Below are 42,318 nucleotides of genomic sequence, written 5' to 3'. Positions count from 1 at the left end.
AGCGGCAGAAGCCGTTGTGCGTAGTTAAGGTGTCAACAGAAACGGGGTAACTCCAGGATATATGCGCCATGACACCGAGCAAGAGATGGCAGTCCTAAAAGAGATATACGGGTACTTGAGACTCTACACCAACTTCTTTCAGCCGAATATGCGCCTGGTCGAGAAGGTGCGAAACGGAAGTAAGGTCAAAAAGATATACGACGAGCCCAAAACACCCTACCGGCGTCTGCTGGAGTGTCCTGACGTCCATCAGACAATCAAAGACAATCTCACGACTACATATAATACATTGAATCCCGCCGAGCTTAAGAGACGGATTAGCAAGCTTCAAGATAAGTTATTTAAGACTTACGTAAACAAAACAAATGTGATAAGAAAGGAGGAAGCCAACCCCGATCTTTCAAGTACATTTCTGGTGAGGCAATGAATGCCTCTTGGAGTACATTTTTAGATGATGCAACACGTAAGATCCTGCAAGGGCGGCTATTGTGTCGATATGACATAAAGCGCTGAAAACCGAGCGCCGGGCAAGGTTAACGGAGGTTAATCTTTCCTGATGAGCGGGGCGCGGCGGCGGCCTTTAAACCTTCTCCACCTTGACGGCGGCCACTTTGAATTCGGGAATCTTGGCAACCGGGTCGAGAGCCGGGTTGGTCAGCCGGTTTATGGGAGACTCTTTGAAGTGGAAGGGGGCAAAGAGGGCGCCTTTTTGAATCTTCTCGGTTACGCAAGCCTTTATCTCAACGCTGCCCCGCCTGGAGGTTACCTTGACCATATCGCCGCTCTCAACCCCCAGCCTCTCGGCGTCCTTGGGGTTTATTTCAAGAAGGGCCGCCCCGCAGACCTCCTCGATGGCTTCCGATTTTCTGGTCATGGTGCCGGTATGATACTGATGAAGGAGGCGGCCCGTGGTGAGGATGAGGGGATACTCCTCATCGACGACCTCGTTTGGATCTTTATATTCAACGGGATGGAATTTGCCCAGGCCCCGAGCAAATTTCTCTGTGTGAAGGATAGGGGTTCCAGGGTGAGCCGGGCTTGGACAGGGCCACTGCAGGCCCTCCGTTTCAATCCGCTGATAACTTATGCCGCCGTAACTTGGGGTAAGCTTTGCTATCTCATCCATTATCTCGCTTGCGCTCGCATACTCCATCGGATAACCCATGGCCGCCGAGAGATCGGCGATTATCTTTAAGTCTTCTTTTGCCCCACCAAGCACTGGGATAGCTCTTCTGACCCTCTGGACGCGGCGCTCGGTATTGGTGAAGGTGCCATCCTTTTCGGCAAAGCTTGCCCCCGGCAGAACCACGTCGGCCAGAGCGGCGGTTTCGGTTAAGAAGATATCTTGAACCACCAGAAGGTCGAGATTCTTTAGGGCCTCTTCGACGTGGGAGGTATCGGCATCGGAGAGCATGGGGTTTTCGCCCATAATATAGAGGGCCTTGATGCCTCCGGAGGCGGCCGCCCAAATCATCTCGGTTACGGTCAAGCCCTCTTTGCGGGAGAGGCTCCCCCCCCAGGCGGATTCGAATTTTTGGGCGGCCGCCTCATCGCTAACCTTCTGGTAGCCTGCAAAGACGTTGGGAAGAGCCCCCATATCGCAGGCGCCCTGGACGTTGTTCTGACCGCGCAAAGGATTGACCCCGGTTCCAGGCCGGCCGATGTTTCCGGTCAGCATGGCCAGATTGGCCACCGAAAGGACGTTATCCGTCCCGGTCACATGCTGGGTTAAGCCCATGCAATAGAAGATGGCCCCGTTTTTGGCCGCTCCAAAGAGGCGGGCAACCCTTCTGATATCATCGGCCTTGACGCCGGAAATCTCCTCAGCAAGTTCGGGGGTATATTTGCGGACCGCCCTTTTGAAGGCTTCGAAGTCTTCACACCTGGCCAAGGTGAAGGCCTGATCCGCCAGACCCTCTTCGATTATGACATGCATGATTCCGTTAAGGAGGGCCACGTCGCTTCCGGGTTTTTGGGAGAGGTAGATGTCGGCGTAATCGGCCAGCCTTATCCGCCTTGGATCGATGACGATGAGTTTTGCCCCAAAATCACTGACTGCCCGCTTGATCTCCAAGGCAACGATGGGATGGCTCTCGGTGGTATTTGAGCCCATGACCAGGATGACATCGGACTGGGCTATATCGGAGAGCGAATTTGTCATCGCCCCGCTTCCAAACGCTGCGGCCAGACCGGCCACCGTTGGAGCGTGTCACAAGCGGGCGCAGTGATCGATGTTGTTGGTGCCAACCGCCGCCCGGATAAACTTCTGCAGAAGATAATTCTCCTCATTGGTGCACCTGGCCGAGGCAAAGACGCCGATCGAATCGGGCCCGCTCTCCTCTTTGATTTTGGCCAATTTGGAGGCGATAAGCCCTATCGCCTCATCGAAAGTGGCCTCGGTAAGCTTGCCGTCCTTTCTGATGAGCGGGTTCTTAAGCCTATCCTTGTGATTGACAAAGCCCATGGCAAAGCGCCCCTTGACGCAGGCGTTGCCCCGATTGACCCCGCTCTGGACATCGGCTGAGACGCGGACGATGCGCCCGTCTTTCACGTGAAGCTCGAGCTCGCAGCCGCAGCCGCAATAGGGGCAGGTCGTCTTGGTGGCGCTCGTCTCCCAAATCCGGCCCTGATTCTTGGCTGTCTTATCGATGAGGGCCGCCGTCGGACAGGCCGAGATGCATTGTCCGCAGAGCTCGCACTTGGTCTGAATTAGGGAGCGATCATAAGGGGTCGTCACCACCGTGCTGAAGCTGCGACCCGCAAAGGTATAGACGCTGTCTTGTTGAACCTCTTCGCAGATTCTAACGCAGCGGCCGCAGAGGATGCACTTGCTTGGGTCTCGCTCGATCAAGGGGTTAAAATCCTCGATTTTAAAAGTGTTCCTCTCCCCAATGAAGCGATTATCCTCTATCCCAAACTCGTAGGCCAAGTCCTGCAATTTGCAACGGCCCGAGCTCTCACAGGTGACGCAGTTTATTTTGTGGTCGGAAAGGAGCAGTTCAACCAGGGTCTTTCTGATGCGAAGCAGAGCAGGCGTCTCCGTCTCTACCTCCATCCCCTCAGTCACTTTGGTAGCGCAGGAGAGAAGCGGCTTCTTGGACCCCTTGACCTCTACCAGGCAGAGGCGGCAAGCCCCATAGGGCTTGAGGCGCGGATCGTGGCAGAGGGTGGGGATGCCGATATCCGCTCCCTTGGCCGCCTCCAGGATGGTCATGCCGCCCACGGCCGCTATATTTTTGCCGTTTATCGTGAGATTGATCTTCGTCATGATGGGCTTAGCCGATCCTCCTCTTGACGACACGGGCGCCGAGTTCTATCAGGATGCAGTCGATGAAGTCCTTGACGAAATTTGCCAGATCCGAGATGGAGAGGATGCCGACGGTTTTCTTGCCCTCCATGACGGGCAGATATCTTATCTCAAGCTCCTCCAATAGGCGGGCCGCCTTGGTCGCCTCCATGTCCGGGGTGACCGAGACCATGCTCTCGTACATGATCTCCTTGACTTGAGTCTTGTTGAAATCAAAGCCGTTGGCGATGGCGTCAACGACTAGGATGCGATCGGTTATGATACCGGCAAGATCGCCGTTGGAGTCCACGACCAAGAGGGAGCCGACCTTCTCCTCTTTCAGCATGACGGCCGCCTTTTTGAGACTCGCCTCCTCGGATATGGAAATGGGATTCTTGGTCATGATATCTTTGACGTTCACTTTTGGGCTCCCTTCAATTATTTGGAGATGTATATGGCTTCAAAGACGCAGTGCTGCTTGCAGATGCCGCACTTTACGCACTTATCCTGATCGATGGTGTGTGGCTTCTTCCGCTCGCCGCGAACGGCGTGGGCCGGACAGCGCTTGACGCAGACGCCGCAGCCTGTGCAGATCTTTTCATCTATGACATAAGATATGAGATCGCTGCAGGAGCCGGCGGCGCATTTTCTCTCTTTTACGTGCTGAACGAACTCTTCTTTGAAATATCTTAACATCGTTATGACCGGATTTGGGGCGGTTTGGCCCAGCCCGCAGAGGGCCGAGACCTTTATGTCTTGGGCCAATTCTTCGAGCAGAGTGAGCTCTTCTTCACAGCTCTTCCCCTTGACCATGCGCGTTAATATCTCAAGCATCCTCTTGGTGCCGATCCGGCAGGGGATGCACTTGCCGCACGACTCCTCTTGGGTAAAGGCCAGAAAATATCTGGCCAGATCGACCATGCATGATGTCTCATCCAGAGCGACCAGACCGCCGGAGCCGATCATGGCCCCGATGTCGGTTAAGGAATCGAAATCGACCGGCCGGTCCAAGTGCTCCTTTGGAATGCAGCCGCCGCTAGGTCCTCCGATCTGAACCGCTTTGAGCTCGCCGCCATTCGGTGCCCCCCCGCCGATGTCGTTGATGATTGTGGAGAGACTCGTGCCCATCGGGACCTCGATGAGACCGGTATTCTTGACCTTGCCGGTCAGCGCAAATATCTTGGTGCCGGGCGAGCCCTCTGTCCCGATAGATCTGAACCAAGCCGCCCCTTTTTCGATTATGGCCGGCACGTTGGCCAGCGTCTCGACGTTATTTAAGACGGTCGGCTGGCCAAAGAGGCCCTTTTCGACCGAGCGAGGCGGGGTGATCCTGGGCATTCCCCTTTTGCCCTCAATCGAAAAGGAGAGGGCGGTCGATTCGCCGCAGACGAAGGCGCCGGCCCCTTCCTTGATCTTGATATCAAAACTAAAATCGGTCCCCAGTATGTTTTCGCCGAGCAGACTGCGCTCCTTGGCCCCTTCGATGGCAACCTTTAGTCTCTTTATGGCCAGCGGATACTCGGCCCGCACGTAGACGTAGCCCTGGGCGGAACCGACGCCGTAGGCGGCAATCGCCATTCCCTCCAAGACGGCGTGGGGATCGCCTTCCAAAACGCTTCTATCCATGAAGGCGCCCGGGTCGCCCTCATCGGCATTGCAGATTATGTACTTGATCTCGCCCGGCGCTTTTCTGGCCAGCTCCCATTTGAGCCCGGTCTCAAAACCGGCTCCACCCCGGCCCCTAAGGCAGGCTGCCTTGACCTCTGATATGACGTCATCTGGGCTCATGCCGCTTATGGCCTTCTTCAAGGCCACGTAACCGCCGCTCTCCACGTAATCATCTATCGATTCGGGATCTATGTGGCCGCAGTTCTTGAGAACGATTCTGGTCTGCTTCTTATAGAAATTTATCTCATCATAGAGGGAAACCTTCCCTCCGCTCGTGGGATCGACGTAGAGAAGATCGTCCACCACCTGGCCCCCGGCCAGATGTTCCTCAGCTATCCGGACGGCCGAATCACTTGTAACCATGGGGTAGAATATCCCCTCCGGCTTGACGACAACTATCGGGCCTTGCTGACAGAAACCGTGGCAACCGGTCAGAGTGACCTCAACATCGCTTAGGCCGAGTCTGCCCACGGCATCCTCCAAGGCCACCTTGACCAGGGAGCTCCCGCTAAGGACGCAGCCGCTTCCGGCGCAGACTAAAACCCTTCTCTTCTTTTCGTCCCTTTCCAGCTCGTTCAAGCCTCTCTCCTAATCTAAGAAGGAGTGGCAGTAGAGGACCTCGTTGCGCAAGATCCTGATAGTCTTGACCGCTTCCATCAGTTCTTTATCGAGCGGATCGGCTATGGCCGCATCCAAGCCGACAGTGGCCAGCATAGCGAGGTAGGTCCGGTCTAAGATCGGCTTGGCCTCGGGAAGCGCCCCGTTGGAGATATTGCTCAGGCCCACCACCGTCTTTAGGGGTGGATCATTCAGCTGCTTGAAGAGCTTTATCGACTCTATCCCTTCGGTGGCCTGCTCTTGAGCGACCGATACCGGCAGGATCAAGGGGTCAAGGTAGAGGTTCTCGGTCGGAACGCCCTTTTCGGCCATCTTGGTCATAATATCGACGGCAATGGCCATCCTCTCGTTGGCGTCGCGGGGGATGCCGACTTCGGTCATTGTGAGGCCTATGACTGAGGCTCCGTATTTGGCGGCCAGGGTCATCATCGTTTCAAGACGCTCCGGCTCGCCGGAGGCCGAATTTATGATCGGCTGCTTCTTGCAGACTTTCAGGCCCGCTTCCATGGCCAAAGCGTTGGTCGTATCCAAACAGAGGGGCACATCGACCACCTCCTGGACGACGCCGACTATCCACTCCATTACATCGGGACCGTCCTTTCTGGCCGGACCGATATTGATATCCAAGATGTTGGCTCCCACCTCGACCTGGGCCAACGCCATCTCCTGGATGGGTCCCTTATCGCGTTCCCTCATAGCCGGGCCGAGCGCCTTCGACATGACGTTGATCTTCTCTCCAATTACAAGCATGTAAATCTCCCTTTCTCAAATGTTGTTTTTATCCTTCATTTTAATGCGCCTGATTATATCTCGAGCCCCTTTGACGGTCAGGCGGCCAAAGGCCTCCTCGTTAATCTTCATCACCGGAGCCAAGCTGCAGGCCCCAAGACATGAGACGCCGCGCAGCGTAAAGGATAAATCCTTGGTCGTCTCACCCTCAGCTATTCCGAGCTCATCGACCAAAGCTTCAGTTATCTTCCTCGCCCCGGCCACGTGGCAGGCCGTCCCTTGGCAGACGCTGATGACGTTCCTTCCCACCGGTACCAAAGAGAACTGAGCGTAGAAGGTGGCCACCCCATAGAGTTGGCTAAGCTCTATTTTGGCCCTTTGGGCCACAAAATCCAAGGCCTCCTCGGAAAGATATCCGCATCTCTTCTGGACCTCTTGAAGGATGGGGATAGCAGCCCCCTTCTCTCCCTTAAAGTTATCGATTATCTCGGCAAGCTCCGGACTCTCCCTCTCTTTGGAGGACGGGCCGGAGCAATCACAATTGCAAGCCATTGGCCTCCCTCATTTAATCCCCTTTCCTTCAACCCTCTTTTGGAGCTCTTCTTTGAGGGCCGAAACCTCTTGAACAAAGTCGGCGTCCATATCATAAGGTGATCTGCCTTGAATGTCTGCGGCGGCCACCTTTTCGCTTGCGCTGATGATGCCGATGAGTTGGCCGCCTAATATATCCTTTTCGAGCTCGCCGATCCAATCCAAGTTTTCTGATTTTTCCACCTTGTTCGCCAGAATGAAGAGCCTTTCGATGCCGATATCCTTAGCGAGTTCGGCTATCCGCTTTGCCGTCTTGTGACTGCGCTTTCCGGAATCGACCACGATCAGCATGGCATCGACGCCAGCAGCCGTTCCCCGGCCAAGGTGCTCGATGCCGGCCTCCATGTCCATGATGATGACCTCTTCCCTCTTGAGGACCAGGTTTCTGACCAGGCTTTTCAAAAGCGCGCTCTCCGGGCAGATGCAGCCCGAACCGGCCGCCTCAACCCCGCCAAGAACCAAAACCTTTACCCCCATCACGTCTTTTGCCAGGGTCTCTGGAAGATCATCCACCTTGGGGTTTAACTTGAATATTCCGCCGATCGTTCCCGGCTTGACGCCCGTTCGCTCCTCGGCCAAATTCTTCATCTTCGAGATGGGAGTGATCTTGTCGTCTTGGTCCGCCCCGCCGATGGCCGAGACCAAGTTGGCGTCCGGGTCGGCATCGACGGCCAGGACTTTGAACCCGAGATCCTTGTAGAGCCTGGCTAAAGCCCCCGCTATAGTCGACTTTCCAACTCCTCCCTTGCCAGTTACGGCTATCTTCATTTAAGCTTCATCCCCAAAATATTTGGCCCTGACCGCTTGAGAGAGGCGACCGGCAAACTCGATGCTCTTTTCGGCCAAGGGGACGCTCATCGAGCCGGTTCCGCAATTTGGAGTGATCAAGGCCGACTCCAAGAGCTTACCTTCGTCGATCCCCTTTTTAGCCAGGAGTGATACGGCCCCTTCAAAACGCTCCAAGAGGGTCAGGATGGTCAAATCCTCTATCGATTCTGGGGTCGGGTAGGTGGAGGGAACGATGCCAAAGGCCAGCACCCCGCCCCGGTCCAGAAAGGTGTCTATCTTTTTGGGGTAGAGAGCCAGGCTCTCGGTATGATCGAAGGCATCGAAGCTTATGATATCGACGCTTGTCTCCATGAGGAGGCCCCAGTCGGTCCGGCCGCAGCAGTGAACTCCGCACGGTCCTCCCGAACCCTCAAAGCATTCGTTCAAATACGAGATGACCTCATCAAAATTTAGTTTTACATAGGCCGAGCCGTAGGACTGGAGATAGGGCTCGTCGAAGAAGATGACGCTCTCCACATCGGGGGCCGCCCCCTCGAACCTCTTCCTCTGCCACTTGGCCTTCATGATTAGGGTCTTGATGACGGCGTCGCGCAAAGCGTCATCATACAGGACAGCCGCCTTACTCTGATCGGTTATGGTCAGCCCGAAGCTTATCGGCCCGATAAGTTGGCCTTTTAATAGACTGATATCGCTTGGCCCCTTCTCCTTGACCATCTGAAGAAACGGCTCAAAGCCTTGAGCATACTCGGGGCTGATGGCAAAGTGATCGATATCGTCCTCTATGAAGCGTTCATAGAATAGCTCAAGCTCCCTTGAGGCCAAATCGCCCGAATCCAGGTGGATCGTCCCCTTTGCCTCATCCAGTCTGACCCCGGGCATCCCCTCGCTAACCTGAATGGCCATGCTCTCTTTGAAGGAGAGGTGGGGAAGCTGCGGCCAAGTTGGAATATCGGGAGTATGAGTGAAAATGACCTCTGTGGCACGCTTTGGATCGACGTGGGGCATGCTACCGATAGTGGTGGCCAGACATTTCGGTTTAAAATCTAGCCCTGCCATCATAAGAGCCCCCTCTTTTTTAAAGGGAGAGCGGGATCGACGAAGTGGGCCTTGAAGCCCAGCGAGCCTTCGTCCAAACCGAATGAGAGGGCCATAAGCTGGGTGAAATAGAGGATGGGCAGATCGAGCTTCTTGCCGAATTTTTTTTTGATCTGGCTCTGCCTTGCGTCCAGATTGACGTGGCAGAGCGGGCAGGAAGTGATGACGGCATCGGCTCCAAGCGCCTTGGCTTCCGAGAGGATTCTCTCCGATAGCTTTAGGACCATATCCCTCTTGGTCATCGAAAGGGCCGCTCCGCAGCACTCGGTCTTATGCGACCAATCGATCGTTTCAGCTCCGAGCAACCTCATCATCTGATCCATATCGGTCGGATATTCGGGATGCTCCGAGCCCGTAACCTCGGCCGGCCGGCTCAAGAAACAGCCATAGTAGCAGGCGACCTTGAGGCCAGCCAACGGCTTCTTGACCTTGGAAATTATCTCCTCTTTTTCAACCCTCTTGCTCAAGGTGGTGAGGAGGTGATCGACCTCGACGCCCCCGCCATAAGAGTAGCCGATTTTCTGATCGACCCTTCCTTTAAGACCGGGGTCATCTTTCATATCGCGACCTGCCGCCTTCATGCGAAAGAAGCAGGCGGCACAGGGGACGGTCAGATAATCATAACCTTTTCGCTCGATGAGAGCGAGGTTCTTGGCCGGCAATACCGTCGCCAAAAGATGGGAGGTGGAGTGGGCCGGGGTTGTCCCACAGCAGACCCAGCCTTCCGGCTCGCTAGCTTCGATGCCCAATTCTTCTAAAACGGCTAGGCTCGTCGAGTTTAGTTCCTTGCCGATGGAATGCATCGAACAACCACTGAAATAGGCGATCTTCTCTTTAGCAAGTGGATCCTTCTCGACTTTTAAAAGGTCGCTCGGAAAATTGGCGGAGCTAGGAAATAGACTCATCCTGCCCTTCAAAAACATTTTAATTCCCATCCAGATATCGGAGAAGATATCGCCGCTTTTGAGCTTGTAGGCGACCATCGAGCCGAATTCATAGAGGCGGCCACGGCGCTCGATGCTCTTAACGGAAACCTCGTTGAAGAGAGCAACCTCTTTTAAGGCCGGTCTAACGCCGCTCCTTAGCGCCCGCTCCCTCAAGATATCCATGACTCTCGCCACATCAACCCCGGCCGGACAGCGAGAAGTGCAGGTCGAACAGGAGGCGCAGAGCCAGATCGTCCGGCTCAAGAGGGCAGGCTGAATGTCGCCGAGTTGAATAAGGCGGATTATCTGGGCCGGAGTGAAGTCCATCTCATCCACCACTGGACAGCCCGAGGTGCAGCGATTGCAACTTGCACAGACCGAGATGGAAAAGTTCGCCTCGGATTCGATATCTTCAATTATCTCTCTTTTAAGCTCAAATCTTTGCAAAAACTTGGCTCCTATATTTTTGGCCTGGGCAGAAGATGCGCCGCCTCAGCGATGACCGGAACCGCCTCTTCCCATTCGATGGCCATAATGTGGACGCCATGGACGCCCTCTATCTCTTTGACCTTGTTGATTATCTCGACGCAGATCTTGATGCCCTCCTCTTTGGCGCCCTCCTTGCCGGCCGCCTCCATCCGCTCGATGACCCAATCGGGCACGTCCATGCCGGGAACGTTCTTCTTCATATATTTGGCCATGCCGGCGGACTTGACCGGGGCAACCCCGGCCAGGATATGTATCTTCTTGTCGAGGCCAAGCTCACGGACCTGGCTCATCCATTCTGTAAACTTATCGATGTTGTAGATGATCTGAGTCTGGATGAAATCGGCTCCAGCCTCGATCTTCTTGGCCATCCTCATCGCCCGGTACTCGAAGGGATCGGCAAAGGGGTTGGCCACGGCCCCGATGTAAAATTCGGGGCCGCCATGCAGCTCCTCGCCGTTCAAAAAGACCTTCTCATCGCGCATCTTTTTCAGCATGACGGAGAGCTGGGCCGAATCGAGATCAAAAACCGGTTTGGCTTGGGGATGGTTGCCGAATTTGGGGTGATCGCCGGTCAAGCAGAGGACGTCCTTAACCCCGAGGGCGGCCGCTCCCAGTAGATCGCTCTGGAGACCGATCCGGTTGCGGTCTCTCGTCGTCATCTGGACTATCGGCTCAAGGCCCTCGTCCATAATTATTTTGCCGCTCGCAATCGAGCTCATGCGGACGATTGCCGTCTGGCAATCGGTGATATTTGCGGCGTCGCAGGAGCCCTTTAGAAGACGCGCCTTCTCTCTGACCTTCCCGGCGTCTGCTCCCTTGGGGGGGCCAAGTTCGGCCGTGACCGCAAACTTGCCTTCGCTTAAGATCCTCTCTAAATTGCTGGCTGCCTTCATTAGCCCTTCTCCTCTTTAGTGACTCTGCTTGGGTTGGTGCCGGCCGACCAATCCTTGGGCGGCCTTACCCCCCCAAGTTTCTCCATAAGATTCAGTCTCTTCATGCGATCGACGATGAGCTGCCAGACGCAGGGGATATCTTTCGACACCTCACAAAAACCGCCCTGGGACCCGCCGCAAGGACCATGAAGAAGGCTCTTTGCGCAGCGATTTATCGGACAGATCCCCGCCGTCTGATCGAGGATGCACTCGCCACAAGCGCTGCAGCGAGAAGCCCAGACCCCGGCCGATTCGGTCACTCCGATGAATTTGGTATCGACCCCCGGATAGACGACAATATCGGCAAAAATGTCGGCAAGAGCGTTGACTCCGGCGCCGCAGGCAAGCGAAAGGATGGCGTCAAAATCAGCCGCCTCATCCCTTAAGGCCTCGATGAACTCATTTTCACACTGGCGCTCAACCGTCTTTTCGCTCACTTCGATATCGACCCCTTCAAACTTGAAGGCCATGCGAAGCGAGGTGGCCAAAACGGCCGCCTCCTTCTCGCCGCCGGCAAAACATACCGCCATGCAGGTATTGCAGCCGGCCACGAGGACCTTCTTTTGCCCCTTTAGCATATCTTTTATTCTTTCCAAGCTCTTCGCTTCAGCAACTATCAAAACTTACGCCCCCTTAACATGAGTAGAAGCAATCCCCTTAAGCGGGTTTGGTCCCAAGGACTTAACCCTTTCGGTCATCTCCTCGGCTATCTCGATGAACCGGGCCGCCATGGTGGCCGAAAGGTTGTACATCTCGAGGCGCTCCGGCTCCAAGCCTATCTCCTTGAGCAGCCCCTTGGCCTTAGCCACCCTCTCTTTTGCCTTCAGATTACCATCCTTATAGTGGCACTCGCCCTCCAAGCAGCCGGCCACAATAACGCCATCCGCCCCCCCCTCGAAGGCCGAAAGGAGGTGGATTATATCTACCCGGCCCGTACAGGGGACGCGGAGCACCTTCACGTTGGTTGGATACTGACTTCTCATCGAACCTACCAGGTCCGCAGCGACGTATGCTCAGTGCGAGCAACAGAAGGCGATTATCTTAGGCTCAAAACCTTGGCCAGCGTTCAAACTACCTCCCTTTCAAAGAGGGCATTTAGGGCGGCCATTATCTGATCGTCCCCATAGTGGCCGAGCGTGATGGCTCGACCCGGACATTCGGCGACGCAGGTCCCGCAGCCCTGACATCTTGCCGCCGCTATTTCGACCTTGCCGTCGGCTCCGACGGCCGGGGCCAAGTAGGGGCAGCCCCTAACGCAAGTCAAACAGGCCATACATCTATCCTTATCTACCCTGGCCACCATGCCTCCGAGTTTCAGCTCGTCTTTCTTAAGTATCCCAAGCGATCTGGCCACCGCCGCCTGGGCCTGGGCCAGGCTCTCCTCGATAAACTTGGGGTAATGTGCCAGTCCGCAGAGGTAGAAGCCCTCCGAGGCAAAGTCGACCGGACGAAGCTTGATGTGGGCCTCCAGGAAGAAACCGTCCTCGCTTAAGGGGAGCTTAAATATCGATGATATGAGAGCCATATCCGCATGCGGAACCGTCGCCGTGCTGAGTGCGATGAGGTCGGCTGCGATGTTGATCTCCCTCTTTAAGATGGGATCGAAAGTCATAACGACTATTCCGTCCCCTTCGAGCTGGACCTTGGGCGGATTATCATCGCTATAGCGGATAAAGACGACCCCTTTTCTCCTCGCCTCGGTATAATAGGCCTCGCGCGTTCCAAAGGTTCGCATATCCTTATATAAGACAAAGACGTTGGCTCTCGGATTTATCTCTTTTATTTTCAAGGCATTCTTTACGGCCGTAGAACAACAGAGGCGGCTGCAGTAGCTCCTCTCTTTGGGGCCAACACACTGAATCATCACGACGCTTGGCTCGCCCTTTAGAAGCTCGGGCGAATCGGCGATGATCGCCTCCAGCTCGAACTGGTTTACCACTTTTTCGCTCGACCCTCTTAGATATTCATCTCCATCATAAGCTCTGGCTCCGATGGCCATGATGGCGGCGCCGTGCTCGATGCTCTCTTGCCCCGTGGGGGTCATTATTTCGGTTACAAAGTTTCCAACAAAGCCTGAGCTTTTGATCGGCTTGGAATTCAAATGGACCTTTATAAGATCATTCCCCTTCGTCCGCTCGATCAATTCACCCAGATAAGCCTTGGGGTCGGCCCCTTCTAAGGTATAGCGGATGAAGCGCAAGTTTCCACCGAGCTCGGCCTCTTTTTCGACGAGATCGACCGCTATCCCCTGCTCGGCCAGACCGAGCGCGGCCGTCATGCCGGCCGCTCCCCCCCCGACCACAAGGGCCCTTCTCTTTATGGGAGAGGAGACCTTGGCAAGTGGCTTAAGTTTTGCAGCTCTGGCCACGGCCATCCTGACCAATTCAAAGGCCTTTTCGGTCGCCTTTTCGGCCTCCTTGGAATGGACCCAGGAACATTGGTCCCTGATGTTGGCCATCTCAAAGAGGAAGGGGTTGAGCTTGGATTCGCGAAGCGTCTCCTGAAAGAGTCCTTCGTGCGTCCTTGGCGTGCAGGAGGCCACAACGACCCGGTTTAGGGAGAGCCCTTCTATCCTATCCTTTATGACCTTCAAGGAATCCTCGGAGCAGGCATAGAGGAGATTTTCAGAGTGAACGACGAAGGGCAGTTCTTTGGCCCGCGCGGCGACGCTCTTGACATCGACTACTCCGGCTATGTTGGAGCCGCAATGGCAGACGAAGACCCCGATTTTGGCAGGCTCGCTTGAGATGTCCCGCTCGACCGGATAATCTCCCGATTCAACCTTCTCCTCCAAGGTCATTCTGCTCATAGCCTCGGCCGCCGCCCCGCTCGCCTGAATAACGCTGTCTGGGATATCCATCGGCTCGATGAAGGAGCCGCAGACGTAGACCCCATCCCGGCTCGTCCTCAAGGGAGCAAACTTTTCCGTCTTGCAAAAACCGTGCTCATCTAGCTCAATGCCCCACCTTAGGCTAAGCTCGGTTATGCTCTTTGAGGGTTCGCCGCCGACCGAGAGGGTGACCATGTCGAACTCCTCCTCTATAACCTCGCCATCGCCTGTGACATATTTGATGATGAGACCCTTGGTGATGGGGTCCTCCTTTAAACCGGATACTCTGCACCTTACATACTCGACCCCATAATTATCCTTGGCCCTCTGATAGTAGGCCTCAAAACCCTTGCCGAAGGCACGCATATCGCTCAAGAATATCTTAGCCTTCGCCTCTGGTTGATGCTCCTTGACCAGGATCGCTTCCTTGGTCGCAAACATACAGCAGAAGGAGGAGCAGTAGTTATGTTCCTTATCTCTTGAGCCGACGCACTGCAAGAAGGCGACCTTTTCGGGATGGGCAGAATCGGAAGGGCGCACGATCTCGCCGCCCGTCGGGCCGGAGGCGCTCAGCATCCGCTCAAACTGCATGCGAGTCAAAACATTTTTGTAACGGCCGAAGCCAAATTCCTCTTTGACGCTGGGGTCAAAGAGTCTAAAGCCCGAAGAGATGATAACGGCGTCGGCCTTAAGATCGAGCGTCTCTTCCACATCATCCAAATTTATGGCTTTGGGCCCACACTTCTTTGCGCAAGCGCCGCAGCGCTTGCAATGGTTCATGTCTATGGCATAGGCTCTCGGCACAGCTTGGGGATATGGGATGTATATCGCCTTACGTTGGCCGAGCCCTTCGTCAAAGGAGTCGGCCACAACGGCCGGACAGACGCTTGCGCAATCCCCGCAGCCAGTGCATTTGCTTATATCCACATAACGGGGGCTCGCCTTGACCTTGGCCTTGAAGTCGCCGGGGTCGCCGCTCAAATCGATCAGGCGGGAGTTGGTATGGAGCTCGATGTTTCTGTGACGGGCCGCTTGGGCCAGCTTGGGGGCGAGGATGCACATGGCGCAATCGTTGGTAGGGAAGGTCTTATCGAGTTGAGCCATCTTGCCTCCGATGGCCGGGCTCATCTCGATAAGATGGACCTTGACCCCGCAATCGGCCATATCGAGGGCGGCTTGGACTCCGGCCACGCCTCCCCCGATCACCAAAGCGACATTATTCGGCTTGATTCGATCCGATGTAAAAACCATGTCATCCTCTTCGAACTATTGAATCTACCTTAAGAGGCCTTCCAGGCCTTCAGGTATTTGGCTACGTCCCCGGCCTCTCTTGGACCGACCTCAATGGTCCAATCGGGCAGCTCCTCGGCAAGTTCGCCGCTTATTTGGGAGACATAGCCCGGGATGGTTATCTTCCTGTGTTTAACCTTCTCCTCGATGCCGCTCCTCTTGATGAAGGGCCCGATGTTTTCGGCGATGAACTTTCCAGCCGCCCAGGCGGTCAGGACCGAGAGGCCCTCCACATCCATGATGCAAACCCAGGTGGCAACCTTGCTCGCCTCCACCTCACCAAAAACGGTGAAGTAGGTGAGAGAAAAATTGGTGGTGATGATGACCGGTGAATCCTCGCCCGGCTCGCCAGCCTTGTATATGCCCTCATCGACCTGCATCGGTTTCTGAGGATCGGTGTAGATATTCTGGCGCAGCACGAAGAGGGGAAGGATGCGCTCGGGATCGAGATCGGAGAGGACTATTACGCCCGCATACTTCATGACGGCGACCGAAGCGGCCAGCGCCTCCATGTTTGGGTCGGAATAGTTATCGCAAGGAAAGGAGATGATGGGATAGCCAAGCGGTTTGAACTTCTTCTTTAAGGCCGCTCGCCTTATAAAGGTGGCATCCTTTAAGCTCTCTTTGATATTCTTGGAAGAGGGGTCCAAAACGATATCCTTGACGCCGAGGGCGGAAACCTTCTCCACCAGATCGGAAAGGGCTTCCAAACCTTGCCCTTTGACGATCAAGGGGCAGCCGCTCTCCTTGGCTAAAGCCGCCATCACCTCGTAATTGTTTTCATCGGCCACCCCAATCAGAGGTTTAGTCGAGGCCACGTTGCCAAGGGCCTCTTTGACGACGGCCGGATCATTTGCCAAGATGACCAAGGGGAATCCCGCCTCCGATGCCTTATTGACCAATGCCGTAAACTTGGCCCCATCGCTTAAGCTCGACCTTACGGCCACCAAGTCGGCGGAAAGAAGCTGGCCGACCCGCTCAAACTGAGAGCTTTGAATCCTGCTAAGCTTGGCATCGACATCGGCCTCGCTCATCGAATCATCGATCAGGACGGCAAAACCGGGCTGGTGATAGAAGGTCTTTTCGTGTCTGAAGAGGACGGCCTCCTCGCCGACCTTGAGGGCTTTCTCGCCCACCCCGATGGTGACCAGACGGATGGGGGGAGCCGAAGCCTCCGAGAGCTCGGCGCGGGTCTCCTCCGAGACATAAGGACAGGCTTCGAGTTGAGCCTGGCTGGCCGCAAGCTTCATAGCAAAGGCAAGGCATGTCGGAATGGAACATTCTCCGCAGTTCTTTTGGGGCAATTTTTTGTAGATATCGAGTCCGGTTAAAGCCATAAACTATCTCCTTTTGCTAGATTTTGCTGCAATTTATCGGTATCTGCCTCCTTATCTTCTGCCTACTGACAGCTAAAGGCGCCTCTCCGCTGCTTAAAACATCGGGTACATGGTTAGGGCCGGGTGGCCGACCCGGGTCATGAATTCAACGACCTCTTCTTCGGTGGTGCCGACCGTCTCGTCGGCGATCTTATCCAAGAAGTCCGGCACGCCCTCTTCGTCAGCCCGTCGTTGAAGCTCGGAGCGCAAGCTCTCTTTGAGCTCTTTGGGCATCCAGGCGATCCGCATGAAGCCGCCGTCGGCCGAGATGAACTTGCGGCTACTGATGTATTGGCGGCCGATGCCGATGAAGCCGGGCAGCTGCACCCCGCCCCCGACCGTTCCGGCCAAGGTGGAGAACTTCATACCCGAGGGAGTCATGCCGGCAAATTCACGGTTGACGATCATGACGCCGTTTGCCATCGGCAGGATGGCCACCACGCACTCAAAGCAGCCGCAGGAAGTCATGGGGTTTTCCATCATTGAGTAGGCATTAAACGACTCGATCGACTGATTAGACATGCTGAAGATGAATTCGTTGACATCCTTCCATTGGCCCTTGACCGCGTCGATGGTGTCGCCCTTCTTGATCGGCTGGTTGGGGCCGGTCGGATTGATCTCATAGGCGGCCTTGCCGTCGAGCCAGTTGTAGGCGCCGCAGAGACCAAGCCTTTCGGGAGTGATGATGCAGATATGATTTGGAGCAAAACTTTGACAGAGCGAGCAAGAATAAAAGACATCGACTTTTTCGTCGGTCATGCCTTTGACTCGTTCGTCGCGCACGGCATAGGACTTCCGAGCTTCTAAAAGCATCTCCTTGACCTTGGCCTCATCCGTGTAGATTGTCACTTGGACCTTATCGACGATGGCCGGATAGTCGGCGGCAAGCTTGGCCGTCAAGATCTTTCCAAGGTGTGCGAAGGTGAAGCCGGCCTCTTTGGCCTTGCGACTGATCCTGATCCAGATGATATCCCTCTGGCCCATATGGAAGATGCCCTCAGCTCCGTTTATCATGTGGTGGACTTGGCGTTCCAAGACCGACTCGAAGTCTTCCTGCATCTTGCGGCCGGCCACGTCGACGACGATGCCGATGGGTAAAACTTCGCCCGCCTCGATGTCGCCTATATCCTTGCCGACCACATCGACTCGGCCGTTCTCGACCTCTTCCAGCTCCTTGGTCCTCAAGAACTCGAAGGCGGCCGTCTTCTGGCCGCCGAATTCGGCGTAGGTATCCTCGCGCCTTATCCGCTCGCCCTCGAAGGCAGCTCCGTAAGCGACCGGGATATCGATCTTGGTCACCTGAACTTTAAGGCCCCTCACCTCAATCGCTTTTTCGACCATCTTGTCGTGGGGGATACTGGAGACGACGTGCTCGTAGGTGCAGACCCCGGTCGGCAAGATCTCGGGGATATCGGTATCGGCAATCGTCGGAAAGCCGAAGTTGATGGCTCCGGCCGCTTGAGCATATTTCTCGTCGTCGACTTCACCAAGGGCCAAGACGAAGGCGAAGATGCGATTCTTGTTATATAAGAGGGCCCTTCGATAGTCGCCCGGCTGGACGCCGCCAAAGGAGAGGGCGGCCCGGGTGGCAAAGCCGAGCGAGAAGATGGTTGAGGTGATGTCCTTGCCGAAGGGAACCAGGCGGGTCTCCCAACCCATCTGAACTCCTTCGGCTGCCAGTTGCTCAGCCATCGATTTGCCGTCAGCCTCCGCCGACATGAAAACGTAGATATTCTTCTCCTGAAGCTCGCGGGCGATCTTTACCGCAATCTCATTTGTCGGGGCGGCCCCGACGCAGGCAGCAAAACCGGGAGCCGAGCCGTCGACAAACTCGACGCCCCGCTCGCGCATGATTACGTCATCGGCCGCCCCAAGCCATAGGTTATCATCGGTCGGCTCGGTCCCCATGGTATAAGGGGGATCCTTGATGTACTTTATGCCCTCTATCACCTCGTCGGCAAAGAGGGTAGCCATGCCGGCGTCCAGTGCCCCCCCCAGATAGGGAAGGTGGACGTTTTCGGATGGCACCGGCGGAAGAAGCCGCTTGATATAATCCATTATCTCGGCAAAATCGGAGAGCTTAGATATGGCGATGCCGGTCATTCCGAAAATGACGGGAAGAAAATAGCCGGTATTGGGCAGCTCTATCTTCTGGTCGAGCCCGTATTCGTTCAGAGCGGCAGCCAGCTCTTTTTCGGCCCGCGTAAATATCTTGTGCGCCCCCCGGATGGCGGCCGAAGCGATTATCTTAGACAATTTTTAGGTCCCTCCTCATCTCCATGTCGTAGAGGACTCTCTCTTTCTCTTTGTCGATGCCGAGGGCCTTTCGCCGCTCGTCGATGGCTTGGATGATCTTTTTGGCCATCTCTACCGGATCGGGCTCAAAGAGCCACTTGCCACCGGTCGTCTCCTCTATCTTATCGAAGAGGTAGTCGCTCAAGACCTCGCTGTTTGCCGTGGGGAATGAGACGCCGAAACCGACTATCGCCCCGCTGGCCACAAAGTACTGTCCGATGGCCACGGCCTTTTCGCTCATCCATTCGGGCGCGCAGCCGGCCGCCGGGATCTCGGAGATATCCTCGCCGAGGCCGCCCTCCTTGACCATCTCGGAGGCGGCAATCAGGATGCGACTGTTATCGACGCAGGAACCCATATGTAGGACGGGCGGCATGCCGACCGCCTCGCAGACCTCGGCCAGGCCGCTTCCGGCCATTTTGGCCGCCTCCGGCAGAAGGAGCCCCTCTTTGGCGCAGCTTATGGCCCCACAACCAGTCACCAAGACCAGTATATCGTTTGCAATAAGCTCCTTGACCAAGGTGGTGTGACTAAAGTTGTGCTTAACCCGGGCGTTGTTGCAGCCAACCACGCCTACCACGCCCCTGATGCGACCATTGATGATGTTGTCGTTTAGGGGACGGTATGATGATCTGAACTTGCCGCCCAGCATATAATTTATCGTCTCGTGAGAGAAGCCGGCCACGAGCTCGATTTCTTCATTTGGTATATCCACCTTGCCCCGTTTGGGGAAGTTGGCGATGGCCCGCCTCACGATCTCCTTGGCCGTCTCAAGGCCCCGGTGATGATCGAACTCGATGTGGGTCGCCCCGGTTATCTTGGCCCTGGGTGAGGTGGTTATGACCTCGGTATGATAGCAGGAGGCGACTTGAGTGAGCGACTGCATGACGCATTGGACGTCGACCATCATCGTTTCGACCGCCCCGGTGCAGATGGCCAGCTCCTGCTGGAGGAAGTCTCCGGCGATCGGGATGGCCCGCCTCATCAATATCTCATTGGCCGTGCAGCAGATGCCAGATAAGTTTATCCCCTTGGCCCCAACCTTTTTGGCCTCGGCTATCAGCCCCTCATCGAGAGCAGCGACAGCTATCATCTCGGAGATGAGGGGCTCGTGGCCGTGGACGATGATGTTGACCTCATCCTTCTTGAGGACGCCCAGGTTCACGGTGGATCTTAAGGGAACCGGGGTTCCGAACATGATATCCTGAAGCTCGGTTGCCAGCATTGAGCCTCCCCAGCCATCGGCGAGCGAAGTTCTCGAGGCCTGAGCCATAATGTTCACGTAATCCTGATCGACCCCGATGCTGGTCCTGTGCATCGTCTCCACAATCTCGCGGTCGACCCCGCGGGGGGAGAGGCCCTCCTTCTTCCAGACCTCGCGCCTCTTGTCGGGGGCTCTTTTGAGCAGGGTCAGCTCACCCTGTTGCCTGTTCATCTCCAAAAGGGCCTTCTCGCCGAGCTCGATGGCTATCTCGCTTTTATCTCGGCCTTCGGTCTTGACGTCGAAGTCGCGGGCAAGACTCTTAAGTTTCTCCTCATCCTTTATCTCGTAGCCAGGGGCCTCCCCTTTGGCAGCCGCGATGAAGGTGAAGATGACCTCTCTAGCATGATCGGAGTGAGCGGCCGTGCCGGCCGCTATCATCCGGGCAAAGTTCCTGGCCGCAACGGTGGTATCGGTCGCTCCACAGACGCCCGTCCTACTCTCGGTCACCCGGCACGGCCCCATGGCACAGACCCTACAACAGGTACCGCCCGAGCCGAAGGAGCAGACCTTGAGCTCACCCGCCCGCTCAAAAGAGGTGGATACCCCGTCGCCAATGGCCTTATCTATCATCTTGGCACTCGCGGTGCAACTCGTCTTGGGGTGCGCCGCGGGATACGTCTTCTTGGTCTTCTTGGTATCGTCTCTCTTCTTACTCAACTCACATCGCCTCCTTTTGAAATCTTTACGGCGAATAGATTATACTCTGGGACCTTAAGTTTGGCATCGATATTACCGCTGGCAAGCAAGGCCCATGCTTCATTCGCCTCGGCCATACTGACCGCACCAGCCGGCAAGCTTTCGTCGATTCTGACCGTGGCCTGAGCCTGGGCCCGCCTCGATTCTATCTTGGCCTCATCCCCATCGCAGAGATTTAGCGCCACCCCGTCCGCCTTCGAAATAGATATGCTTAAAGCGGCGGCCGGGTCGATCTTAGATAGTTTTGAGTTATCTGTCCGGCTCTTGTCGTAGAAACCGAACTTGCCCGTCTCCACCATAAGGGCGTAAGGATAAGCTTTGTCCAGTCCTTCACCTTGAAGAGTGGGATTTGCGGCCGTAAGACTTGGGACCTGTCCTTTACCCTTATCCGGAGACGGGATGAAGGTCTTAAGCTCCTTGGTGATATCCTTGATGGATGAGTATTTCATCGGATGACCCATTGCCCCGCTCAAATCGGCTATCACTTGAGCCGTCGCCTTAAGATCGCTCTCCTTTGCCGGATGAACCTCGACAATGCTTGCCCCGTAAGATATATAGGTCCCCTCCTCCTCAAGCGGGGTTCGCTTGGGCAAGACGACATCGGCCAGCTCGGTCAGCTCGGTCATAAAGGAGTCCTGAACGACCAGAAGATCGAGCGAAGAGAGGGCCTTCTTTGCCTCGGTCTTATCTCCGAGATGAGCAGGGGGATCCTCACCGATTATATACATGGCCAGAAGGGTCGAGCCCATCTGACCGAGCATCTCGCCGATCGATGATTCGGCCGCCTTGGGCAGTTTTCCGCCATAAGATTCTTTGACTCTGGCCAGGTCGTCGCCGTCTCTTAAGAGGCCGGGATAGAAACCGGCCAGAGCCCCGAGCTCGGCCGCGCCCCTAAGGTTGGCCAGAGCCAGGCTTGCCAGAACCGATGACTTAAAATTGCTGGTCAAGATGAGAATGTCGGCCATCAGTTCCATGGCGTGAAGCCCAAGCTTCTCTGGACAAAAAGCTATCTTGGGCGCCTTGGCGGTCAGATAGTTCGAAGCGATGGCGGAAAACTGCTCCGCTTTTAGCGAGGTCTCCTTCTCGATGGTCTTTTCATCTAAGCCGCTAAGCGATTTTTTGAGTTCTTTAAAACCGGCCATCTTCTCGGCCTCTTTGGCCAGTGCTTCATCGCTCAAGAGCGCCTTTATGATGGCGGAAAGGGCGAATTCTTCCGAGCCAGCCGTGATGGTAAGATTGGAAAACCTCTTGTCAAGCGGCCTTGCTCCAAGCAAAGCGACCTTGCCTCCCTTGGCGGCCACGCGGCGAAGGGCGGCGAGCAGTTTTGGATGGGCGGCCATACCGCTGCCCAGAGCGATTACGAAATCGGCCTCCTCCAAATCGTCGAAGGTGGCAAAGGCGTCGCTTGCCAGCATGCCCTCCATCTCTATCAGGGCCGGCATGCCAAGAAGACGGGCCGAGCTATCGACGTTGTTTGTGCCAAGGCCCGCGCGCAAGAACTTCTGAAATAGATATATGGTCTCGTTGGTCTCGGCCCCTCCGATGAAGCCGCCTATGCTCTTCTCTGAGTGGGCCTTTTTTATCTCTTTTAAGCGGGATGCGATGAATTTTACGGCCTCATCGTAGGTCGCCTCGGTAAAGGCGCCATCTTTCTTGATGAGGGGCTTTGTTATCAGCTTATCGCTGCCGGCAAAATCGAACCCGAAGCGGCCGCGCGAGCAGATGAAGTCCGTAGCCTCCTCCGCCCTTGCCCTGACCAGTTCGCCGCCGACGCTGTCGATGGTCAGCCTGCAACCGGCGCCGCAGTAAGAACAGGTCGTCTTGGCGCTGGCCATCTCCCACTCACGCCCCTTGAACCTTCTCTCCTTCTCCATCAAGGCCGCGGTCGGACAGACGGCTAGACAACTTCCGCAAAAATCGCAGCCAGCCTGGGTGAGCGGAATATCCATCGGAGTCGATACTTTGGTCAGCATGCCCCTTTTCACAAAATCGATCACATCTTCGCTCTGTTTTTTGCAGATGCGGACGCAGCGGCCGCAGAGGATGCAGAGGTTGTAGTTGCGCTCGATGAAGGGGTTCTCCCTATCCAATTCATAACCCTGATCCTTCATTGAAAAACTGGTCTTGTCTATCTCAAGCTCGTAAGCGTACTTCTGAAGCTCGCAGACTCCGTTCTTATCGCAGCTCAAGCAGTCACCCGGATGATTGGACAGGATGAGGTCGACCACGAAACGGCGCGCCGCTCTCACCTTCTCGCTGTCGGTTGTAACCTTCATGCCCTCCTTGATCTTCTGGGTACAGGAAGCCACCAGGCCCCTCGCTCCCTCGACTTCAACCATGCAGACCCGGCAGGCCCCGGTCGAGGCCAAGCTTTCGCAGTAGCAGAGGTGGGGGATATCGATGCCGGCCGACTCGGCCGCCTCGATTATCAGGGTTCCCTCCGGAGCTGATACCTTATTATCATTTATGGTCAAGGCGATCTCTTTTTTCAACTTGAATTCTCCTCCCTCATCAGACAATTTCTATGGCCCCGGTTATGCAGACCTCTTGGCAGCGGCCGCACCTTGTGCAGCGCTTGGTCCTTATTTTCATCGGCCTGTTATCGGCCAGATAGGCGACCAGGCCTTCGCCGACTATGGCATCCTCGGGGCAGACTTCCTTGCAGGCCCCACAGATGGTACAGGCAGACGGCTCTATCTTCAAGCAGGTTATCTCATCACAAAAGCTGCTCGAGCAGGTCTTGTTTGTGATATGTTCAAGATAGTCCTCTCTGTGGTTCTCCAGAGAGGCGGCCAGAAACTCGGCCGCATCTCTGCCCAGCTTACACCTTGCGGTGTCGACTATTTGGGAGGCTAGGTGAGCGAGGACTTCGAGGTCCTCTTCTTTACCCGAGCCCCTTGAGATATCCTCCAAAATACCGAGTATCTGCGCCATCCCCATCATACAAGGGAGACATTTTGCGCACATCTTCTCGGCCAAAAAGGCCTTGAAGAAATCGATGGCCAAGGTGACGCTGCAGCCCTCTTTCATTTCGCCCCACCTCCTTTGCCGCTTCCGCTAAGAGCCGGCCTTTCGACGAACTCTCTGACTATGCACGAGGTCGGACAGACCCCGATGCAGGCGCCACATTTTTCGCAATAGACCTCATCTATATAAAGACTGCCCCTCTTTTCGATGATGGCATCGAAGGCGCAGGCCTCCACGCAGAGGTTGCACATCAAACACTCCTCTTCAATCACCCGGTAGTGGCCAAGACTTGCGCAAGCACCGGCCGGGCAGAAATCCTTGGATATATGAGCCTCATATTCATCCCTAAAATATCTGATGGTAGAGAGAACCGGATTGGGCGCGCTCTTGCCCAGGCCACATAGGGCCGTCTGTTGAATGCGCACTCCGATCTCTTCTAAGCGCTCGATGTCGCCCTCTCTTCCTTTGCCCTCGACTATGGATGTCAATATCTCGAGCATCTCGAAGGTCCCAATGCGGCAAGGCGGACATTTACCGCACGATTCCACCTGGGTGAAGGAGAGGAAGTAGCGGGCGATCTCTATCATGCAATCGGACTCGTCCATGATAACCAGGCCACCTGAGCCCATCATTGCTCCGACTCGCCCCAAGGAGTCGAAGTCGATGTGTAGATCCAGATGCTCTTTGGGGATGCAGCCGCCGCTTGGCCCACCCATCTGAGCCGCCTTGAACTCCTTGTCATCGATGATGCCGCCGCCGATATCGTATATTATCTCGCGGATGGTGATCCCCATTGGAACCTCGATGAGCCCCGTATTCTTGACTCGTCCGGTCAAGGCAAATATTTTGGTCCCCGGCGAGCCCTCCGTGCCGATCGATTTGAACCAATCGGCTCCCTTCAAAATGATGGGCCCAATGTTGGCTAAGGTCTCGACGTTATTTAGGACGGTCGGCTTACCATAGAGGCCTTTTTCCACCGAACGGGGTGGGGTCGGCCTTGGCATGCCCCGCTTGCCCTCGATGGAGAACATCAGAGCCGTCGATTCGCCGCAGATGAAGGCGCCGGCCCCCTTCTTGACCTCGATATCGAAATCGAGACCGCTCCCCAAGATATCCTTGCCAAGCAAGCCCAGCTCTCTAGCCTGGCCGATAGCGATATTTAAATTCTTGACCGCTAGCGGATACTCGCCGCGGGCGTAGATATAACCGTTATGACAGTCTCCGACGGCGTAGGCTCCAATTATCATGCCCTCGATGACGGCGTGGGGATCTCCCTCCAGAAGGCTCCTATCCATGAAGGCGCCCGGATCTCCCTCGTCGCCGTTGCAGATTATGTACTTGATTTGACTTTTAACCCTCTTTGCGCCCTCCCACTTGACCCCGGCATCGAAGCCGGCTCCGCCGCGACCCCTGAGCCTGGCCGCCTTGACTTCGCTCAGGACCTCATCTGGCGTCATTTGGCTTAGCGCCTTGGCCAAGGCCTGATAGCCGCCAGCCACTATATACTCCTCTATGCTCTCGGGATTGATGTGGCCGCAGTTCTTTAGGACTACCCGCTCCTGCTTGGCATAGAAGGAAATCTCCTCTTCCGTATTTGCCCTCTGGCCGGTGATAGGATCTTGGACCAGAAGACGATCTATCTTTTCGCCCCTCTTTAGGGTGAGGTCTACTATCTTGGGCGCATCGAAGGCGTCGACCTTGTTGTAGAAGGTCTGATCGGCTTCGGCGATGACTATCGGCCCCTTCTCGCAGAGACCCTGACAGCCGGTCGGTCTGACCTCAAGATCCAAGCCGGCCCTGGCCGCCTCGCTCATCAGGGAGCTGACCACTTTCTCGGCCCCCGAGGCCCTGCAGCCCGTGCCGCAACATACCTTGACGGAGTGGCCGTCCAAGGCTTTTTTGTTCAATATATCTTCCCTAAGGAGCCCGAGATCATTTGGATTTTTAAGCCTATTCCTTGCCATCTTCAGCCTCTCTTATCGATGAGATGAGTCTCTTTGGCGTCCTCTCCTTGGAGACCTCTTCGCCCACCACGACAACCGGAGCGAGCGCGCAGCATCCAACACAGCTCACCGTCTCCAAAGTAAACTCCATGTCGCTTGAGGTCTGGCCGGGCTCAATGCCGAGTTCTCCAGCCAGACCATCCAGTATGGTTTTGGCCCCGCGCACGTGACAGGCGGTACCGGTACAGACCTTGATGATATTCTTGCCCCTGGGAACAAAATAGAAGTGGGCGTAGAAGGAAGCAACCCCATAGACGTGGGAGAATGATAGGTTGAAGACATCGGCAATCATCTCCATCGCCTCTTTGGGAAGATAGCCCAGGGTATGCTGGACATCCTGCAGGGCATGGACGAGCTCTTCCTCTTTGCCCCGATAGCCCTCGAGCAGAATCCTTACGGAATCGATATCAAATACTTCACTTTGGTCTTGAGTTTGCTTGCAACCGCACTCGCCCATCAATATCCTCCAGACTAATCCAAAAGTTCCTTGATAAACTCCTTGACCATCTTGACGGCCTCGGGATGCCTCATGACCAGGATGTCGCCTCCGGCTATCAGCATGCTGGCAGCCGTCATAGCCTCCCAGAGTATCCCTCGCCTTTTGGCATCGCCCCAAGCGGGTTCATCCTCGGACTTGGCCTCCTTCGCCTTCCAGACCTCGCGACCCAGATCGCAGAGCATCGGCATCTGGGTCATCTCATCATTCTGTTGAAGGGCAGCCAGCCTTAGACGCTCCATTATCGAGTAGGCGTACTCAAGACCGTAGCCCAGAGCCGCTCCGCTCGGGTCCATCACCAGATGATCATTTGAGAGGCCGAGCTGGGTCATCAGGATGTTGAGCTGTTTGGCCATGTTGACATCGATCGGCGAAAGACCGGAGACGCTGTGCTTGTAACCTATAGCCGCGGCCGTTATGGGCCGGTAGTTATCCTCCTGAGAGGGACCGATGATGAGGGCGCTACCCTCGGTCGCCTCGGCCACCTTCTTTAGGACCTCTCCATCCTTTTCGACATTGCCGCTGCCGTAGACGCAGACCGGCACGTTAACCACCTCGCAGACGGCCGCCGCCGCCTCGGCCGCTTTTGCAGCGTCACCGTCGTCCCCGTTGGGGTCGGTCGACATCAGGCGAAGAAAGATCATATCCGCCCCAAACTCGGTCTCGCACTTCTTGGCCCATTGGGCCGGATCTGAGGAGACGTCCGCAAACGGGGCAGCTACCTCTTTCGGCCAGCTTGAAGGAGCTATGTCCCAGACCTCCATGGCGATGAGAGGGCGATTGCCCATCTCGCCTTCGAAGAGATGGAAGGGAAGCGTCGCCTCCCCGCCAACCTTTCGCTTGTTTCCCTCTTTGCCGAGTTCAACCTCTTTAACCTTGCCTTGATACGTATCTACCGGTGCTTGAAATGGCATCTTTTCAAAAATCTCCCTTCAAATTCGGTTTTAACCCGTTATCTATTTTTGGCGGCCATTTTGGCCGCCTCTATCGTATTCTTGAGCAGCATGGTGATGGTCATCGGCCCGACCCCGCCCGGCACCGGAGTGATATTCCCAGCCACCTTGGCGGCGCTATCGAACTCGACGTCGCCGACCAATTTGCCGCTGTCCAAACGGTTGACTCCGACATCGATGACGACGGCCCCTTCTTTTATCATATCGCCGCCGACCGCTTCGGGCCTGCCGATGGCAACGACGAGAATGTCGGCCTCTCTGGTATGGACAGCCAGATCGCTCGTCTTGGAGTGGCAAATGGTGACGGTGGCGTCCTTGGCCAAAAGCATGAGTGAGATCGGTTTTCCAACTATGTTACTTCTACCGATGACGACCGCCCGCTTGCCCTTGATGTCAATGCCTGACCTTTCGATCAGGACCATTATCCCGTGGGGCGTGCAGGGCAGAAAGGTCTCCTCGCCGATGACGAGCTTGCCGATGTTTTCGGGATGGAAACCGTCGACATCCTTGGCCACATCGATGGCATAGAGGACCCTCTTCTCATCGATGCTCCCCGGCAAGGGGAGTTGGACCAGTATCCCGTTTATCTTATCGTCTCGATTCAACTTGTCGACCAAAGCCAAGAGCTCTTTTTCGCTGGCGTCCGCCGGCAGGGCGTGCTTTTCGGAATATATGCCTATCTCCTCGCAACCCTTCTCCTTCTGGCCAACGTAGACTTTGGAGGCCGGATCTTCACCGACTATGACCACCGCAAGGCCGGGGACTACGCCCTCCCCTTTGAGCCTTGCCGCTTCCTCCTTCATCTCGGCCCTGATCTCAGCCGCTATCGCCTTCCCATCGATTATCTTTGCCGCCATCCGTCAAACCCCTTTCAAATTCATCATAGATTGAAACCGTTCAAAAGATCCGTTAAGGCCGCGTAAGCCGGCGAATCATTGCCAAGCTCAAATATCGGTCTCTTCTTGAGGTCCAGCTCAGCAAGCTTCATGTCGGTCGGGATCACGCCCAAAAGTTCCAAGTCGCCCCCTTCTATCTCCTCTAGGAGCAGGGGATCGAGCTCTGGGGCGGCGGCCCTGTTGACTATCAGATGGATCTCATTGACCTTAAGATTGAGATCGGCCGCCAGCTCCTTTATGTTGGCCGCCGCCCGAATGCCCCGGGGAGCGGCGTCGGAGATGAGAAGGAGTTTATCCACCTCATAGGTGGTCCGCCTGCTCAGGTGCTCCATTCCGGCCTCATTATCCATGACCACAAATCTGTAACTCTTGGCCAGGATCTCCATGTACTTTCGTAAAATATTGTTGACATAGCAGTAGCAGCCCGGCCCCTCCGGGCGGCCCATAACCAGAAGATCGAACCCGGTCGCCTCGACCAAGACCTCGGCGATCTTGAGTTCCAGGAAAGCATCCTTGGGCATTCCAACCGGAATGAGCTCGACGTTTTTAGCCACATCTTCACGAAGGCCGCCGATCGAGGTTTTGGCCTCGACCCCCAAGACTTCGCCTAAGTTGGAGTTGGCATCGGCATCTACGGCCAGAACCGGCCCGAGACCCTTTTCTAACAGATATTTAATTATCAAGCCGCTGATAGTGGTCTTGCCCACTCCACCCTTGCCGGCCACAGCTATCGTCTTTGCCATATTATGTCCCGGCCGCCTTAAATCTCTCCATCACCGATGGGAAGAGCTCGACATCGGTGTGGGGGAGAAAGAGAGCCGATATATAGGCGTCCATAAATTTTGGGTCGGCGCTCAGTTCCAAATAGGTCATCCGTTCGGCCACCTTCTCTGCTTCGCTTATCACTTGCTTGGAGAGGGCAGCTAGCGTCGCCCCACTCAACGAGCCGTTTCCGACGTATCTGACTTTACCCGCCTCGGTCTCAAAGAGCATCCCGATGATCTGAATCTTTTCGACATTTAAGTAGCGCCCGAAAGAGCCGGCGATCAATATCTCGTCGATGGACTCGGGGTTCAAACTCATGCTTTCGAGAAGCATCGTAACCCCGGCAAAGACGGCCGCCTTGGCTCGAAGCAGGTTATCGATATCGGCCTCGCCGATGACGATGTCGCGTCCGCTCGCTGTCTCGCTCCCGAAGGCGACGATGTATTCCAGGCCGCCCCCGTTCTCTCTTATCCTTGGACCTTTAAGGGCTGGGTCTATCTTGCCCCTCTGGTCGACCACCCTCTTTAAAAAGAGCTCCGCCAAGAGATCTATCAGACCGGATCCGCAGATACCGGAGGGCTTTACTCCACCGATGACCGATACCCTGGCCTCGAGGCTCTCCTCGTCTATCTCGACCTTTTCGATGGCCCCTTCGGCCGCTTTCATGCCATCTTTTACGCCGCCGCCCTCAAAGGCTGGCCCGGCCGAACATGAGCAAGCCATCAGCCAATCCGAGTTGCCGAGGACTATCTCGCCATTGGTCCCCACGTCTATATAGAGCGTCAGCTTGTCGCCGCTGGAGATTCGGTTGGCCACCACCCCGGCAACTACGTCGCCGCCCACATAACTTGCAACCGAAGGAAAGACGAAAGCGCGAGCGTGGCCAAGGATATCCAGATTCAAATCGGCCGCCTTCATCCAGGGAAAATCGACCGCGGTCGGGATATATGGCTCCTCCCTGATATATTTGGGATCTATGCCGAGAAGGAGGTGGGTCATGATGGTATTTCCGGCCAAAAAGATGGCCGAGATGTCGCCTGCCGTTCGACCGCTCTTTTCAAGAAGTCCGGTTATCAGACCGCTTATGGTGACAACCACCGCATCTTTAAGTTTGGTAAGTCCATTCGGTTTGGCGGCAAAGATGATCCTTGAGATGACGTCATCACCGAAATTGGCCTGGCCATTATAACTGGAGAGCGAGGCCACCTCTCTCTCCTGCACGAGATCTATCAAGCTCGCCCCGATGGTGGTCGTCCCTACATCGACGGCCACGGCAAAGTGATCTTTGGTGGTATCGCCCGCTTCGACTCGAATGATTTCGATACTGGAAGCGGTCTCAATATAGCTCACCGTAACCAGAAAATCGGCGTCCCTTATGGCCTTGGCAAGGGACCTGACAAGATCCAGGTCGGCCAGAATCTCCTTATCCGAGGCAATCTTGATGGCAAACACCCTCTTTAAGCGGCGAAGATCATCGACGCTGTCGGTAAGGTTGGGCTTTGGAAGCTTTAGCTGGACCTTTTTGACCGGCATGTCGATAAGCCAAAATTTAAGGCTGTCCTCCAAAGCCGCAAGCGATGTCGCCCCCTCGTCCGACTCAAAGAGGTCGTTTTGGCGCGAGGCGTCCGGAATCCTGACGACAAGGTCGCTTACAGCAGACGCCTTGCAAGCCAAGAAATAGCCGGCCTCCACCTCATCTTGGTCGAGCCTTTCACGGCCTCCACCTTCTATTTTGCCTTTTTCAAGGATCAATTTACACCTAGCGCAGGTGCCGGCCCCGCCACACGAGGCATTTATCTTAAGTCCGGTTGAGGTCAGGACGGCTAGAATATCCTCGCCGTCCATGGCCACAGCCTCAAGATTATCGGGTAAAAAACTTATCTTATGCTTCACTTCTTATCTCAGATCGCCCTAGAATAATCCGACTATCCGCCCGTTTTCATCAATGTCAATCTTGGTTGAGGCTGGAACGGAAGGCAGGCCCGGCATCGTCCTCATGTCGCCAAGGAGCGGATAGAGAAAGCCGGCCCCGATCGAGGGACGGATATCCCTGATGGGAACCCTAAAGCCCTTGGGCCTCCCCTTCAAGGCCGGATCGTGCGAGATGGAGAGGTGGGTCTTGGCCATGCAGATCGGATACTTATCCCAACCCAACTCGGTGAAGAGGTCCGTCTTCTTTAGGGCGACCGGCGAGTAATCGACCCCGTCGGCCCCATAGATCTTGGTCGCAATCGTCTCGATCTTCTCTTTGATCGAAGCGTCATCTGGATAGAGCAGTTTGAACTGAGAAGGCTTATCGGCCGCCTTGACTACCGCCTCGGCCAGCTCCTTGCCGCCGCTTCCGCCTTTGGCCCAGACCTCGCTCTTGACGGCATCCTCGGCTCCGGCCTCTATGGCCCGCTCCCTTATTAGATTTATTTCGTTATCGGTGTCGGTCAAGAACTTGTTGATGGCCACCACGATCGGAATGCCGAAATTCTTAAGGCTTGTGATGTGGGCCTCCAAATTGGAGAGGCCAAGCGAAAGCGAGTCCAAGTTCTCCTTAAGCAAGGCCGGATCGAGCGGCTTTCCGGCCACCACCGTAAAGCGCCCGCTGTGCATCTTGAGGGCTCTGACCGTGGCCACCACCACGGCGCAATCCGGCTTAAGCCCGCTCGCCCTGCACTTGATGTTCATGAATTTCTCGGCCCCAAGGTCGGCTCCAAAACCGCTCTCGGTCACCACGTAATCGGCCAACTTGAGGGCGATGCGGTCAGCGATGATCGAGCTGTTGCCCTGAGCGATATTGGCGAAGGGCCCGGCGTGGACCATGACCGGAGTATTTTCGGTCGTCTGGATGAGGTTGGGTTTTATGGCGTCCTTCATGAGGGCGGTCATGGCTCCGCCGCACTCCAGATCCTCGGCCGTAACCGGCTTGCCATCCTCATTGAAAGCGACGACTATCCGGCCAAGGCGCTGCCGCAAATCCTTAAGATCGCTCGTCATGGCCAGAATGGCCATGACCTCGGAGGCGACGGCGATATCAAAACCGGCCTCTCTGGGGATGCCGTTTATCTTGCCACCCAGGCCGATGACGATATTTCTAAGGGCTCGGTCGCTCACGTCTAAGACCCTATTCCAACTGATGCTGCTCTGATCTATCCTAAGCTTGTTCCCTTTGAGCAAGTGATTATCGATGACGGCCGCCAAGAGATTGGTGGCCAGACTTACCGCATGGACATCTCCGGTAAAGTGGAGGTTGAAGTCCTCCATCGGCAGGACCTGCGAATATCCGCCGCCAGCCGCTCCGCCCTTGATGCCAAAGACCGGCCCCAATGAGGGCTGTCGGATGCAGGTAGCAACCTTCTTACCGATGGCGTTTAAACCAAGCGAGAGACCGATGGTCGTAACCGTCTTACCCTCGCCAAGAGGGGTGGGGGTGATGGCCGTAACGTCGATGTACTTGCCGTTTGGCCTATCTTTCAAACGCTCGGAAGCCGAAAGCGCGACTTTGGCCTTGTACTTGCCGTAATGCTCGATCTCATCTTCCAGTAATCCAAAATCCTTTGCGATCTCGCCGATGAGCTTAAGTTTAGCCTCTTGGGCGATCTCCAAATCGCTCTTCACTGAAATATCCCCCCTTAAATGATTGAAAAAGAAAAACCGATGACAGATAAATTCTAGGACCTGCGGGTATAAATGACAATGAATGCGCCTTAAACGATAGGATTAGCTTGCTAAGTGGCCTAAAACCGCACTTTAGCGGCCGCCGTAATTCTTCATAATCCGAGCAATGATTTGAGCTCTTTGGCCTTTCTCCTGCTGACCGGGACCTCTATGCCACCGCTCAAGCGGATGATGAAGCTGCCGTGAAACATCGGGATGAGTTCCTTGGCCTTCCTTATGTTGACCAGATAGCTCCGGTGAGTCCTCATGAAGTCGTGGCCTTTAAGTCGATCTTCGAGTTCCTTTAGGTTCAACCCGGTATGGTAGACGCCGCCTTGGGCGTGGACAAAAATCCTCTCATTCTGGGCGTGGATGTATGAGACATCACTGATGGAGATGAGTATGGTCTTGCCCTTCTCTTGGACCGGAAGCAGATCAACGGCCGACTTGGGGGCAGGCTGGCCCTCCCTCTTCTCCTTGGATCCTTGGCCTTTCTTCTTTATTCTCTCGATCGTCTTCTTCAGACGATCCTCTTCAAACGGCTTGACCAGGTAGTCCACGGCGTCAAGCTCAAAGGCCTTGACCGCATGCTCGCCATAGGCCGTCACGAAGACGACGATCGGCGATACGGGAAGCTCTTTCACTATCTCGGCCACCTGAAGACCGCTCAACCCCTGCATCTGGATGTCGAGAAAGACAACATCGTAGGCGAGAGCCTTGATCAATTCGATGGCCTCACTCGCATTGGTCGCCTCGCCGACAACTTCGACGTTGCCAAGCTGCTGCAGCATATACCTCAACTCCGACCTGGCCGGAGCCTCATCATCAACTATAAGCACTCTTAGCTTCAACTTGCCTCCCGCTCAAGGGGATGCGGATGGTTATCCTGGTCCCTTTATCCTTCACGCTCCAGACGTCCAATGGATAATCTTCGCCATAAAAGCCCTTAACCCTTTCGCTTACATTGCTCAAGCCTATTCCCATGCCTTTGCCGAAGCCGGGCGTAAGTATCTCTTTGAGGTCGCCCTTCTCGATGCCCTGGCCGTTATCTCGAACTATCACAGCCACCTCGCCCCCCTTGACTTTGGCCTCTATCTTTATCTTGATATGCCCCTCCATGCTCCCGCCGTGTTTGATCGAATTTTCAACCAGGGGCTGAATGGTCAGCGCCGGTATCCTGACCCCGAGCGCTGCCTCATCTATCTCCTCGATCACCTGAAGGTTCTGCCCGAATCTGGCCTTCTCCAAGATGAGATATGAGCGCACGTAATCGAGCTCATCGGCCAGGGTTATGAGATCCGACTCCCTTTCTAAGGACTGGCGGAAGAAGTCGGCAAATTGGATTATGAGTATCCTTGCCTTCTTGGGATCGGTCCTACAGAGACTTGCAATGGTGTTTAGGGTATTGAAGAGGAAGTGGGGATTTATCTGAGCCTGAAGCGCTTTTAGCTCGGCTTTGCAAGCCAGTTGCTCCTGCCTATCCAGCTCGGATAACTCGAGCTGGGTGCTCAAGAGTTTGGCAAGTCCGGCCGCAAGCGTGATCCGGCTTTCGGTAAGCTCCTTGGCATCGGCGTAATAGAACTTGAGACTACCGATGGCCCTATCCTTCAACTCTAAGGGGACGACGATGGCCGAACTTAAGACGCACCCCTCCTTGGGGCAACCTATCTCATCCTTGCTCGAGAGGATTCTCAGTTCGTTATGTTTTAAGGCCTCCTTAGTCGCTCTGGTCATTATGGGTTGGCCGGCCATATGGTGATCCTCTCCAGCCCCCGAGAAGGCGAGAACCGTGCTAAGATTGGTCAAGGCCACGGCCACTGCGTCCGAGCCTCCTTTGAGTATTTTGGCCACCTCTTCAGCCGACCGCTCATTTAGACCCGTCCTAAGATGCGGCAGGGTAGCATTGGCTATTTCGAAAGTCTGATGGGAATAGGCCGCTTTCAAATGATCTGGCTCGATCATGGCGACCAGAAACTTTAAAACCGTCGGCATCGAGAGGGCAATGAACAGGCCGAGTATGAGCGGACCGATAAAGGTGCGCGTCAAACCGAAACCGGACAAGACCCAGGTGATGGTGGCTACCGTCACGCCGGTCAGCATGCTTATCCAGATGATATTCTTTAAAGTAAACTCGCCCTCCAGGCGACCTTTGTGTTTTACGACCACGGCTACCCTCAAATGAATAAATAAGAACATTATACAATATATCTAGCTGGCCTTGGAAAAGAGGAGCCCAAGTGCCAAGACTTGGGAGAGACTCAAGCTACCCTTGATGAGCATCGAGAGGCGTCTTTTGATGAGGATGGGGCTCGGCCTATAGGACTCTGTGTGAGAGATCGACCCTGGCTCAGGCCTTAACCGGCTTCACTCGGGGTTTTTTGAGTTCGATCTGACTTGGCCTTCCGGAGCACTCGGCGCGAGATAGACGACGTTTCTGCCTTCCTCTTTGGCCCTGATCAGTGCCGCCCTGGCCAAATCCAAGATCTTCGCAGAACTCCCTTGGCCGGGCGCGTTCGAGGCAACCCCCATGCTTACGGTGACCGGGATCCTAAAATTACCATAGACGAACCGTGAGCCCTCAATCTTCTTGCGAAGCTTCTCAGCCAAAGCAAAGGCCCTGGTCTTATTGGTTCCCGGCAGAACGAGAATGAAATTATCCTCGCCTTCCCTTGCCGCTATGTCGCTGGAGCGCAGGTCGCCTCCGAGCCCCTTGGCCACCTCCTTTAAGATCTCGTCGGAGTAGATGCGGCCGTAGGCCTCGTTGATCAAAGTGAAGTGGTCGAGATCTATGGCTATCAGAGAGAGATCAAAGCCGTAGCGGTTGGACCTTTTCAGCTCGAATTCCAGTTGCTCCAGTAGGGATTCTCTCTCCAAGAGACCGGTCAGATAGTCGCGCCGTCCAGAATCGAAAGAGTCCTCACGCCAGCCAGGGGTCCTTTTCGTCCGGTGCATATAGCAATTGTCGAGGGAGGCGAGACCGATATCTACGGCGGCAAAGAGCTCTCTGCAAGAGTCGTAACCACAGCAGGAGCAGTCTATCGCGCCAAATTCCTCATCTAGAAGGCCCGCCCGGATAAGGACCTCATCGTGATCCTCCCCCACCAGGTACGGCGCCAAAGCCTCTCTCTCTGTAAATACCCTCTTCCTCATTATCCAGGGAAGTTTGGAGATGACTTCTGTGGGATCGGGCCAGGCTATCTTCTTGCGTTCCTTTAAATAAGCCCTTTTGATCAGGGATTTAAGCTGAGTCAGCCTCAAGAGATCGTCCCGATCGACCTTGAAGACGGGCGAATTCAAGCAGCCCGAGCAGGCCCTTGCGTCCAGAAAGCCAAGTCCTTTGAAGGTCACCTCGGCTGCCTTAACATAACGCTTAGTCTCGTATATGTCGTCCGCCACCCGAAAGGCGGTCGAAGTGAAATTCTCCCTCTTCAAGACGTCTTTGGGGAGTCCCCCCGGCATCGATTTGACTCTAAATATCCTCTCTATGGGATCGATTTTGGCGACCGAGAGCTCGGACAGATCTATCTCTTCTTCTTGGAAGATCACCTTGAGTTCGTCGAAGGTTATGACCAGATCGATGGAGTTCTTTAAGGAGGGATCGCGCCGCTCGGCCTTATGCGCTATGCAGGGGGTTATGTAGACGGTGGCATGGTTCTTTTTGATCGCCTTGACCAGGCGACCTGCGGCTATCATTGGTGAGACGACCGGAGCTAAGTGAGCTATCAGGTCAGGGTGGTGTTTTTCGATCAAGCTTACGACGACGGGGCAGGTCGAGCGGATCAGAGCCATTCCATCGGCCTCGGCAAGAAGCCTCTCATATTCGGCCGCCACGACCTCCTCGCCTAGAAGTGTCCCCTCGACGACCTCAAACCCGAGTTTTATGAGACCGGCCGCTACCTCCGTAGAGCCGTACGGGTAGAAGGCGGCCAGATATTCTGGGGCCAAAATCGCCGCTACCTTGTCCTTCTCTTTGAGGAGCCTCCTTAGGCGCTTGATGCTCCCCTTGGCTTTCAAGGCTCCCCTTGGACAGGCGGACAAACATCTTCCGCAGTATATGCAGCTTAAATGGTTTATTTCTAAAAGATTGCCCCTGACCGCTATGCAATTGACTGGGCAGGCCCTAAGACAACTCAGACATGCCACGCAATTCTTTGGGTCGGTCTCTATTAGCTCTATTAAGTCTTCGCCCAAAAAATCTCCTATTTTTTTAAGCGATTTTAGGCTTTGGAGATGTCTGCCATCAGAGCCGAGGTGACTTTTAACAGATCGGTCAGCTTTATCTTCAGTATGGTGAAACGGTCGCCCGCCGCGGTATAGAGGACTACCTCTCCGCTCAAGGTTTCATCCATGACCACCCTGATTTGAAGATGGTGAGCAACCGGAGGGATCGAGCCGTTGATATATCCAGTCGCTTCCGATGCCTCGTCCTCGTTGGCCGGTCTTATCAAAGAGGCGGAAATGACTTTGGCAAGCTTCTCCTCGCAGGCCGTGCAACCGGCTGGCAGCATCAATATTACGGGCTCATCGTCGAAGAAGTATAGGTGAGAGGCGAATACCCCTTTCTTTGGCAGATTTAAGACGCCGGCCATCATCTCGGCCGAGTTGATGGGGTGGGTCATTGGGATGATTTCGTGAGGAATATCCCTCTCCCTAAGCAGATTGTGAACATCTATGCTGGATCTCATGAAACTTCCTTGGCTCAAAATCATGAAACTTCCTTGGCTCAAAAAGGGCAAATGACTACCCAAAGTATAACACAGTAAAGAGTCGCCCTCTGAGCGTCAGATAAGACCTCTCTCCATCATGGCCTCGGCTATCTGAACCGCATTTAAGGCGGCACCTTTTCTCAAATTGTCCGAGACTATCCAGAGATTCAGCCCATTCTCTACCGACTCGTCTTCCCTGATCCGTCCGACGAAAGTCGCATCCTTGCCGGCCGCCATTGCGGGCATGGGGTAGGCCAGCTCGCCCGGATCATCGACCACCTCGACTCCGGGGGCCACCCTCAATATGGATCTGGCCTCATGGGCGTCTATCTTCTCTTCGGTCTCGATGTTGACCGATTCCGAGTGGGAGATTAGGACCGGAACGCGCACGCAGGTCGCGGTGATCTTGATGTCATCATCACCCATTATCCTTCTGGTCTCGTTTATTATCTTCATCTCTTCCTTGGTGTAGCCGCTTTCCAAGAAGTCGTCTATTTGGGGCAAGAGATTGAAGGCGATCCGGTGGGGATATATCCTCGCCTGAAGGTTCTTTTCGCCTAAGATAGCCCGCTTCGATTGGTCCAGGAGCTCTTCGATGGCCTCCTTGCCGGTACCCGAGACAGCCTGGTAGGTGGAGACGACTATCCTCTTTATCCTCGACCTATCGTAGAGGGGCTTTAAGGCCACGAGCATCTGGATGGTCGAACAATTTGGGTTTGCAATTATGCCCTTATGACCGTCCAGATCGCCCGGGTTTACCTCGGGAACGACCAAGGGAACCTCCCTATCCATGCGGAAGGCGCTGCTATTGTCGATTACGACCGCCCCGGCCTTGGCCGCTATGGGAGCATGGACTCGGCTGAGCTCGGCCCCCATCGAGAAGAGAGCGATGTCAACGCCGACAAAGGAGTCCTCTTTGAGCTCCTCGACCTGGGCGGCCATCCTCTTGAAGGTCACCCTCTTCCCAGCCGACTTGGCCGAGGCGAGCAGCTTGATCTCGCCTACCGGAAAATTCCTCTCCTCAAGTATCCTTATCATCTCTTGGCCGACGGCGCCGGTCGCCCCGGCCACGGCCACTGAGTACTCTTTCAATCTATCCCCTTAATCTCCCGCCTAAGAGCGGGCTGAGAGTTTGAACTTGGCGTGTAGTGCCTTTACCGCCTCTTCGACATCCTTCTCGTCGATAACGCATGATATCTTGATCGATGAGGTGCTGATCATCTCGATGTTTATCCCGGCGTCGGCCAGGGCTTGGAACATATCGGCGGCCACTCCCGGATGGGTCCTCATCCCCGCCCCGATCAAAGATACCTTGGCGATCGACTCATCGCACTTGGAGCCCTTGGCTGAGAGCTCTTTGAGTAGAGAATCGACGACCTTCTTGGCCCTTGAGACGTCTTCTTTGGGGGTGGTAAAGGATATATCGGTAAATCCCTCTTCGCTGATATTCTGGATTATCATGTCAACATTGATATTGGCCTCGGCCAAAGATCTAAAGATCCTGGCCGCGATGCCCGGCCTGTCCGGCACGGCCAGGATGGTTATCTTAGCCTCGCCCGTATCGTGGGTAACCCCGCTGATTATGGCCCTCTCCATGCTCTCATCTTCCTCCTTGATAAGGGTCCCTGGATCATCGGAGAAACTCGATCTCACCCGTATAGGCACCCCGTGATTCTTGCCGAACTCAACCGATCTCGTCTGCATCACCTTGGCTCCGGTCGCCGCCATCTCAAGCATCTCTTCGAATAATATCTCATCGAGCTTGCGCGCATCGGAGACGATACGCGGATCTGCTGTGTAGATGCCATCGACGTCTGTATATATCTCGCAGACATCGGCTTTGAGGGTCGCAGCCAAGGCTACGGCCGTCGTGTCTGAGCCGCCCCTGCCCAAGGTGGTTATGTCGCCGCCCGTATTGACCCCCTGAAACCCGGCGACGATGACTATCTTGCCCTCTTTTAGGGCCCGCTCGATCCTGTCCGAATTTATGTCAAGTATCTTGGCCTTGGTATGAACCGAGTCGGTCAGGATTCCGACCTGCTGACCGGTAAAGGATATTGCCTCAGATCCTAAGGCATCTATGGCCATGCTGAGCAGGGCGACCGAGATCTGCTCGCCAGTCGAAAGGAGCATGTCCAGCTCGCGGGCGGGTGGGTGATCGGTTATCCCTTTTGCCATCCGGATCAGCTCGTCGGTGGTGTCGCCCAGAGCGGAGACGACGACAACAACGGAGTTGCCTGCCTTTTTAGCCCCTACAACACGACGCGCCACATTTTTTATTCGTTCGATATCGGCCACAGAGCTGCCGCCGAATTTCTGGACAATTGTTGCCAATCCCATTTCACCTGCAAAAAGATTTAACCTATTTTAACAGGCCCTCATATGGCGGGCAAGATTGACTGGGCCGATTTGAGATAAAAAAGAGCGCTTGGCAGCCAATGGCCGCCAAGCGCTCCCATTTTTTTTGAAAGAGTCCCTTAAGCCTCGCCCGATAGCTTCAAGAGCTTTGCCCAGTTCTTGTCGACGTTGGCCTGGAGCTCCTCGATGATGTGCTCATTCTCCGGCTTGAATAGGTGTTTGAAGCGCCCTTGCGGTTTTATCCATTCGACGAAAGGCTTCTTCTCTTTGGGGATATAGTTCAGCTTGTACTCCCCATCTATCACCTCATAGAGGGGCCAGAAACAGGTATCCACCGCAAGCCTTGCCATTTCGATCGAGATATCGGAGCCATGCCGCCAACCGCGGGGGCAGGGGGCGATGACGTTTAAAAAGGCCGGCCCGGGGGTATCGAAGGCCGCTTTGGCCTTGCTCGTCAAGTCCTTCCAGAAGGCTGGCGAACTCTGGGCCACATAAGGGATGTCGTGGGCGGCGATGCAGGCCGTCATGTCCTTCCTGTTCTGCTTCTTGCCAGCCGCCGCTTTGCCCGTCTCGGATGTGGTCGTCCAGGCACCGAGCGGGGTTGAGCTCGAGCGCTGAATGCCCGTATTCATGTAAGCGCCGTTATCGTAACAGACGTAGACCATATCGTGTCCACGCTCCATGGCGCCCGAAAGGGATTGGAAACCGATATCATAGGTTCCTCCGTCCCCGCCGAAGGCCAAGAACTTTATCTCCTTATCTATCTTGCCCTGACGCTTGAGCGACTGATAGGCCGCCTCGACCCCGCTGATGGTAGCCGCGGAATTTTCGAAGGCCGAGTGGATGAAAGGCGTATCCCAAGCCGTCGAGGGATAGATGGTGGTCGAGACCTCCAAACAGCCGGTGGCGCAGGATACCACGACCGGGTCATCGGTCGCCATCAGGACCTGTCTTACCACAGTCGGAGCGGCGCAACCGGCGCACATCCTGTGTCCAGAGGTCAACCTCTCCTTCTTCTGAGCTAATTCTTTGAGTTTCATTTGACCGCCTCCGTCTCTTTTAGCCCAAGGTATCCGAACTTCTCTCCAAGACTTCCGCCCTTGGCGACCTTGATGGCCGCCTCAATGGCCGCCTTGGCCTCGCCGGGAGTGAACTCGCGGCCGCCCAGGCCGTAGATGAAGTTGATGACCTTGGGAGCGTTGTCGATATCGAAAAGGCAGGTTTTAATCTCGGAGAAGAGGGGGCCGACGAAACCAAAAGAGAGCGCCCTATCTAAGACGGCGACCGCCTTGAGGTGCTTTAAGGCCTCGGCCAACTCTTCGGCCGGAAAGGGCCTAAAGACGCGGGGCTTGAGTAGACCCACCTTCTGTCCCTCCGCCCTCATCTTGTCAACAACATTTCTGGTCGTTCCGGCCGACGAGTTCATGGTCACGATCGCCACCTCGGCATCCTCCAGTTTATACGTCTCGAAGAGACCGTAATTGCGGCCGGATATCTTGGCATAATCCTTGGCCACCTCAAGGATGACGTCCTTAGCCCTCCTGATGGCATCCTCCTGGTTCTTCTTGTGCTCCATATAGAAACCGCCCAGCCCGTCGAATGGACCGTAGGTTACCGGATTGTCGACATCGAGGAGCGGCAAAAAGGCGTTCCTTGTTCCAACGAACTTCTTGACCGCATCGTCAGCCAAGAACTCGGCCCGCTCAATGCCGTGACTGATAATAAAGCCGTCCTGATTGACCATGACGGGCAGCTTAACATCATCATTTTCGGCTATCCTGATGGCCTGGATGGTGTTATCGTAGGCCTCCTGAGCGTTCTCCGAGTAGAGCTGTATCCAGCCCGAATCACGCTCGCCCATGCTATCTGAGTGATCGCAATGGATGTTTATCGGCGCGCTTAAGGTCCGATTGACGTTGGGCATGACGATTGGAAGACGCATACCGGACGCTATGTAGAGCATCTCGTGCATCAGGGCCAGGCCCTGAGATGAGGTGGCCGTCATGACTCTGGCTCCGGCCGCCGCCGCTCCGATGCAGGCGCTCATCGAGGAGTGCTCGCTCTCGACGGTAACGAACTCGGCGTCGACCAGACCGTCGGCCACAAACTTGGAGAAGTTCTCGACGATGGCCGTCTGGGGGGTGATGGGGTAGGCGACCACGACATCGGGGTTTATCTGTCTCATCACCTCCGAAACGGCGTCCGCTCCGGTGGTTGCCGCGATTCTTTTTTCACTCATGCACTTCACCTAACCTTCCATCATTTCTATTACATCGAAGGGACATTCCTGGCCGCAGATGCCGCAGCCCTTGCAATAATCCATATCGATCCCTCGAACCTTGCCGTCTTTTACAAGGATGGCCCCCTCCGGGCAGGCCACCCAGCAGAGGAGGCAGTGCTTGCATTTGGCCTCGGCCCAATTGGGGCTGGAGCTTCGCCAGCCTCCGGTCTTGTAATCTTTGGCCGTGCCGCCCTTGGGGATGATGGCGCCCGGCATCAACTTTTCAGCTCTCCAGTCCCTCATTCTCCCACCACCTCTTCATGGGCACGCTTGATCGCCTCAAGGTTGCCGCTCAGCATCTTTTCGCTGAACTTGCTACCGAAGGCTTCGGTGAAGTGCTCGAGGATATGCTCAAGCGAAATTATGCCGGTCAC

At 55.3% G+C, this 42,318-nt stretch carries 35 protein-coding genes; 1 reads left to right on the top strand and 34 read right to left on the bottom strand.

Going from position 1 to position 42,318, the window contains the following annotated elements:
• Positions 1 to 61: 61 nt before the first annotated feature.
• On the top strand, positions 62 to 427 hold the full coding sequence (locus tag QMD53_03765) for a hypothetical protein (GenBank protein ID MDI6799774.1): 366 nt from the start codon (positions 62 to 64) through the stop codon (positions 425 to 427).
• Positions 428 to 580: 153 nt separating this feature from the next.
• Here the strand turns inward: QMD53_03765 and fdhF are convergent, their stop codons facing one another.
• From fdhF to QMD53_03595, 34 genes are all read right to left on the bottom strand, one after another.
• Positions 581 to 3,268, bottom strand: a complete 2,688-nt coding sequence (gene fdhF / locus QMD53_03760) for a formate dehydrogenase subunit alpha (protein MDI6799773.1) — start codon at positions 3,266 to 3,268, stop codon at positions 581 to 583.
• 7 nt (positions 3,269 to 3,275) lie between these two features.
• Positions 3,276 to 3,707, bottom strand: a complete 432-nt coding sequence (locus tag QMD53_03755) for a CBS domain-containing protein (GenBank protein MDI6799772.1) — start codon at positions 3,705 to 3,707, stop codon at positions 3,276 to 3,278.
• A 17-nt stretch (positions 3,708 to 3,724) separates the two neighbouring features.
• On the bottom strand, positions 3,725 to 5,452 hold the full coding sequence (locus QMD53_03750) for an NADH-ubiquinone oxidoreductase-F iron-sulfur binding region domain-containing protein (GenBank protein ID MDI6799771.1): 1,728 nt from the start codon (positions 5,450 to 5,452) through the stop codon (positions 3,725 to 3,727).
• A 90-nt stretch (positions 5,453 to 5,542) separates the two neighbouring features.
• Positions 5,543 to 6,322, bottom strand: a complete 780-nt coding sequence (locus QMD53_03745) for a dihydropteroate synthase (GenBank protein ID MDI6799770.1) — start codon at positions 6,320 to 6,322, stop codon at positions 5,543 to 5,545.
• Positions 6,323 to 6,337: 15 nt separating this feature from the next.
• Positions 6,338 to 6,853: an NADH-quinone oxidoreductase subunit NuoE gene (nuoE, locus tag QMD53_03740; protein MDI6799769.1), complete on the bottom strand. Its 516-nt coding sequence runs from the start codon at positions 6,851 to 6,853 to the stop codon at positions 6,338 to 6,340.
• A 9-nt stretch (positions 6,854 to 6,862) separates the two neighbouring features.
• Positions 6,863 to 7,660 (bottom strand): AAA family ATPase, encoded by a 798-nt coding sequence (locus QMD53_03735; GenBank protein ID MDI6799768.1) that lies wholly within the window; start codon positions 7,658 to 7,660, stop codon positions 6,863 to 6,865.
• Positions 7,661 to 8,740, bottom strand: coding sequence for a methionine synthase (locus tag QMD53_03730; GenBank protein MDI6799767.1), 1,080 nt, complete (start codon positions 8,738 to 8,740; stop codon positions 7,661 to 7,663).
• Positions 8,737 to 10,149, bottom strand: a complete 1,413-nt coding sequence (locus tag QMD53_03725; GenBank protein ID MDI6799766.1) for a heterodisulfide reductase-related iron-sulfur binding cluster — start codon at positions 10,147 to 10,149, stop codon at positions 8,737 to 8,739. Before QMD53_03725 ends, QMD53_03730 begins: the two co-directional genes overlap by 4 nt.
• 11 nt (positions 10,150 to 10,160) lie before the next feature.
• The gene (locus tag QMD53_03720; GenBank protein ID MDI6799765.1) at positions 10,161 to 11,084 is read right to left on the bottom strand and encodes a methylenetetrahydrofolate reductase; all 924 of its coding nucleotides are present in this window, start codon (positions 11,082 to 11,084) and stop codon (positions 10,161 to 10,163) included.
• Entirely contained in the window at positions 11,084 to 11,743 is a 660-nt protein-coding gene (locus tag QMD53_03715) for a methylenetetrahydrofolate reductase C-terminal domain-containing protein (protein ID MDI6799764.1), read from the bottom strand. The genes QMD53_03720 and QMD53_03715 overlap by 1 nt, the downstream gene beginning before the upstream one ends.
• A 3-nt stretch (positions 11,744 to 11,746) precedes the next feature.
• On the bottom strand, positions 11,747 to 12,193 hold the full coding sequence (locus QMD53_03710; GenBank protein MDI6799763.1) for a hydrogenase iron-sulfur subunit: 447 nt from the start codon (positions 12,191 to 12,193) through the stop codon (positions 11,747 to 11,749).
• Positions 12,190 to 15,204, bottom strand: coding sequence for an FAD-dependent oxidoreductase (locus tag QMD53_03705; GenBank protein MDI6799762.1), 3,015 nt, complete (start codon positions 15,202 to 15,204; stop codon positions 12,190 to 12,192). The genes QMD53_03710 and QMD53_03705 overlap by 4 nt, the downstream gene beginning before the upstream one ends.
• A 29-nt stretch (positions 15,205 to 15,233) precedes the next feature.
• Positions 15,234 to 16,580, bottom strand: coding sequence for an acetyl-CoA decarbonylase/synthase complex subunit gamma (gene acsC / locus QMD53_03700; GenBank protein ID MDI6799761.1), 1,347 nt, complete (start codon positions 16,578 to 16,580; stop codon positions 15,234 to 15,236).
• A gap of 93 nt (positions 16,581 to 16,673) precedes the next feature.
• Positions 16,674 to 18,875 carry an acetyl-CoA decarbonylase/synthase complex subunit alpha/beta gene (gene acsB / locus QMD53_03695; protein ID MDI6799760.1) on the bottom strand — a complete coding sequence of 734 codons (2,202 nt, stop codon included), beginning with the start codon at positions 18,873 to 18,875 and terminating at the stop codon, positions 16,674 to 16,676.
• Positions 18,868 to 20,748 carry an anaerobic carbon-monoxide dehydrogenase catalytic subunit gene (cooS, locus tag QMD53_03690; GenBank protein MDI6799759.1) on the bottom strand — a complete coding sequence of 627 codons (1,881 nt, stop codon included), beginning with the start codon at positions 20,746 to 20,748 and terminating at the stop codon, positions 18,868 to 18,870. The genes acsB and cooS overlap by 8 nt, the downstream gene beginning before the upstream one ends.
• Before the next feature lie 83 nt (positions 20,749 to 20,831).
• Complete coding sequence (locus QMD53_03685; GenBank protein MDI6799758.1) at positions 20,832 to 23,366, bottom strand: molybdopterin-dependent oxidoreductase; 2,535 nt, start codon at positions 23,364 to 23,366, stop codon at positions 20,832 to 20,834.
• Between the two features lie 19 nt (positions 23,367 to 23,385).
• Positions 23,386 to 23,904 (bottom strand): NADH-ubiquinone oxidoreductase-F iron-sulfur binding region domain-containing protein, encoded by a 519-nt coding sequence (locus QMD53_03680; protein MDI6799757.1) that lies wholly within the window; start codon positions 23,902 to 23,904, stop codon positions 23,386 to 23,388.
• Entirely contained in the window at positions 23,901 to 25,805 is a 1,905-nt protein-coding gene (locus QMD53_03675; protein MDI6799756.1) for an NADH-quinone oxidoreductase subunit NuoF, read from the bottom strand. The genes QMD53_03680 and QMD53_03675 overlap by 4 nt, the downstream gene beginning before the upstream one ends.
• A complete protein-coding gene (gene nuoE / locus QMD53_03670) occupies positions 25,792 to 26,301 on the bottom strand; it encodes an NADH-quinone oxidoreductase subunit NuoE (protein ID MDI6799755.1) in 510 nt (169 codons plus the stop codon). The genes QMD53_03675 and nuoE (QMD53_03670) overlap by 14 nt, the downstream gene beginning before the upstream one ends.
• A 14-nt stretch (positions 26,302 to 26,315) precedes the next feature.
• A complete protein-coding gene (gene cdhD, locus QMD53_03665; GenBank protein ID MDI6799754.1) occupies positions 26,316 to 27,254 on the bottom strand; it encodes a CO dehydrogenase/acetyl-CoA synthase subunit delta in 939 nt (312 codons plus the stop codon).
• Positions 27,255 to 27,292: 38 nt separating this feature from the next.
• Positions 27,293 to 28,150, bottom strand: coding sequence for a bifunctional methylenetetrahydrofolate dehydrogenase/methenyltetrahydrofolate cyclohydrolase FolD (gene folD / locus QMD53_03660; protein ID MDI6799753.1), 858 nt, complete (start codon positions 28,148 to 28,150; stop codon positions 27,293 to 27,295).
• Positions 28,151 to 28,173: 23 nt separating this feature from the next.
• Positions 28,174 to 28,932, bottom strand: a complete 759-nt coding sequence (locus QMD53_03655) for an AAA family ATPase (GenBank protein ID MDI6799752.1) — start codon at positions 28,930 to 28,932, stop codon at positions 28,174 to 28,176.
• Position 28,933: 1 nt separating this feature from the next.
• Positions 28,934 to 30,847 (bottom strand): ASKHA domain-containing protein, encoded by a 1,914-nt coding sequence (locus QMD53_03650; protein MDI6799751.1) that lies wholly within the window; start codon positions 30,845 to 30,847, stop codon positions 28,934 to 28,936.
• An 18-nt stretch (positions 30,848 to 30,865) separates the two neighbouring features.
• Positions 30,866 to 32,560, bottom strand: a complete 1,695-nt coding sequence (locus QMD53_03645; protein ID MDI6799750.1) for a formate--tetrahydrofolate ligase — start codon at positions 32,558 to 32,560, stop codon at positions 30,866 to 30,868.
• 152 nt (positions 32,561 to 32,712) lie between these two features.
• Positions 32,713 to 33,450 carry a LytTR family transcriptional regulator DNA-binding domain-containing protein gene (locus tag QMD53_03640; GenBank protein ID MDI6799749.1) on the bottom strand — a complete coding sequence of 246 codons (738 nt, stop codon included), beginning with the start codon at positions 33,448 to 33,450 and terminating at the stop codon, positions 32,713 to 32,715.
• Positions 33,425 to 34,765 carry a histidine kinase gene (locus QMD53_03635; protein ID MDI6799748.1) on the bottom strand — a complete coding sequence of 447 codons (1,341 nt, stop codon included), beginning with the start codon at positions 34,763 to 34,765 and terminating at the stop codon, positions 33,425 to 33,427. Before QMD53_03635 ends, QMD53_03640 begins: the two co-directional genes overlap by 26 nt.
• Before the next feature lie 198 nt (positions 34,766 to 34,963).
• A complete protein-coding gene (locus QMD53_03630) occupies positions 34,964 to 36,790 on the bottom strand; it encodes a [Fe-Fe] hydrogenase large subunit C-terminal domain-containing protein (GenBank protein MDI6799747.1) in 1,827 nt (608 codons plus the stop codon).
• 26 nt (positions 36,791 to 36,816) lie between these two features.
• Positions 36,817 to 37,284: a YbaK/EbsC family protein gene (locus QMD53_03625; GenBank protein ID MDI6799746.1), complete on the bottom strand. Its 468-nt coding sequence runs from the start codon at positions 37,282 to 37,284 to the stop codon at positions 36,817 to 36,819.
• Between the two features lie 96 nt (positions 37,285 to 37,380).
• Positions 37,381 to 38,397, bottom strand: coding sequence for an aspartate-semialdehyde dehydrogenase (locus tag QMD53_03620; GenBank protein ID MDI6799745.1), 1,017 nt, complete (start codon positions 38,395 to 38,397; stop codon positions 37,381 to 37,383).
• A 21-nt stretch (positions 38,398 to 38,418) separates the two neighbouring features.
• Complete coding sequence (locus tag QMD53_03615; protein MDI6799744.1) at positions 38,419 to 39,639, bottom strand: aspartate kinase; 1,221 nt, start codon at positions 39,637 to 39,639, stop codon at positions 38,419 to 38,421.
• Positions 39,640 to 39,782: 143 nt separating this feature from the next.
• Entirely contained in the window at positions 39,783 to 40,703 is a 921-nt protein-coding gene (locus tag QMD53_03610) for a thiamine pyrophosphate-dependent enzyme (GenBank protein ID MDI6799743.1), read from the bottom strand.
• Positions 40,700 to 41,902, bottom strand: coding sequence for a pyruvate ferredoxin oxidoreductase (porA, locus tag QMD53_03605; GenBank protein ID MDI6799742.1), 1,203 nt, complete (start codon positions 41,900 to 41,902; stop codon positions 40,700 to 40,702). Before porA ends, QMD53_03610 begins: the two co-directional genes overlap by 4 nt.
• Positions 41,903 to 41,911: 9 nt before the next feature.
• Positions 41,912 to 42,187, bottom strand: a complete 276-nt coding sequence (locus QMD53_03600) for a 4Fe-4S binding protein (protein ID MDI6799741.1) — start codon at positions 42,185 to 42,187, stop codon at positions 41,912 to 41,914.
• The gene (locus QMD53_03595) at positions 42,184 to 42,318 is read right to left on the bottom strand and encodes a hypothetical protein (protein ID MDI6799740.1); all 135 of its coding nucleotides are present in this window, start codon (positions 42,316 to 42,318) and stop codon (positions 42,184 to 42,186) included. Before QMD53_03595 ends, QMD53_03600 begins: the two co-directional genes overlap by 4 nt.

Source organism: Actinomycetota bacterium (assembly GCA_030017835.1).
GTDB lineage: Bacteria > Actinomycetota > Aquicultoria > UBA3085 > Oleimmundimicrobiaceae > Yes70-04.
Note: the sequence above shows the minus strand (reverse complement) of the source record. Positions and strands in the feature narration are given on the sequence as shown.

Coding starts and splice junctions, on each gene's coding strand:
- QMD53_03675 (MDI6799756.1), bottom strand. CDS start 25,805: ATGGCAAGGAATAGGCTTAAAAATCCAAATGATCTCGGGCTCCTTAGG.
- QMD53_03765 (MDI6799774.1), top strand. CDS start 62: ATGCGCCATGACACCGAGCAAGAGATGGCAGTCCTAAAAGAGATATAC.
- QMD53_03655 (MDI6799752.1), bottom strand. CDS start 28,932: ATGGCAAAGACGATAGCTGTGGCCGGCAAGGGTGGAGTGGGCAAGACC.
- QMD53_03600 (MDI6799741.1), bottom strand. CDS start 42,187: ATGAGGGACTGGAGAGCTGAAAAGTTGATGCCGGGCGCCATCATCCCC.
- nuoE (MDI6799769.1), bottom strand. CDS start 6,853: ATGGCTTGCAATTGTGATTGCTCCGGCCCGTCCTCCAAAGAGAGGGAG.
- porA (MDI6799742.1), bottom strand. CDS start 41,902: ATGAGTGAAAAAAGAATCGCGGCAACCACCGGAGCGGACGCCGTTTCG.
- nuoE (MDI6799755.1), bottom strand. CDS start 26,301: ATGGGCGAGTGCGGTTGCAAGCAAACTCAAGACCAAAGTGAAGTATTT.
- cooS (MDI6799759.1), bottom strand. CDS start 20,748: ATGATAGATAAGGCCATTGGCGACGGGGTATCCACCTCTTTTGAGCGG.
- QMD53_03730 (MDI6799767.1), bottom strand. CDS start 8,740: ATGATGGCAGGGCTAGATTTTAAACCGAAATGTCTGGCCACCACTATC.
- folD (MDI6799753.1), bottom strand. CDS start 28,150: ATGGCGGCAAAGATAATCGATGGGAAGGCGATAGCGGCTGAGATCAGG.
- QMD53_03625 (MDI6799746.1), bottom strand. CDS start 37,284: ATGAGATCCAGCATAGATGTTCACAATCTGCTTAGGGAGAGGGATATT.
- QMD53_03735 (MDI6799768.1), bottom strand. CDS start 7,660: ATGAAGATAGCCGTAACTGGCAAGGGAGGAGTTGGAAAGTCGACTATA.
- QMD53_03705 (MDI6799762.1), bottom strand. CDS start 15,204: ATGGTTTTTACATCGGATCGAATCAAGCCGAATAATGTCGCTTTGGTG.
- cdhD (MDI6799754.1), bottom strand. CDS start 27,254: ATGCCATTTCAAGCACCGGTAGATACGTATCAAGGCAAGGTTAAAGAG.
- acsC (MDI6799761.1), bottom strand. CDS start 16,580: ATGGCTTTAACCGGACTCGATATCTACAAAAAATTGCCCCAAAAGAAC.
- QMD53_03745 (MDI6799770.1), bottom strand. CDS start 6,322: ATGCTTGTAATTGGAGAGAAGATCAACGTCATGTCGAAGGCGCTCGGC.
- QMD53_03680 (MDI6799757.1), bottom strand. CDS start 23,904: ATGAAAGAGGGCTGCAGCGTCACCTTGGCCATCGATTTCTTCAAGGCC.
- QMD53_03720 (MDI6799765.1), bottom strand. CDS start 11,084: ATGAAGGCAGCCAGCAATTTAGAGAGGATCTTAAGCGAAGGCAAGTTT.
- QMD53_03610 (MDI6799743.1), bottom strand. CDS start 40,703: ATGAAACTCAAAGAATTAGCTCAGAAGAAGGAGAGGTTGACCTCTGGA.